This is a genomic window from Clostridium kluyveri (assembly GCF_001902295.1).
GTDB classification, from domain to species: Bacteria; Bacillota; Clostridia; order Clostridiales; family Clostridiaceae; genus Clostridium_B; species Clostridium_B kluyveri_B.
Map to the genome: position 1 here is coordinate 3856931 of NZ_CP018335.1, position 57671 is coordinate 3914601.

The 57671-nt window shown below is 32.0% G+C and carries 60 protein-coding genes and 2 pseudogenes (2 of these 62 running past the window's edge); 13 read left to right on the forward strand and 49 right to left on the reverse strand.

What is annotated here, in order from left to right; all coding sequences use genetic code 11:
• The 10 genes from tig to pyrB all read right to left on the reverse strand — a co-directional run.
• Nucleotides 1–970, reverse strand: partial view of a trigger factor gene (gene tig / locus BS101_RS18805; protein WP_073540196.1) — the 5' portion only. 323 nt of this gene lie to the left of the window's left edge; the window shows 970 of its 1293 coding nt (coding positions 1–970); it begins with the start codon at nt 968–970; the stop codon falls past the left edge of the window.
• A gap of 429 nt (nt 971–1399) precedes the next feature.
• Nucleotides 1400–2188: a sugar phosphate isomerase/epimerase family protein gene (locus BS101_RS18810; protein ID WP_073540197.1), complete on the reverse strand. Its 789-nt coding sequence runs from the start codon at nt 2186–2188 to the stop codon at nt 1400–1402.
• Between the two features lie 70 nt (nt 2189–2258).
• The gene (locus tag BS101_RS18815; protein ID WP_073540198.1) at nt 2259–3047 is read right to left on the reverse strand and encodes a hypothetical protein; all 789 of its coding nucleotides are present in this window, start codon (nt 3045–3047) and stop codon (nt 2259–2261) included.
• Between the two features lie 452 nt (nt 3048–3499).
• A complete protein-coding gene (pyrE, locus tag BS101_RS18820; RefSeq protein WP_073540199.1) occupies nt 3500–4072 on the reverse strand; it encodes an orotate phosphoribosyltransferase in 573 nt (190 codons plus the stop codon).
• Between the two features lie 10 nt (nt 4073–4082).
• On the reverse strand, nt 4083–4973 hold the full coding sequence (locus BS101_RS18825; RefSeq protein WP_073540200.1) for a dihydroorotate dehydrogenase: 891 nt from the start codon (nt 4971–4973) through the stop codon (nt 4083–4085).
• Nucleotides 4974–5009: 36 nt separating this feature from the next.
• Nucleotides 5010–5786, reverse strand: a complete 777-nt coding sequence (locus BS101_RS18830; RefSeq protein WP_073540201.1) for a dihydroorotate dehydrogenase electron transfer subunit — start codon at nt 5784–5786, stop codon at nt 5010–5012.
• Nucleotides 5787–5820: 34 nt separating this feature from the next.
• Nucleotides 5821–6696: an orotidine-5'-phosphate decarboxylase gene (gene pyrF, locus BS101_RS18835; protein ID WP_073540202.1), complete on the reverse strand. Its 876-nt coding sequence runs from the start codon at nt 6694–6696 to the stop codon at nt 5821–5823.
• 25 nt (nt 6697–6721) lie between these two features.
• Nucleotides 6722–7903 carry a dihydroorotase gene (locus BS101_RS18840; RefSeq protein ID WP_073540203.1) on the reverse strand — a complete coding sequence of 394 codons (1182 nt, stop codon included), beginning with the start codon at nt 7901–7903 and terminating at the stop codon, nt 6722–6724.
• A 31-nt stretch (nt 7904–7934) separates the two neighbouring features.
• A complete protein-coding gene (locus BS101_RS18845; RefSeq protein ID WP_073540204.1) occupies nt 7935–8366 on the reverse strand; it encodes an aspartate carbamoyltransferase regulatory subunit in 432 nt (143 codons plus the stop codon).
• Between the two features lie 13 nt (nt 8367–8379).
• Nucleotides 8380–9300 (reverse strand): aspartate carbamoyltransferase, encoded by a 921-nt coding sequence (gene pyrB / locus BS101_RS18850; protein ID WP_073540205.1) that lies wholly within the window; start codon nt 9298–9300, stop codon nt 8380–8382.
• Between the two features lie 283 nt (nt 9301–9583).
• Between pyrB and mntR the strand changes: the two genes are divergently transcribed.
• Both mntR and galU read left to right on the forward strand, forming a co-directional pair.
• Nucleotides 9584–10072, forward strand: a complete 489-nt coding sequence (gene mntR, locus BS101_RS18855) for a transcriptional regulator MntR (protein WP_073540206.1) — start codon at nt 9584–9586, stop codon at nt 10070–10072.
• A 155-nt stretch (nt 10073–10227) separates the two neighbouring features.
• Nucleotides 10228–11109, forward strand: coding sequence for a UTP--glucose-1-phosphate uridylyltransferase GalU (galU, locus tag BS101_RS18860; protein WP_073540207.1), 882 nt, complete (start codon nt 10228–10230; stop codon nt 11107–11109).
• A 31-nt stretch (nt 11110–11140) separates the two neighbouring features.
• On the opposite strand, the gene BS101_RS18865 is transcribed toward galU, so the two are convergent.
• Complete coding sequence (locus BS101_RS18865) at nt 11141–11323, reverse strand: aspartyl-phosphate phosphatase Spo0E family protein (RefSeq protein ID WP_073540208.1); 183 nt, start codon at nt 11321–11323, stop codon at nt 11141–11143.
• Between the two features lie 182 nt (nt 11324–11505).
• Nucleotides 11506–11865: a DUF4064 domain-containing protein gene (locus BS101_RS18870; RefSeq protein ID WP_073540209.1), complete on the reverse strand. Its 360-nt coding sequence runs from the start codon at nt 11863–11865 to the stop codon at nt 11506–11508.
• A 134-nt stretch (nt 11866–11999) separates the two neighbouring features.
• Here BS101_RS18870 and BS101_RS18875 point away from each other — a divergent pair.
• Nucleotides 12000–12230, forward strand: a pseudogene (locus BS101_RS18875) (flavodoxin family protein); the annotation flags it as partial.
• Between the two features lie 194 nt (nt 12231–12424).
• Here BS101_RS18875 and BS101_RS18880 read toward each other — a convergent pair.
• From BS101_RS18880 to BS101_RS18910, 7 genes are all read right to left on the reverse strand, one after another.
• Entirely contained in the window at nt 12425–12991 is a 567-nt protein-coding gene (locus BS101_RS18880; RefSeq protein WP_073540211.1) for an accessory gene regulator ArgB-like protein, read from the reverse strand.
• Between the two features lie 4 nt (nt 12992–12995).
• Nucleotides 12996–14312, reverse strand: coding sequence for a sensor histidine kinase (locus tag BS101_RS18885; protein WP_073540212.1), 1317 nt, complete (start codon nt 14310–14312; stop codon nt 12996–12998).
• A 106-nt stretch (nt 14313–14418) separates the two neighbouring features.
• Nucleotides 14419–14562 (reverse strand): cyclic lactone autoinducer peptide, encoded by a 144-nt coding sequence (locus BS101_RS18890; RefSeq protein ID WP_073540213.1) that lies wholly within the window; start codon nt 14560–14562, stop codon nt 14419–14421.
• A gap of 214 nt (nt 14563–14776) precedes the next feature.
• Nucleotides 14777–15106: a hypothetical protein gene (locus tag BS101_RS18895; RefSeq protein WP_242951338.1), complete on the reverse strand. Its 330-nt coding sequence runs from the start codon at nt 15104–15106 to the stop codon at nt 14777–14779.
• Nucleotides 15107–15247: 141 nt separating this feature from the next.
• Nucleotides 15248–15616 (reverse strand): P-II family nitrogen regulator, encoded by a 369-nt coding sequence (locus BS101_RS18900; RefSeq protein WP_012103704.1) that lies wholly within the window; start codon nt 15614–15616, stop codon nt 15248–15250.
• A gap of 253 nt (nt 15617–15869) precedes the next feature.
• Nucleotides 15870–17099 (reverse strand): ammonium transporter, encoded by a 1230-nt coding sequence (locus BS101_RS18905; RefSeq protein WP_073540215.1) that lies wholly within the window; start codon nt 17097–17099, stop codon nt 15870–15872.
• A 299-nt stretch (nt 17100–17398) separates the two neighbouring features.
• On the reverse strand, nt 17399–18646 hold the full coding sequence (locus BS101_RS18910) for an APC family permease (protein ID WP_073540216.1): 1248 nt from the start codon (nt 18644–18646) through the stop codon (nt 17399–17401).
• Between the two features lie 128 nt (nt 18647–18774).
• On the opposite strand from BS101_RS18910, the gene BS101_RS18915 reads away from it, so the two are divergent.
• Nucleotides 18775–19671: a LysR family transcriptional regulator gene (locus BS101_RS18915; RefSeq protein ID WP_073540217.1), complete on the forward strand. Its 897-nt coding sequence runs from the start codon at nt 18775–18777 to the stop codon at nt 19669–19671.
• Between the two features lie 198 nt (nt 19672–19869).
• Here the strand turns inward: BS101_RS18915 and smpB are convergent, their stop codons facing one another.
• From smpB to BS101_RS18975, 12 genes are all read right to left on the reverse strand, one after another.
• Nucleotides 19870–20343, reverse strand: a complete 474-nt coding sequence (gene smpB / locus BS101_RS18920; protein WP_073540218.1) for an SsrA-binding protein SmpB — start codon at nt 20341–20343, stop codon at nt 19870–19872.
• Nucleotides 20344–20389: 46 nt separating this feature from the next.
• Nucleotides 20390–22519 carry a ribonuclease R gene (gene rnr / locus BS101_RS18925; protein WP_073540219.1) on the reverse strand — a complete coding sequence of 710 codons (2130 nt, stop codon included), beginning with the start codon at nt 22517–22519 and terminating at the stop codon, nt 20390–20392.
• Nucleotides 22520–22750: 231 nt separating this feature from the next.
• Nucleotides 22751–22984 (reverse strand): preprotein translocase subunit SecG, encoded by a 234-nt coding sequence (gene secG, locus BS101_RS18930; RefSeq protein WP_073540220.1) that lies wholly within the window; start codon nt 22982–22984, stop codon nt 22751–22753.
• A 199-nt stretch (nt 22985–23183) separates the two neighbouring features.
• On the reverse strand, nt 23184–24476 hold the full coding sequence (gene eno, locus BS101_RS18935; RefSeq protein WP_073540221.1) for a phosphopyruvate hydratase: 1293 nt from the start codon (nt 24474–24476) through the stop codon (nt 23184–23186).
• 99 nt (nt 24477–24575) lie between these two features.
• Nucleotides 24576–26105 (reverse strand): 2,3-bisphosphoglycerate-independent phosphoglycerate mutase, encoded by a 1530-nt coding sequence (gene gpmI, locus BS101_RS18940; RefSeq protein ID WP_073540222.1) that lies wholly within the window; start codon nt 26103–26105, stop codon nt 24576–24578.
• Nucleotides 26106–26123: 18 nt separating this feature from the next.
• The gene (gene tpiA / locus BS101_RS18945; protein WP_073540223.1) at nt 26124–26870 is read right to left on the reverse strand and encodes a triose-phosphate isomerase; all 747 of its coding nucleotides are present in this window, start codon (nt 26868–26870) and stop codon (nt 26124–26126) included.
• 21 nt (nt 26871–26891) lie between these two features.
• Nucleotides 26892–28088, reverse strand: coding sequence for a phosphoglycerate kinase (locus tag BS101_RS18950; protein WP_073540224.1), 1197 nt, complete (start codon nt 28086–28088; stop codon nt 26892–26894).
• A gap of 120 nt (nt 28089–28208) precedes the next feature.
• On the reverse strand, nt 28209–29216 hold the full coding sequence (gap, locus tag BS101_RS18955; RefSeq protein ID WP_073540225.1) for a type I glyceraldehyde-3-phosphate dehydrogenase: 1008 nt from the start codon (nt 29214–29216) through the stop codon (nt 28209–28211).
• 180 nt (nt 29217–29396) lie between these two features.
• Complete coding sequence (locus BS101_RS18960; protein WP_073540226.1) at nt 29397–30236, reverse strand: DegV family protein; 840 nt, start codon at nt 30234–30236, stop codon at nt 29397–29399.
• Nucleotides 30237–30290: 54 nt separating this feature from the next.
• The gene (locus tag BS101_RS18965; RefSeq protein ID WP_156876094.1) at nt 30291–30758 is read right to left on the reverse strand and encodes a tRNA (cytidine(34)-2'-O)-methyltransferase; all 468 of its coding nucleotides are present in this window, start codon (nt 30756–30758) and stop codon (nt 30291–30293) included.
• Nucleotides 30759–30873: 115 nt separating this feature from the next.
• Nucleotides 30874–31902, reverse strand: coding sequence for a spore photoproduct lyase (gene splB / locus BS101_RS18970; protein ID WP_198039515.1), 1029 nt, complete (start codon nt 31900–31902; stop codon nt 30874–30876).
• Between the two features lie 219 nt (nt 31903–32121).
• The gene (locus BS101_RS18975; protein WP_242951339.1) at nt 32122–32823 is read right to left on the reverse strand and encodes an N-acetylmuramoyl-L-alanine amidase family protein; all 702 of its coding nucleotides are present in this window, start codon (nt 32821–32823) and stop codon (nt 32122–32124) included.
• A 307-nt stretch (nt 32824–33130) separates the two neighbouring features.
• Here BS101_RS18975 and BS101_RS18980 point away from each other — a divergent pair, with 307 nt between their 5' ends.
• Complete coding sequence (locus tag BS101_RS18980) at nt 33131–33712, forward strand: 5' nucleotidase, NT5C type (protein ID WP_073540230.1); 582 nt, start codon at nt 33131–33133, stop codon at nt 33710–33712.
• A gap of 22 nt (nt 33713–33734) precedes the next feature.
• Here the strand turns inward: BS101_RS18980 and BS101_RS18985 are convergent, their stop codons facing one another.
• From BS101_RS18985 to BS101_RS23020, 7 genes are all read right to left on the reverse strand, one after another.
• Nucleotides 33735–34622, reverse strand: coding sequence for a DMT family transporter (locus BS101_RS18985; protein WP_073540231.1), 888 nt, complete (start codon nt 34620–34622; stop codon nt 33735–33737).
• A gap of 352 nt (nt 34623–34974) precedes the next feature.
• Nucleotides 34975–35373 (reverse strand): hypothetical protein, encoded by a 399-nt coding sequence (locus BS101_RS18990; protein ID WP_073540232.1) that lies wholly within the window; start codon nt 35371–35373, stop codon nt 34975–34977.
• A 252-nt stretch (nt 35374–35625) separates the two neighbouring features.
• Nucleotides 35626–38115: an ABC transporter permease gene (locus tag BS101_RS18995; RefSeq protein WP_073540233.1), complete on the reverse strand. Its 2490-nt coding sequence runs from the start codon at nt 38113–38115 to the stop codon at nt 35626–35628.
• Between the two features lie 12 nt (nt 38116–38127).
• Nucleotides 38128–38793 carry an ABC transporter ATP-binding protein gene (locus BS101_RS19000; RefSeq protein WP_073540234.1) on the reverse strand — a complete coding sequence of 222 codons (666 nt, stop codon included), beginning with the start codon at nt 38791–38793 and terminating at the stop codon, nt 38128–38130.
• Nucleotides 38794–38938: 145 nt separating this feature from the next.
• Complete coding sequence (locus tag BS101_RS19005; RefSeq protein ID WP_073540235.1) at nt 38939–39979, reverse strand: sensor histidine kinase; 1041 nt, start codon at nt 39977–39979, stop codon at nt 38939–38941.
• Nucleotides 39973–40653: a response regulator transcription factor gene (locus BS101_RS19010; protein WP_073540236.1), complete on the reverse strand. Its 681-nt coding sequence runs from the start codon at nt 40651–40653 to the stop codon at nt 39973–39975. Before BS101_RS19010 ends, BS101_RS19005 begins: the two co-directional genes overlap by 7 nt.
• A 145-nt stretch (nt 40654–40798) precedes the next feature.
• Entirely contained in the window at nt 40799–40939 is a 141-nt protein-coding gene (locus BS101_RS23020) for a hypothetical protein (protein ID WP_156876095.1), read from the reverse strand.
• Between the two features lie 402 nt (nt 40940–41341).
• Here BS101_RS23020 and BS101_RS19015 point away from each other — a divergent pair.
• From BS101_RS19015 to BS101_RS19030, 4 genes and pseudogenes are all read left to right on the forward strand, one after another.
• Nucleotides 41342–42636 (forward strand): annotated as a pseudogene (locus BS101_RS19015) (IS30 family transposase).
• Between the two features lie 432 nt (nt 42637–43068).
• Nucleotides 43069–43563 carry a DUF2975 domain-containing protein gene (locus BS101_RS19020; RefSeq protein WP_073540237.1) on the forward strand — a complete coding sequence of 165 codons (495 nt, stop codon included), beginning with the start codon at nt 43069–43071 and terminating at the stop codon, nt 43561–43563.
• Between the two features lie 19 nt (nt 43564–43582).
• A complete protein-coding gene (locus BS101_RS19025; RefSeq protein ID WP_012103730.1) occupies nt 43583–43789 on the forward strand; it encodes a helix-turn-helix domain-containing protein in 207 nt (68 codons plus the stop codon).
• A gap of 14 nt (nt 43790–43803) precedes the next feature.
• Nucleotides 43804–45285 (forward strand): DUF4153 domain-containing protein, encoded by a 1482-nt coding sequence (locus BS101_RS19030; protein ID WP_073540238.1) that lies wholly within the window; start codon nt 43804–43806, stop codon nt 45283–45285.
• A 200-nt stretch (nt 45286–45485) separates the two neighbouring features.
• On the opposite strand, the gene BS101_RS23505 is transcribed toward BS101_RS19030, so the two are convergent.
• The 5 genes from BS101_RS23505 to BS101_RS19055 form a co-directional block, all read right to left on the reverse strand.
• Nucleotides 45486–45806, reverse strand: coding sequence for a hypothetical protein (locus tag BS101_RS23505; protein ID WP_198039516.1), 321 nt, complete (start codon nt 45804–45806; stop codon nt 45486–45488).
• 775 nt (nt 45807–46581) lie between these two features.
• Entirely contained in the window at nt 46582–46860 is a 279-nt protein-coding gene (locus tag BS101_RS19040; RefSeq protein WP_073540240.1) for a hypothetical protein, read from the reverse strand.
• Nucleotides 46861–46874: 14 nt separating this feature from the next.
• Nucleotides 46875–47435, reverse strand: a complete 561-nt coding sequence (locus BS101_RS19045; protein WP_073540241.1) for a hypothetical protein — start codon at nt 47433–47435, stop codon at nt 46875–46877.
• Nucleotides 47436–47528: 93 nt separating this feature from the next.
• Nucleotides 47529–48299 (reverse strand): ABC transporter permease, encoded by a 771-nt coding sequence (locus BS101_RS19050; RefSeq protein WP_073540242.1) that lies wholly within the window; start codon nt 48297–48299, stop codon nt 47529–47531.
• Nucleotides 48287–48931, reverse strand: a complete 645-nt coding sequence (locus BS101_RS19055) for an ABC transporter ATP-binding protein (protein ID WP_073540243.1) — start codon at nt 48929–48931, stop codon at nt 48287–48289. The genes BS101_RS19050 and BS101_RS19055 overlap by 13 nt, the downstream gene beginning before the upstream one ends.
• A gap of 212 nt (nt 48932–49143) precedes the next feature.
• Here BS101_RS19055 and BS101_RS19060 point away from each other — a divergent pair, with 212 nt between their 5' ends.
• Both BS101_RS19060 and BS101_RS19065 read left to right on the forward strand, forming a co-directional pair.
• Nucleotides 49144–49452: a PadR family transcriptional regulator gene (locus BS101_RS19060; protein WP_073540244.1), complete on the forward strand. Its 309-nt coding sequence runs from the start codon at nt 49144–49146 to the stop codon at nt 49450–49452.
• Nucleotides 49453–49541: 89 nt separating this feature from the next.
• Nucleotides 49542–49814 (forward strand): DUF1294 domain-containing protein, encoded by a 273-nt coding sequence (locus tag BS101_RS19065; RefSeq protein WP_073540245.1) that lies wholly within the window; start codon nt 49542–49544, stop codon nt 49812–49814.
• A 7-nt stretch (nt 49815–49821) separates the two neighbouring features.
• Here the strand turns inward: BS101_RS19065 and BS101_RS19070 are convergent, their stop codons facing one another.
• Nucleotides 49822–50265: a MarR family winged helix-turn-helix transcriptional regulator gene (locus BS101_RS19070; RefSeq protein WP_073540246.1), complete on the reverse strand. Its 444-nt coding sequence runs from the start codon at nt 50263–50265 to the stop codon at nt 49822–49824.
• A gap of 225 nt (nt 50266–50490) precedes the next feature.
• On the opposite strand from BS101_RS19070, the gene BS101_RS19075 reads away from it, so the two are divergent.
• Together BS101_RS19075 and BS101_RS19080 are read left to right on the forward strand one after the other, a co-directional pair.
• On the forward strand, nt 50491–51759 hold the full coding sequence (locus BS101_RS19075) for a multidrug effflux MFS transporter (RefSeq protein WP_073540247.1): 1269 nt from the start codon (nt 50491–50493) through the stop codon (nt 51757–51759).
• A gap of 164 nt (nt 51760–51923) precedes the next feature.
• On the forward strand, nt 51924–52499 hold the full coding sequence (locus BS101_RS19080) for a phosphatase PAP2 family protein (protein WP_073540248.1): 576 nt from the start codon (nt 51924–51926) through the stop codon (nt 52497–52499).
• 89 nt (nt 52500–52588) lie between these two features.
• Here BS101_RS19080 and BS101_RS19085 read toward each other — a convergent pair whose 3' ends face one another.
• The 5 genes from BS101_RS19085 to BS101_RS19105 all read right to left on the reverse strand — a co-directional run.
• Nucleotides 52589–53953, reverse strand: coding sequence for an APC family permease (locus BS101_RS19085; RefSeq protein WP_073540249.1), 1365 nt, complete (start codon nt 53951–53953; stop codon nt 52589–52591).
• A 344-nt stretch (nt 53954–54297) separates the two neighbouring features.
• Nucleotides 54298–55299, reverse strand: a complete 1002-nt coding sequence (locus BS101_RS19090) for an ABC transporter substrate-binding protein (RefSeq protein WP_073540250.1) — start codon at nt 55297–55299, stop codon at nt 54298–54300.
• A 14-nt stretch (nt 55300–55313) separates the two neighbouring features.
• On the reverse strand, nt 55314–56513 hold the full coding sequence (locus BS101_RS19095) for a threonine synthase (RefSeq protein ID WP_073540251.1): 1200 nt from the start codon (nt 56511–56513) through the stop codon (nt 55314–55316).
• Between the two features lie 31 nt (nt 56514–56544).
• Nucleotides 56545–57333, reverse strand: a complete 789-nt coding sequence (locus tag BS101_RS19100) for an ABC transporter ATP-binding protein (RefSeq protein ID WP_073540252.1) — start codon at nt 57331–57333, stop codon at nt 56545–56547.
• 17 nt (nt 57334–57350) lie between these two features.
• Nucleotides 57351–57671, reverse strand: partial view of an ABC transporter permease gene (locus tag BS101_RS19105; RefSeq protein ID WP_073540253.1) — the 3' end only. 474 nt of this gene lie beyond the right edge of the window; 321 of the gene's 795 nt are visible here — the last part of the coding sequence; its start codon lies beyond the right edge, outside the window; it ends in the stop codon at nt 57351–57353.

Below are 57671 nucleotides of genomic sequence, written 5' to 3' on the forward strand. Positions count from 1 at the left end.
TTAACCTAGTTTCTAAATCTCTAATCATATTATCAACTTCTTTTTCCACCATTACTTCAGGAATATTTATTTCTGTATTTGAACAAACTGCTTCTAAGACTGCTTCTTCAAATTCTCTTTCCTCTCTCAGCTTGTTTGCTTCTTGTTTTTTATTTCTTATATCTTCTTTAACCTCATCCAATGTATCAAATTCTGATACCTCTTTTGCAAATTCATCGTCCAATTCAGGCACTTCTTTAACTTTTATTTCCTTGATTGTTACCTTAAATACAGCTTCTTTTCCATTTAAATCATCTATTCCATACTCTTCAGGAAATTTTACATTAACCTCCTTTGAGTCACCTGCATTTAATCCTATTAATTGTTCTTCAAAATTATCTATAAAAGTGCCAGAACCAATTTCCAGCTGATAATCCTGTCCTTCTCCACCTTCAAATTCCTTGCCATCCACAAAGCCTTTGAAATCTATTATAGCTATATTCCCATTTTCTATACTTCCATTTTCTTTTGTTTCTATTCTAGCATCCTTTTGCTGCATGTTTTTTAATTCCTGCTCTATGTCTTCTTCTTTAACGTCATATGTATTCTTCTTCACTTCAACACCTTTATATTCTCCCAATTTAACTTCTGGGAATACAGTCACTTCTGCTGTATATATAAATTCTTTTCCCTCTCCAATTTGAACTACCTCAATTTTAGGATAATCTACTGGATTTACGTTATTTTCTTTTAAGGCCTCTGGATATGTACTTTCACAACAAAAGCTCATTGCATCTTCGTAAAATACACCTTCACCATAATATTTTTTTATTATATTCATAGGCGCTTTACCTTTTCTAAAGCCTGGTATATTAAATTTCTTTGCATTTTTAGCAAAGGCTTTTTTCATAGATTCATTAAATTTGTCTGCTTCTACAGTTATCTCTAATTTTACAACATTCTCTTCTATTTTTTCCATTTTAACATTCATTATAAAATTCCTCCTACTAACTAGTTACTCTACACGCTTATATTCAACTATGCCATTATACCATATATTTATAAACATTCCTATATACCTAGTATATTACTTATCTTACGGTTTATTTGATATCAAGTGACTCTTAGATTCAGTTGGAATTTGACATAGAAAGACGCTTATCTCCATCTGAACCTTAAAAAAACCTATCCAGGCGCGTTAACCGTGTTTATCTTCCACTTTGAAGAAGATAGCAATATTAGCTAATTGCCGCCTCCGGATAAATATTTAATTTATACATAATTACAGTCTAAAATTCTTTTAACAATATGTTCTATGGACACTGCTAGCCACAAATTTAAATTACATATTTCTAGCATAATACTAAAAAACAGTAGTATTATAATTATATATCAAAAAACACAACTTTTATAGTTTTTTTTAATATGTAAAGCAACTTTTAATATAATCTCCGGCAATACTTAATTCCTCATAGTCCTTATAATTATCTCTATATACTTCAATTATTCCTATCTTATTATACCCTATTTCCTTTAATTTACAAAATATTTTTTTAAAGTTTACATCTCCCTTTCCAGGAAGCAAACAAGAATTTTCACGGTTTCTATCATTTATATGTAGATTTTCTATGGAATTTTTCATAACCTCTATGTATTCTTCAGGTGTCCTCCCTGCTCTATATGCCTGCTTTATGTCCAATGTAAAATATATTGAGTTTTCATACTTTTCCTTCAGCATATATAAAAAATCAATATTACCCGACATACACCAAAATACATTTTCCTGACAAAGCTTTATTCCCTGTTCTTCTGATATATATAATAACTTATCATATATATCAAATACAAATTCTTTTGAAACCTCACTTAACCTTTTATTTCTCATTCCATGAAAAGTGTAGCAATCAGCTCCTACAATCTTGGTGAATTTACATATTTTTTGAAACTGCAAAAAGGAATCATCTCTCCTTCTCTTATATTTATCAAATAAATAGGGCTCAAAAGAAGAAGAAAACCCATGTACAGAATTGATCTTAAAATTATTCTCCAGACTTTGTTCTAAAATTATATTTGCAAAATCTTCTTCATATTCACTAATGCTATTTAAAAATACTTCCCCAGAATTAAATCCCAGATTCTTCATTAAAGCTATACTGTTCTCTGTATTTACATAGGGATAAAAACTGGCGGAAGACAATCCTACATTCATAATTCCTCCAAAAATATTATCTGCTTTAAAATACTCATCTATTGAAGTTTAAGTCAAAATAAAGTACCTTCTACTGACTTACAGCACCAGATGCCGTCATATAAAAAGTAGTTCCATCTGCAGTCACCGTAAGTCCTTTTTCTGTGAGTTCCCCTAATTGTACATTTTCCCCCTGTATGCTTTGCACCATGACATGACTTTTATCCTGAATATTTTCTATCCAAACATATTTGGCGGTTTTCCCAATCCAGGGTAACTGGCTTATGTATGCAATATTGCCATCATCCAAAAACTTTGGAGAAGAACACCATACGTAGGATGGATTACTTGCCATTTGAGAACTCTTCTGTATAACCTCTCCTGAAGTGGAAACATACTGTTGATTTGTTATATCCTGTTTATTACCCTCCATATCAATCAATAGTATACTTTGAGCTGCATTATCAAATAAAATCACATTCTTGTGTGATGGATTAATATCATAAGCCACATCGCCAGACGCTGCAGCAACACTTTTAAATACCTTATTACTACTATCCCCCTCATAAGTTAATGTGATATCTCTGCCATCACTTAATTGTACTTTATAGGAATTTTCTTTTTTCGTGTCTTTTTCCTTAGTTTCAGTTTTGTTACTGGATTGAGATGTATTTTTATTATTATCCGTAGTCTGTTTATCTACAGCTGAATTATTAACCTTTGCATTTTTTGTATTTACCACATCTTTAAATGCTCCTCTTATATAAATTACACATAAAGTTATAACTAGTAAACATGCTACAACCAATATTATTACATTTCTTCTGCGTTGTCTCATTTTTTTTCCATAATCTTTACTAAAAATACTTGGTTTACCCACTAAAAAACTCCTCCTATACTCCGTATTAATGGAAACAGAAATCAAAAATATATAATATCAAGCTCACATTCCCAAAGAAATTATTGAAATTCTCCATGTATATAATAACATACTATGTTAAAAATTATTACTTATTATACCTCAAAAATGAGATAAATAGTAATAATTTTTTATGAACCTATTAAAATTACCAAACCCAAAATTTTCACAGTACAAATATAATACTTTAAAAGGTAAAGTTAAATTTCTGCACCAAAAATTAAATTCATTTCCAAAATTCAATTAACTATAATATAAAATGTTTTAAATTTTACAAATAATCAATTTACTATAAAGAAATGAATTCAATATAAATTTTTTATAAACTTATTTTAAATCATGATACAACGTGAACTATCAACTGTGCATTGTGAACTGTGAATTGTGCATTGTGAATTGTACATTGTGCATTGTCATTTAAACACCCTACTTCCCGGCTTTACATATTCTAGTCCTTCTCTGCACATAGGACAATCTTTTTTATCATAAGTATTTATATCTAATTTTGCTGCACTATAAATAGGATAAGGTATATTAACATCTTTTGATCTCCTATCTATTATACAACATATACCTATAACTTCCCCGCCCAATCCTTCTATTACTTTGGCAACTTCTAAAGAAGATTTTCCTGTGGTCACCACATCCTCCGATATTATTATTTTCTCCCCTTTATTTATTTCAAATCCTCTTTTTACAATCATATTTCCATCCTGTCTTTCTGCAAATATACCAGGTTTTCCTGTTTGTCTTGCAAGTTCATAAGAAACTAAAATTCCTCCCATGGCGGGACCGACTATTTTATCAAAATCTACATATTTCAATTTATCTGCAACAACTCTTATTACCTTCTCTGCCCTAGAGGGATATTGTAAAAGTTTTGCACACTGACAATATTTATCACTATGTTTTCCCGAAGAAAGCAAAAAATGTCCTTCTAAAAGTGCACCTACCTCTTTTAACTCCTTTATAACTAAATTATCCATAATCCACCTCTTATATTATTCCTCTTATTTCATCCAAATTTTTAATTTTCTCTTTTTTCATATATTCTTCTATACCTTCTATTATGTCCAAACAAATATCAGGTTTTATAAAATTGGCTGTTCCAACCTGTATTGCACTGGCTCCTGCCATTATAAATTCTAGGGCATCCTGCCAGCTGCATATTCCACCTATTCCCACCACAGGAATATCCACAGCTTTTGAAACTTCATACACCATTCTGAGAGCTATAGGCTTTATTGCAGGTCCAGAAAGTCCCGCAGTTATATTGTCAAATACAGCTTTCCTATTTTCTATATCCACAGCCATAGCTTTAAATGTATTTACAAGAGAAAGTGCATCTGCCCCTGCCTCACAACATGTATAGGCCATGTCTACAATATCTTCTGCATTAGGAGACAGTTTTACCATAAGAGGTTTTCTGCATACTCTCTTTACAGAATCCACAATTTTACCAGCCACTTCAGACTTTATTCCAAAAGCCATACCTCCACTTTTTACATTAGGACAAGATATATTAAGCTCTATAATATCCACTATAGAGTCATTTAATTTTTCCACTCCCTTTATGTATTCCTCCTCACTGTTTCCCCCTAAATTAGCTATAATAACTGTATTGAATTTTTTCATGGCTTGAAGTTCCACTTTTATAAAATGTTCCACTCCAGGATTTTGAAGCCCTACACTATTTAACATGCCTGATCTGGTTTCAAAACTCCTTATGCCAAGGTTACCTTCTTTTCTCTCCAGTGTAAGCCCTTTAGAACATATGCCTCCCAATTTTGACACATCATAAATTTCATTGTACTCTGTTCCAAAGGCAAAAGTTCCAGAAGCGGCAATTACAGGATTCTTAAACTTTACCCCACATATATCTATCAATATAATTAATCTTCCCTTCCTTTTAAATGTGCCTTATTATATTACCACATCAGTTCCTAAAAAAACCGGCCCATCTTTGCATACTCTTTTATTTCCACCAATGGTATTACAGGTACATACCAGGCAAGCCCCAATTCCACAAGCCATCCGGTTTTCCATAGACACATATACAGTTATCTGTTTTTCTCTGCACATATTTATTACCTTTTTCATCATTATTTGTGGCCCACAGCATAATACCACATCATATTTTTCCGGTTCAAAGATATCTGTTATGTATCCCTTTTTACCTTCCACTCCTGTTTCCGTAGAAACATAGATATTGTCCACCAGAGGCTTAAATTTTTCCATACAATATGTATTGTCTTTAAACCCGGCATATAAATCCAACTTATAATCCTTATACAAAAGCTTATCTTTTTTAATTGTCTCTCTTATATTTTCTACTGTATAAAACATAGGTGCAATACCTATTCCTCCTGCTATCACAGCAGTGTTTTTTTTCATTATATCTTCTATACAAAAACCATTTCCAAGAGGTCCTAAAATTTTAATTTCATCTCCTGATTTTAAACTGCTGAGCTTTTTAGTTCCTCTGCCCGTTACATGATATAAAAAGATTATTCTTTTTTCATCCAGATAGTGTATACTTATAGGTCTCCAAAGTACAGGCTCCATATCCCAACATCTCAACATGTAAAACTGTCCGGGTATTCCCTTGAAATCACCTTGTATTTCAAGTTCATATAAATTTTCAGCTATTTTTTTATTTTCAAATACCTTTTCAACAGTATAATCCAATTTACTTTTCAATGTAATTTTTTCTCCATTCTAAAATATTCTAATTTTAAGACTTCTTATTCTGTGATATCTTTAAAATATCATCTCTTATTTTAATACACTCCTGCCTTGCACACTCTCCATATTTTTTTAATCCATCCTCTTCATTCTTATAAGCAAGTAGTATACCTCTTGAAGAGTTTACTACTCCTCCATTTCCTTTTTTAAGATAGGCTGAAATATCCTCTGCAGTACCTCCTTGCGCTCCATATCCCGGTATTAAAAAAAATACATTTTTTAATTTTTTTCTAAGCTTTATACCCTCTTCCTGATGAGTACAACCCATTACCCCTCCAAGAGAACTATAACCGCAATTTCCCATATACTTCTCTCCGATGGAACTCACTTTTTTTCCTACAATATTATATAATTTTGTATTTTTTTTTGTGCTTATATATTGGAGATCCCTGGCTCCTTTGTTGGAAGTCCTTATCAATATGAATAATCCTTTATTATTATTTTTTACATAAGGCAGATAAGGCTCTATAGTATCAAATCCCATATATGGATTCAATGTTACAAAATCGCTTTCAAATTCCCCCTCAAAATGCGCCTTTGCATACATCTCAGCTGTTTTTGCTATATCTCCCCTTTTAATATCTGCAATGGAAAGAGCCTTTTTATCCTTTATATATTTTAAAGTTTTACTGTAGGCTCTAAGTCCCTCAATGCCAAGTGCTTCATAATATGCAATCTGAATTTTATAGCAGGCAGCTGCATCTAGAGTACTATCTATTATGGTTCTGTTAAATTCAAATATACAATCTTCTACATTTTCATGACTCTCTCTTATACTTTCAGGTATGTATTCTAGTGCCGTATCCAAACCTACACATACATTTCCCTTTTTATTTACAGTTTCATACAGTTCATCTATAATCATAAACTTCAACTCCAATCAGACGGACTTATTTTTCAAACACAATCTTTCCAGCCTTTATTGTTTTAACTATATCACCAAACACCCTATATCCCTCAAAAGGAGTGTTTTTGCCCTTAGATAAAAATTTCTCTCTTTGTATTTCATATTCCTTATTTAAATCAAGTAAAACCAAATCCCCATCATAACCAGGAATTATCCTGCCTTTTTTTATGCCTAATATATCAGAAGGATTTTTAGACATCAGCTCTGAAAGTTTGTTTAAAGTTATATGTCCACCTTTCACAAGATTTGTATAGCATAAACTAAATGCAGTTTCTATTCCCGATATACCTGGTGCCCCCTGCATTTTATCTTCACTGGTATGGGGGGCATGATCCGTACTTATGGTATCCACCCATCCATCTTTGATTGATTTTATTAAAAAATCCCTATCCTTTTTTGTTCTAATGGGTGGATTTACCCTATAGTCATTTTCATAAAGTACTATATGATGTGGTGCGACTTCACAGGTTATATTCAATCCTTTAATTTTACCTTCTATTATATATTCCATGGATTCTTTTGTGCTTACATGTGCTATATGCACAGCACATCCTGTGGATTCAGACAGGGTAATATTTCTCCAGGTCATTATATTCTCTGCTAATCTCATATCTACATTTGAAAGGGAGTGATCTTCTGAATGACACATAACTCTTCTCCCTGACTCTTTGGCTTTTACCATAGCCTCAAACATAATACTGCTGTCTGTAACATCTTTTCCATCTTCAGATATTATTTTCACCCTGTCATCCAATTTATCCAAATGACTTGTATCTTTTCCTTCAAAATTGTCAGTTATGGACACACACTGATGTACATCTAAAATTCCCACCTGCTTTGCTCTGTTTAAAACATAGTTTACAGTATCCATACTGCTGCATACGGGGTTTGTATTTGCCATAAGATTAACCATGGTATATCCACCCTTAACTGCAGCCCTGCTTCCACTCTCTATATCCTCTTTTCTAGTAAAACCAGGTTCTCTAAAATGTACATGGAGATCCACAAAAGAGGGCATGACGACTAGTCCTTTTCCATCTATTTTAAGACATCTTTCATTTAAGTTTACCCCTATTTTATTTATAATTCCATCATTTATATAAATATCTCCTGTAAAATCCTGATAATAATCAACTATTCTAGCCCTTTTTATTAGAAGTTCCATATTCTAATCCTCTCCTAATCTTTAAATCATTTTATAATGATAAATTCTCATATATCTGGTCACAGTACTCGCATCTATATTCCCCTGTATTTTCATCTACTAATTTAAAAATGTGAGGTATATTTTTTTCCACTGAAGTAACACACCTTGGATTTTTACAGGTTATAATATTTTCCACTCTATCCGGCAGTTTTAACTTTATCTTTTTATATATGGCTTCATTTTTTATAATATCAATTGTTATATTAGGGTCTATAAATCCAAGTACAGCCAAATCCAATTCTATATTATTTTCTATTTTGATTATATCTTTCTTATTTAGTTTTTTACTTTCTGCATTCATTATGAGGGCTACAGAATAATCAGCCTTATCCAAATCAAGATACTTATATATTTTCATTCCATATCCTGCTTTTATATGATCAATTACAATTCCATTTTTTATACTATTAATTGTAAGCATTATATAATCCCTCCTATTGAATTCCAAGTAACTTTATCATTAAAGCCATTCTCACATACATGCCGTATTTAGCCTGTTTAAAGTAATAAGCTCTGGGATCTTTGTCTATCTCATAGGAAATTTCATTAACCCTAGGCAGCGGATGAAGAACTATCATATCTTTTGCCGCCCTGGATATTTTTCCTTTATCAAGTATATAACTGTCCTTGAGTCTTATATAATCCTCTTCGTTGAAAAATCTTTCTCTCTGCACCCTGGTCATATATAATATATCTAAAGATTCTATGGAATCTTCCAGATTTTTAGTTTCTTTATATTTAACATTTTTACTGTTTAATTCTTTTTTTAAATAATTAGGGATCTTTAGTTCTTCTGGAGATATTAGTGTAAAACTATTGTTTTCATACCTAGACATGGCTTTGATAAGTGAATGCACTGTTCTTCCAAATTTTAAATCACCACAACAGCCTATTTTTAGATTAGATAATCTTCCTTTTATGGACTTAACGGTTAAAAGATCTGTAAGGGTTTGGGTAGGATGCTGGTGTCCCCCATCTCCTGCATTTATAACAGGTATATTAGAATACATGGCTGCAATCTTTGGAGCTCCTTCTTTAGGGTGCCTCATGGCAGCTATATCTGCATAACAGCTAATTACTCTTATGGTATCTGCTATGCTCTCACCTTTTGAAGCTGAACTTGACCCTGGTTCTGAAAATCCCATTACTTTTCCACCCAGTCTCAACATGGCAGATTCAAAACTTAACCTGGTTCTAGTACTTGGTTCATAGAATAAGGTAGCCAGAAGCTTTCCCTCACAGATATGTGAAAATTCTTTTTCTCTTGAGATTATTTCATTAGAAAGTTTAAATATTTCCTCCAATTCCTCTATTGAAAAATCCATTGCGTCAATTAAATGTCTTCCTTTTAACATTTCATTCCTCCTTGTCAGCATCTCTGTGCTAAATTTAAAGGCTTAAAAAAATGCCTCCCTGTTTGGAAGGCATTATTATACCATAAATATAATAACAACATAATTTTATCCTGCCTTCCTAGCTTCACGGAACTAGTCTTAAAGGTTCAGTACCAAATTTTATCTTGCCCATATTATCATAAATTGAATTTAAAGTCAATACCCACATTAAAAGTAATTATACGTAACTACTTAACATATACCTTTAAAAGAACACCAAGTTTATATTTAGGAAGTGTTGTTTATGGATAACAATCAATCCTTCCATACTGTCAGAGGATATGAAATTTTGGAAAAAGAAAAAAATAGTTTGACTCACAGTATGGAAGATTACCTGGAAATGATCTACAGATGCTATCTAGAGGAAGGTTATGCCCGCATAAATAGCCTGTCAGAATTATTAAATGTAAAAGCTTCCTCTGCAACTAAAATGGTTCAAAAATTAACCAAATTGGGATTTGTGAATTATGAAAAGTACGGAATTATACAGCTTACAGAGAAAGGAATAGCTGTAGGTGGATTTCTTTTAAATCGCCACATTATAATTGAACAATTTTTAAACATAATAGGAGTTCAAAAAGATATATTGATAAATGTAGAACTTATGGAACATAATATAACTTCAAATGCATTAACAAGAATTGAAACGCTAAATAATTTTTTTAAAAACAACCCAGATATACTAAAAAAATTTACTCAATACCAGAAATCAACTCTGCCAGAGAAAACATAAGAAACAACTATTATGATCACATAGATTTCACACAAATTTTTGATATTTATGCAACAAAGGGCAGGTATAATTTTATATAACACTAAAGAGAGAATTCAAAAATGGAGTAACATTCTCATATTAAATAATTCAATTAGAAAAGGTGGTAAGCTGTTATGAGTATAAAAAAAGCAGTAATTCCCGCTGCTGGTTTAGGAACAAGATTTTTGCCTGCTACAAAAGCACAGCCTAAGGAAATGTTACCAATAGTAGATAAGCCTACAATTCAATATGTGGTAGAAGAGGCCGTTAACTCAGGTATTGAAGAAATATTGATAATCTTAGGTAAGAATAAAAAATCTATTGAAGATCATTTTGACAAATCCGTAGAACTTGAGGATGAATTAAAAAGCAGCCATAAAGATGGATTGCTGGAACTGATTCAAAATATAAGTAATATGGTAAATATATATTATGTACGCCAGAAAGAACCAAAAGGATTGGGTCATGCCATAAGCCTTGCAAAGGCCTTCGTAGGTAATGAAGCTTTTGCTGTTATATTGGGAGATGATATAGTAGATAGTGAAGTACCCTGCTTGAAGCAGCTAATTAACTGCTATAACAAGTATAATACTTCAATTATAGGGGTACAGCCTGTTAACAAAAAAGATGTATCCAAATATGGAATTATTGACGGTATACAAATAGATGATAAAGTTCACAAGATAAAAAATATGGTAGAAAAGCCTGGAAAAGAAGAAGCTCCATCCAATATTGCCATACTTGGGAGATATATAATAACACCGGAAATATTTGATATACTGGAGAGAACTAAACCTGGAAAGGGTAATGAAATTCAACTTACAGATGCATTAAAAGAATTATTAAAGCAGGAGGCAATATACTCTTATTGTTTTGAGGGTAAGCGATATGATATAGGTGACAAGCTAGGATTCATTGAGGCTAATATAGAATATGCCTTAAAACGTACAGATTTAAGAGAAAATCTTATTTCTTATATTTCAGACATCAATAAAAAATTAGGACTAGATTTTTAAACTACAAGAGAGGCCAAAGCCTCTCCTTTTCTTAATCTTTCACATTCTGCATTTTTTGCTCAATCATCTTGTTATACTCATTTAAAATCAAATCTAATTTTTGACTTTCCCTGACTATATCTGGATCAAGCAAACTTTTCTTGTTCTCAATGGCTTTTACTAATTCGACTCTTAATGCTTCTATTTCCCTTAATATGTCTTCAATTTTGACCATAAAAAAACACCTCCTTCCAAAATCAGTATAAACTATGATAAAAAGAGTGCGTTTTTTTATTTATATTAAATTAAATTAACATAAAATACAAAAATAGGTTTTAACTCCTATTTAAATACAAAAAAATATAAACCTTGACTTAAAGATTAAGTCAAGGTTTACATATGTGTTAAAGAATACTATTATACAACTGCTTTAGGTTTACTTTCATCTTTTTTCTTAATAACACTCATTAGACCAGGAATTATTAAGAGTATACCTGACGGGATATAAAAATAAGTTATACATAGAAGTCCTCCTAAAGCCGCAATAATCATAAATATTCCACCAAGTTTTGTTTTATTCTTCACTATTAAAGCACCAATGATACCTAGTATGGATAAAATTATTGCCCCTATTCCAAAATTATTTACTGTAACTGCCCTATCAACATGAAATACAGACGCCAGTCCTCCAATATTCATTGAATAAATACCTGCTATAATTCCTAAAATACCTCCAATAAGTCCCAGAACTAATTCCACTGTCTTTTTGTTTTCCATAACAACTCTCCTTTATATATATATTTTATTACATTATATCAAATAATTTACTGTTTGTCTATTTTATCCACAAAAACATATATATTCTAAATAATACTATCCTAGTATCCTGACTCTCTCATTACATGGAATTTACTTTGAAAACACTGGAAAAAGAAAAGATTGAAGCAGAAATTTTCCACATAGGAAATAAACCTATTATAGGTTGTACAGCCTGTAACAATTGTTTTAAAACTAAATCCGGTAAGTGCATATTTAATGATGATACTGTAAATGTGGCCTTAGAAAAGGCTGAAAAAGCAGATGGTTTTATATTTGGTTCTCCTGTACATTATGCATCTGATCTTATAACATCTTTCCTTGAATGTATCCAGGCTGAAAGAAAGGCAGGAATTTTATTACCTGAAAAAGAGCCAATGGCAGTTACCAATTTTATAAGATAATCACATAATAAGTATTTCACATAATACCTGGCTAACAAAATCATTTAACAAACAAAATTTATCATGGAGAAAAATTGTCCCTTGTGTTATGTGATATAACCATATACTTATTTATATTAAGATATTTTTAAATCTATTATTTTACCCAGCACCATAAGTGCCACTGAAAAAGTAATGGAAATTACAGCAGTATTTAAAAATGGCTGAGGCAAGAAATAACAAAATACACTTAAACAAAAAGTAATAATCATAGAAATATGTTTTACTTTTCTCCTCCACTGCTCGCTTTTTATCCTCTTATTAATATTGTCTACAGGAGCAAAAATCCATACAAATATAAAGGATATAATGAGCAAAACTATTAAAATAATGTTGTTGATTAAAATGTATTTACCCATAAGAATTATAGCTGTAAATATGATAAAAGTAATAAAAAAACATCCCCAGTAAGTTTTGGCGTGGTATCCTCCGGTAAACAATCTAATAGGACAAAAAAATATGAGAATAACCAAATAATATTTATGAAGAGAAAATATCCAGAATATTATAAAATAGGGAATAATTTTTGTTATCTCATCAAGAATACATTCCAGTCCATAGGCTATTTTTTTCAATTCCAAATCTGAAAACTGGGGATTAGTTTCAGAAATTTTGCTTACCACACAGCTTATAAGTTTATTCATCTAGTCAATCCTCCATTTTAAACTTTACTGTAAATTTGGTTCTTTCAGGAGTACTCTCTAAAAATATACTGCCCTTATTCTTTTCAACCAGTTGTTTGATAATGTATAATCCGAAGCCATGTCCATCTTTTTGTTCCTTTTTTGTAGAAAAACCCCTTTCAAAAATTTTTGTCTTTATACCCTCTGGAATTTCATCTCCATTATCGGCTATTTCAATGCAAAAATTCATATCCTCCTTGAAAGTGATAATGGATATTTCCTTATTTTCCACATCTGATTTATTAAAAGCTTCAAAAGCGTTATCTACAAGATTACTTATAATACTTATTAATTCATCCTCTCTGATTTTTATTAAATCAAAGGGTTCATCAATTATAACTTTAAAATCAATATTGTTTTTCATTGCATAGTTATTTTTTATGGATAACATGCCGTCCATGTAATCGTTACCTGTGTCTAGATATCTAAAAGAAGAATGTATTGTACCTGATATTTTCTTCACATAATTGTTTATTCTCTCAACAGTATTTGGTTTGTTTAACAAACACAGTCCCTGTATAACATTAATGTGGTTGGCAAAATCATGTTTTTCCTGCCTTATTATGCTTATTATTTCTTCCATATTTTTAATCTGCTGTTTCTGTACTTTGTAATTGTTATTTATATTTACAAGCATTTCTTTTTCTTTTAAGCTTTTAAATTTTACTATTAAAAATGTAAAATATAAAATAAACATAAATATATTATAAGTTTGAATACTTTTTATGTTAAAAATACTGAAGTTAGCACAAAATATAAAGATAGTAAATACTCCTAATTCAATTATTAAATTAGCAAAGACTCTACCTTCTCTTTCAAATAATCTAAGCTTGATAAAATAATCGTTGAATTTAAATATCAATATGGCAATAATTATTTGTAATATTTTAGACGGTATTAGAAAGATCCAAAAATACTTAGAATTCGAAAAAATTTGACTTAAATTTATGTTGAATGTAAACATTTCAATGGCTTCAATAATGGTTTCTGTAGTTATAACTATTGTAAAAAATAAAGAAATTATAACTGCAGAATTAAAAATCTTTATTTTCATAATATAAGCCAATACTAAAACATCGAGCACTACAAGAACTAGTGAATGATAAGCCATTGTCATACTAAATGTACTACAATAAGTTATAAAAATATAAACTATACAAAATAATACAGATTTAATTTTATTTTGTATTATAAACTTTTTTTCATCATATAATGCTTGAAAAATTCCCAAAATAATCAATGCTTCTATAATGTCTAGCACTATTTCTCTTATACTCTCCATAATTGTTCTCCTTCATTTTCTGAAGATTTTTGCAAAAGTTATATTTAAAAATTAATATTCCTATAAAAAATTCAAATCACACTTTTACAAAAATCTTCCCAATTTATTATCTTAAAAGCTCCTCAGGACATCTAGGTTGATATCCACCACCTATTGACGTTGCAACTATAACTAATGCCGCAAACAACAAAGATACATTTCCTAACACTTTCAAACCGTTCTTCAATAATTTTTTCTTTAAAGATTTCATTTTTATATTCCTCCTTAAATGATTTGTAATTCAAGTAATTTTACGCAGTTTATTGTATACATTCTACAATATTTTATTTTTTCCTTCTTAATTATTAAAAAAAAATTAAAATTATTCAAATTAAATAAATAATGCCAAATTCTGTTCATTTATTGAATATACTGGTTTATATTTAAATAATCTCTTATGCTGATACTGTATAATTAAACATATGTTACACAAATTTATTTTTTTTAGCTAAAATTCTCCATTTTTGTCCATTATAAAATGTAACTTCTCCTTCCATTAAATCCTCCTTTGCAATTTCAATCCATCCACTGCCATTTATCATTTTAACTTTATCCATTCCAAGCCATCTAAACATGAATTTTTTACTAATACCCTGTTCTATAATTTCCCCTGTCAAATCCCCGGTAATGGCTCCAAATTGAAGCTGTCCCCTTCCATCCTCATTAATTTTTATAAAAGATTGCATTTCCATATTCATGAAATTACCGCTAATTATTTTTATTTCATAAATATCCCACAGCCCTTTAAATTCCATGTATTCATCTCCTTTTATTATCTTTCTAGATGACTTCAAGAAAAGGAGATACCTTCATTAAAGTATCCCCTTTTTATATGCTATAAAAATAACTTCATTCCTTAATGTGACCCTATGGCAAATGGTGCCTAAACTATTTTTCTAAGATCTAGTATTATATTGCAGAGCCGCTCTACCTTCATCTCCAGTACTTATGCGTATAACATTTTCCACATTATAAATAAATATTTTTCCATCACCCATTTCTCCTGTATGAAGAACTTTTCTGGCAGTTTCAACAACAAGTTCCACAGGTACTTCACAAACCACCACTTCCACTTTTACTTTTGGAAGTAGATTAATATCCATAGTCAATCCTCTATAATACTCTTTATGACCTTTCTGTATTCCACATCCTAAGACATTTGTAACAGTCATACCTGCAATACCAATTTCATTTAATGCCTCTTTCAATTCATCTAACCTAGCTTTAGAAGTAATAATATCTATTTTTGTAAGTTTGTCAGCCATTGTTTTACCTCCCTTTTAAATATATATTTCAGTTTTTTTCATAATTTAAAATAATAATATATAAGTAACATATGCCACATTCAAGAATATAGTCCTTTATAATTATAATGAAATGAGTAGTATTCTGAAAATTATCAATATTCTTAACTTTAATGTGAACATTACCTGAAAATATATATTTATATTCTATATATAGATTTTATACTATTTCATAAAAGCTTTTCAACCATATTTGCACATTTAAATTATTTTTTTATACGCCAAGTCCGCCATAGGCCTCTTCTCCATGCTCTGTTACATCAAGACCTGTCTGTTCATTTTTGTCACTGGCTCTTATACCACTTAAAGCATTAATTATTTTAATTACTACAAATGTGCCTACAGCTGAATATGCAATACTTGATAAAATAGCTATGAGCTGAATCCCTATCAATTTTGGATTTCCATGTATCAATCCATTGGCTCCCGCTGGATTTATGGATTTCCAGGCAAATATCCCTGTGGCTATTCCGCCCCATATTCCCCCTATACCATGACATCCAAATACATCCAGTGCATCATCATATCCAAGTTTAGACTTGACAAATGTAATAGCTACATAGCACACAGTTCCTGCCACTAACCCGACAACTACTGAAGCCATAGGACTTACGAAGCCCGCTGCCGGAGTTATGGCTACAAGACCTGCCACTATGCCGCTGACAACACCAAGGGAGGTTACTTTTCTTCTATATATGTACTCGCAAATAGTCCAACTTACAACAGAAGTTGCAGCAGAAGTATTGGTAGTTATAAAAGCATTTAGCGCTACACCGTTTACAGCCAGTGCACTTCCTGCATTAAATCCATACCACCCAAACCAGAGTAATCCAGCTCCTAAACAAGTTAATGGAAGACTGCTGGGTTTACCTACATTCTTCCTTTTTCCAAGCATCAATGCTGCAACAAGGCCTGATATACCTGAACTTATTTCCACCACATTTCCTCCTGCAAAATCCAAAGCTCCAAGATTTCTAAGCCAACCTCCTGCTCCCCATACCCAATGAGCAATAGGATCATAAACTAATGTTGTCCAAAGAAAAAGGAATAAAATCCAGTGAATAAATTTCATTCTCTCTGCAATAGAGCCTGATATAACAGCTGAAGTTATTATTGCAAACATAAGCTGAAACATCATGAATGCCTGCTGTGGAATTGTACTTGAATAATCTGCATTTGGTGCAATTCCAACTCCTTTCAAACCTGCAAAATTAAAACCTCCTATTAATCCACCAATATCTGTTCCAAAACACAATGTATATCCTATAAATATCCATTGAACGGATATTACTGCCAGGGCTGAATAACTATGAAGAGTACTATTTAACGTATTCTTCCCCCTAACCATACCTCCATAAAACAAAGCTAGTCCCGGAGTCATAATCATTACCAGAACTGTACTCATAATTACAAATACAGTATCTGCTGCATTTACTCCACTCATAAAAATACCTCCTAAAAATAAATAAAAAATAAAGTATTATATTAAATAGTTTTTAAAGGCCTTTTAAAAAACTATTTATATAATACTAATTTTTGTACAAATTATCTATAGTTATATTAAAATTTTTATTGATTCATTAATTATTTTTTGCTTTTATTGATAATTGCAAAATTATATGCATGTATCACTTTAAAAAGAAATCTAATATTCAATATTTATCAATTTTATGTCTATAATTTTATTATTTTTTAATTTTATAAGTGTAATTTTCTTAATTACATCATTATTATCTAAAATTTTTACAATACAGTTTTTTCAGGAATATTAATTACACTTGATTTTTTATTATTATATAGGGATAAGAGAATAACTATCACTAGAAGTAAAATACTCCACAAATTTGATTTAAATAAAAGTAAAGTAAAAGCTATGATAAGTATGCCAATTGCAATTCTTATTTTTGCGTTATGAAGTAATCTGAAACCGGCAACTAATCCAATTATTGCATTACATAGAAAAAATACATTTGCGCAGGTTACAACACTATCAAGACTTAAAATTCCCATACCTGTGAGAAGCATCACTAAGGCATGTATAATGACAAAAGTTATGACGGCATTAACTGGACTTTCATTTCTATTTAGGTATGAAAGATATCCTGGCAATCTATTTTTTGCTGCACGAAGGGCACTCATTCGTGAAACTGCCCCAACTACCATAAGGTATGTACACATACAAAGTCCTATTGCGATAATCCCTATTATGGGTAAAGCAAATATGCCAAATAAAGGAGTCATAATTGCTATAATATCATGTTTACCTCCTAATACACTTTGTATGGAAAGCGCTGCGGCTAAATACAAAACTGCAATAATCACAAGACTTATTGTCATAGCCTTCATAAGAGTTTTTTTAGGATTTTCTATATCTTCAATATAATTACCAATGACCTCCCACCCCACTATTGCCCAAAATAAAATTAGCAGCGTATATCCAAATTTGGATAGAGAAAATGCTGTATTAGGCAATCCTATATGGGAATTAAAGATCAAAGCATAGGTGCTTCCACACAATAACAATACTGCCGTAAATGCCGTTAATATGAAAGCTACCCTGCCTAAAGTTTTGACACCTAAAATAATTATACAGACACAAACAATTTCTATTCCAAAGGCTATGATTTCAATATTTACATTTGAAAAAACGCGAAAGTTTTTCAAGAAACCTGCTGCAGTGATTAAAACCGCTGCAGGACCAAAACAAACGGCAGCTGTAAGAAAATTTTCAGTAAGTTCACGCCAAAAAACTCCAAGGGTATTACCCACTGCAATTGCAATTCCTTCATTTCCTGGACTTTTCAAACTTAAAAATACAAATACATAAGCAAATACAATTCCTAGTGCCATTATTACAATCCATGCTAATATAGCCCATTGACCAATAACCTTATATGCTATTGGAGGCAATAATACTATTCCCGATCCTAAAACAGGTCCAACTATAAGACCACAAAGTGTAACAACTCCAATGCTTCTATTTTTATCCATACTCTCCCCACTTTTCCTAAAAATAACTTGAATTTTTATCAATATTATACTAACATAGAATCAATTATTAATAAAATTGAATTATTTGAAACTATAATTCAATTTTATTGAAGTTAGGAGAAAATACTATGGAACTTAGAAATCTAATAACATTTTGTAAAATCACCCATTTGAAAAGCTATTCTAAAGCCGCAAGAGAACTTGGATATGCTCAATCTACAATTACAACCCAAATTCAACTTCTAGAACAAGAACTTAATATAAAGCTATTTGAAAGAATTGGACGAAGTATAAAGTTGACTTCTAAAGGTCTAATCTTTCTTAAATATGCACAAAATATAGTGAATCTTGCACATGAGGCTAAAGAAGCAATAAATGACACAGATATTCCTGCTGGAACTTTAAGAATTGGTACCGTTGAATCCCTTTGCACAATGAAACTTCCTGAGCTTCTCAGAAATTATCACAAAAAATATCCCAATGTGGAAATTATAATTAAATTAGGTATATGCTCCGATTTAAGAGATATGCTTAAAAATAACATAGTGGATTTAATATTTATATTAGATGAGCCAGTTATGGATTCAGATTTAATATCATGCATGTCCTATAATGAACCTATGGCAGTTCTGGCTTCACCATTAAATGAATTAGCATATAAAAATAATCTAACCATAGAAGATATTAAAGATGAGTCATTAATTCTTACAGAAAGTGGCTGCAGCTATAGAAGTGCCTTTGAAAAAATATTTCATAAATCGGGTCTAAGTCCACATTTATCACTGGAGGTAGGAAATGTTGAGGCTATTAAGAATTTTACTATGAGTAATCTTGGAATTACTTTATTGCCTGTGATGACTGTAAAAAAAGAACTGGCTAAAAAGAATTTAATATTATTGGATTTAGAAGGATGTGAATTCAATATGATGACACAGATGCTCTATCATAAGAATAAATGGATAACAGCGGCAATGAAAACTTTTATCCAAATGGCCTCCACTATGCCTGTCACCCCAACTTCTTGAAAGTGAGGTAACACCGCTGTATCCTTTTGTAAACTTCTTTAATTTTTATCCGAACGCTACCATTGCTAACACCCACAGCTTCTTAAAAATGGGGGATAAGCACTGCTACGCGTCTGGATAAGTTCTTCTAAGATTCAGGTGGAGAAAAGCATTTCTCATGAGCAAACTCCACCTGAACCTAAGAATTACTTGATATGACTACCTAAATCTCTCTTTCATCTGTCTCTCTATATCTCTCTTAGCAGCTTTCTCCAGCATGGAATCTCTTTTATCATAGTTTTTCTTTCCCTTGGCTACTGCTAGATTTACCTTCACTCTGCCATTTTTAAGATAAAGAGATAGCGGCACAATAGTATATCCCTGCTGTGCAGTATATCCAAGCAGTCTTGCTATTTCCTTCTTATGGAGAAGTAACTTTCTGTCCCTTAGAGGATCTTTATTAAATATATTTCCTTTTTCATAGGGACTTATATGCATATTACGTATAAAAATTTCTCCATTTATTATTTCACCATAGCTATCTTTTAAATTGGATTTTCCAGCCCTTATAGATTTAACCTCGGTTCCAACCAATTGTATTCCCGCTTCCATTGATTCTTCAATGAAATAATCATGTCTTGCCTTTCTATTTTCCGCAAGAGTTTTGTTATTGGATTTATTTTTAGCCGACATGGTTTTTATCCCCCCTTACAACTTTCATGGATTACTTTAAACAAGTCTATTCCTCTTTATCATCTTTTTCTTTTACTACTTCAAAATATATCTCATGAGCAGCCAGGTCAACCTTTGATACATGAATTCTAACTTCATCACCTAATTTGTAGATATTTCTGGTTCTTTCACCTATAAGACTCAAGTGCTTTTCATCATATACATAATAGTCATCTTCCAAAGTACTTATGTGAACTAATCCTTCTATAGTATTTGGAATTTCTACAAACATTCCAAAATTAGTAACTGAAGATATTATACCATTAAATTCTTCTCCTATTCTTGTACTCATATATTCTGCCTTTTTCAAGTCATCTACTTCTCTTTCTGCCTCCTGAGCCAATCTTTCCATATCAGAAGATTGCCTTGCCGCATAATCTACTTCCTTTACTAATCTCTTTATCCTATTATCAGTTAACTGACCATTTATAAATTCTTTAATTATTCTATGGATAATAAGATCGGGATACCTTCTTATGGGAGATGTAAAATGACAATAATACTTGGCTGCCAATCCAAAGTGTCCTATACATTCAGGAGAATATCTGGCCTGTTTCATAGAACGAAGCATTAGTGTACTTACCACAGTTTCTTCCTTTTTTCCCTTTACCTTCTCTATTATATCCTGAAGTGTTTTTGGATGAACATCTTTTCCCCATCTCACTGCATATCCCAGATTATGAATAAATTCATTAAAATGCATCAATTTTTCTTCATCAGGATTTTCATGTACTCTAAATACAAAAGGTAAAGTAGTCCAGAACATATGCTCTGCTATGGTCTCATTGCACACCAGCATAAATTCTTCTATTATCCTATTTGATATTCCCCTTTCATAGGGTTCAATCTTTATAGGCACACCCAATTCGTTAAGAGTTATTTTACATTCCTCAAAGTCAAAATCTATAGCTCCCCGCATCATTCTTTTTTTATTTAAAATTGTGCAAAGTTCTTCCATAAGCTTAAATGTATCCACAAGATTGCCATATTTTTCTATGGTTTCCTTATCCCCTTTAAGTATCTTTGTAACATCTGTGTAAGTCATTCTTTCATTGCTTCTTATTACACTTTCTACAATATTATGTTCTATAACTTTTCCATTTTCATCTATTTTCATGAAACAGCTTAGGGTCAGTCTATCCGTATTTGGATTCAAGCTGCAAATTCCATTAGATAATTTTCTTGGAAGCATGGGTATAACCCTGTCTATGAGATACACTGAAGTTCCTCTTTTCAATGCTTCTTTATCCAGCGGATTTTTTTCTTTTACATAATAGGATACATCTGCTATATGTACTCCCAAATAGTAGCTTCCATCAGGAAGTTTTTCCAGGGACACCGCATCGTCTAAATCTTTGGCATCTTCTCCATCTATTGTGACAGTGAGCATATTCCTTAAATCCATTCTTCTTTCATACTCTTTATCCGGTATTTTTTCCGGTATACTCTCCGCATAGGATTCAACTTTCTGTGGAAATTCCTCGGGAAGATTATTCTTTTTTATTATAGTCAATATATCTATACCCTTTTCCCCTTTTTTCCCTAGTATATCAACTATTTTACCTTCTGGATTTCTTCTCTTGTCAGGCCACTGGGTGATTTCTGCAATTACAATATCCCCTGTCTCAGCCTCTTTTTTACAATTCTTGGGTATGAATATATCCTGATATATACGTTTTTCTTCCGGTACAACAAATCCAAAATTTCTGCTGTTTTCAAAAGTTCCTATAACTTTACTGTTTGCTCTTTCAAGTACCCTTATTATTTCTCCTTCACATTTCTTTTCCGTATTTGCTTGTTTGTTTATTTTTACTACTACCCGATCCCCGTTCATGGCACCATTTAATGCTGAAGATGGGACAAATATATCCTTTCCCTCATCATAAGGTATTACAAAACCGTATCCTTTCTGATGTCCTTGAAATTTTCCAGTTACAAGGCCCATTTTATCCGGTATTCCATACCTATTAGTACGGGTCTTAACTATGGTACCCTCTCTTTCTATCTCATCTACTATCTTTTTAAAATTCTTCACATCTGCTTTTTTTACAGAAAACACTTTTTCCAATTCTTTTATATTCATAGGCTTATACGCCTGTTCTTTCATAAAATCTACAATAGCTTCTTTTATGTTCATTTTTTCACCACCTTCTATATATATTGATATTAGTAATAAAATAATATTCCATATTATAAAAACATTTTTACTTGCTTCCTGTATTTTATATATCCTAATGATATATTATGTCCATGTTATAAGTCAATATATTCCCTCAATTGTAAAATATTTTATAAAACATTTCTCACTGCATACTAAAAAAATAAATAGAGTATAAATCTACTCTATTTATGTAAACTATTATTCAAATTATTTTATCATAGTCTGTACTATACATATAGCTGCAAATAATATAGCTAACACAACAGTTGTTTTGGATAACATTGCTTCTGAAGTTCTGGATTTATTTTTTGAATAAAAACTTTCAGAAGGCCCTCCTGATATAAATCCACTTAGACCATTGGTCTTTCCTGGCTGCATCAATATAACACATATAAGCATAACTCCTATTATAAGTTGTGCAATTATTAAAAAAATATGCATGGATTCCACCTCCTGCCATTACATAGGAAATAATTAACTTAAAACAAATTTACATACATATTAGACATGTTCTCATTACATTCCTTTTTAGCTACCTTATTGTAGCATATATATATTGGAATTGCAATTTTTAAAGGCCCTCAAAGACAGACCTTTAAAAATCATAATTGTAAATGGTAAATTTCTATTGTTTCAGAGATTACTTGATATTGTAGAAAGTATTTAATCCCCTATACTCAGCCGTTTCACCAAGTTCCTCTTCTATTCTTAAAAGTTGATTATATTTTGCCACTCTCTCACTTCTAGCTGGAGCACCGGTTTTTATCTGTCCTGCATTTACTGCTACAACCAAATCAGCTATGGTGGTATCTTCCGTCTCTCCAGATCTATGGGACACTACTGCAGTGTATCCGGCTCTTTCCGCCATTTCTATGGCATTTAATGTTTCTGTAAGAGTTCCTATCTGATTTAATTTTATAAGTATGGAATTTGCCACTTTCTTATCTATGCCTTTTTTTAATCTTTCCGTATTGGTAACAAATAAATCATCTCCTACAAGCTGCACCTTATCTGCCAGCTTTTCAGTGAGTATGCTCCATCCTTCCCAATCCTCTTCTGCCATGGCATCCTCTATAGAAATTATAGGATATTTATTCACAAGAGTGACATAATAATCTACCATTTCTTCTGAACTTAAAACTTTTCCTTCACTCTTTAAATTATATTTTCCATCTTCATATATTTCCGTAGAAGCAGGATCTAAAGCTATAAATATATCTTTTCCAGGAACATATCCAGCTTTTTCTACAGCTTCAACTATTATTTGTATTGCCTCTTCATTAGAATTCAGATTTGGAGCAAAACCTCCTTCATCACCTACACCTGTATCCTGTCCTTTTGATTTTAAAAGTGACTTTAATGTATGGTAAACTTCCGAACTCATTCTAAGTGCTTCTGTAAAACTTGGAGCTCCCACAGGCATTATCATAAATTCCTGAAGATCTACATTATTATCTGCATGTTTTCCTCCATTTACTATGTTCATCATAGGAACAGGCAGAACTTTGGCATTTACCCCGCCTATATATTGGTATAAGCTGAGCCCCAGATATTTAGCTGCAGCTCTTGCACAAGCAAGAGATACCCCTAAAGTGGCATTAGCCCCCAATTTTCCTTTATTGTGGGTACCATCAAGTTCCAACATAGTTTTATCTATCAATACCTGATCAAATGCATTCATTCCGATAAGTTCTTCTGCAATATAATTATTTATATTTTCTACGGCCTTTAAAACGCCCTTTCCCATATATTTTTCCTTGTCTCCATCTCTTAGCTCCACAGCTTCAAATGCACCGGTAGATGCACCAGAAGGCACTGCTGCCCTTCCTTCTGTACCATCTTCTAGTATTACTTCCACCTCCACAGTTGGATTTGCCCTGGAATCAAGAATTTGTCTTGCTGTTACATCTACTATCTCTACATAATTTCTCATGAATATTCACCGCCACATAGACTTATGACGACTTTTTTCAACTCCTCTCAATACTTTATTTTGATAATGCTCCTGGAAATTAATTAATACAAAATTTTACTATTTAATAAGACTTTTTCCTGTCATTTCTTTAGGTTTTTCAAGTCCCATAACCTGGAGTATAGTGGGAGAAATATCTGCTAATATGCCATCTTTTCTTAATTCAGTGGAATTTTTTGATATGTACAAAAATGGCACTGAATTTGTAGTATGAGCTGTCATGGGATTTCCTGTAGAATAATCTACCATCTGCTCGGAATTTCCATGGTCTGCAGTTATAAATACTGTACCATGTTTTTCCAATATCTTGCTTACAATCTTGCCCAAGCACTCATCCACCACTTCTATTGCCTTTTTAGCAGCCTGAAATATTCCTGTATGCCCTACCATATCCGGATTTGCAAAATTTAATATTATCATATCATATTTATCCTGCTCTAATCTATCTAAAACCGCAGAAGTTACCTCTCTTGCACTCATTTCAGGCTTTAAATCGTAAGTTGCCACCTTTGGAGATGGAATAAGCTCCCTGTCTTCATTTTTATTTGGTGCCTCAACTCCTCCATTGAAGAAAAAAGTTACATGGGCATATTTTTCTGTTTCTGCTATTCTCAATTGACTTTTCCCCATCTTACTTACATATTCTCCTAAAGTGTTTTTGTACACTTCATTGTTAAAGGCAACATATACATTTTCAAGGGTTGCATCATATTCAGTCATGGTTACAAACTTCAAATTAAGTTTCTCCCTTTTGAAACCTTTAAATATATTATCATTTAAAGCCCTTGTAAGCTGTCTTGCCCTATCTGGTCTGAAATTAAAAAATATTACAGAATCTCCGTTCTTTATGGTGGCCACAGGCTTATTGTTTTCTTCAATTACTGTTGGAACTATGAACTCATCTGTTTTTCCATTGTCATAAGAATTTGTCACTGCCTCACCAGCACTGGCTGCCTTATTCCCCCTGCCATAAACTAAAGCATTATATGCAAGTTCCACTCTCTCCCATCTTTTATCTCTATCCATGGCATAATATCTTCCCGACACTGTTGCTATTTTTCCTATTCCAATTTTTTGTATGTATTTTTCCATATCATCTATATACATATAGGCAGAGCTTGGAGGAACATCTCTCCCATCCGTAAAGGCATGGATATACACCCTGCTTGCTCCTTTTTGTTTAGCCAACTGCAAAAGTCCCTTTAAGTGATTCGTATGAGAGTGCACTCCCCCAGGAGATACAAGTCCTAAAAAGTGCAGATCCGAATTATTTTTAACGGCATTATCTACAGCACTATTTAAAACTTCATTTTTAAAAAATTCTCCCTCATTTATAGACTTTGTGATTCTAGTGAGGGCTTGATATACTATTCTTCCTGCCCCTATATTTAAATGTCCAACCTCTGAATTACCCATTTGACCTTCTGGTAATCCTACACTCAGACCACTAGCTTCAAGTTCAGTATGGGGATACTTTTTAAAATATTTATCTAAGTTAGGTTTATAAGCTGCCTTCACAGCATTTCCATTATCTATTTTTGAAATTCCAAAACCATCTAATATCATAAGCATTACTGGCTTTTTTTCCATGTCTTCCTCCAAAAAAATTTAATAATTTACTATAGCCGCGAAATCTTGTGGCTTTAAGCTGGCTCCTCCAACTAATGCTCCATCTATATGGGGTTGTTCCATCTGGGCTTTAATTGTAGCAGGTTTTACAGAGCCTCCATATTGAATTCTTACTGCTTCTGCTGTAGTTTCTCCATACATTTTTGAAACTACATCTCTTATATGAGCTATTGTATCATTTGCCTGCTTATCTGTGGCAGTTTTACCTGTTCCTATAGCCCATATGGGTTCATAAGCTATAACAAGCTTTTCCACCCGTTCCTTTTTCAGATCCTTAAGTGCCAGTTTTATCTGCCTGCCCAGTACTTCTTCTGTTATACCATTTTCTCTCTCCAAAAGACTTTCCCCGCAGCAGACTATAGGTATTATATCATGTTCAAAAGCTTTTTTTATCTTTTTATTTATTGTTTCATCTTTTTCGTTAAAATACTGTCTTCTTTCACTGTGTCCGATTATCACATAATCCACTTTAAGGGACTTTAACATTCCTGGAGAAATTTCTCCTGTGTAGGCACCACTTTCTTCATAATGCATATTCTGTGCTCCAACTTTTATATTGGTTCCGCTTACCGCTTTAACCACTGCATCAAGACAAACATAAGGCGGACATAAAACTACATCACACTTTGCATCTCTTACAAGAGGCTTCAATTCTTCAACCAGTTTCAAAGCATCCTCTAGATTTTTATTCATTTTCCAATTTCCCGCTATTATTGCTTTTCTCATAAATAATTCCCCCTGTTAAAGTTATTTATCATTTAAAGCGGATATCCCTGGTAATTCTTCCCCTCCTAAAAATTCAAGAGAAGCTCCTCCACCTGTGGATATATGAGTCATTTTATCTCCAAAACCCAGCTGATTTATAGCTGCCGCACTATCTCCTCCCCCTATGATAGTAATGGCACCTGATTCGGCCATAGCTTTAGCCACTGTAAAAGTTCCCTTTGCAAAATTTTTGAACTCGAACACTCCCATGGGACCATTCCAAATTATAGTTTTGGAATTTTTTATGGCATCTGCATATACTTTGGCCGTCTTAGGTCCAATATCCATACCCATATAACCATCTTTTATATTTTTGTCATCTTCTAATATAGGTCTTGCACTTTCATCAAATTTATCCGTAACTACTCTATCTACAGGCAGCAATAACTTTATACCCTTTTCTTTTGCCTTATCTATCATTTCTTTTGCATATTCTATTTTATCTTCTTCCACTACGGAGGTTCCTATGGTGTAACCTTGTGCTCTTGCAAAAGTGTAACTCATTCCTCCTCCAATTATTAAAGTGTCTACCTTTTCCAATAAATTATTTATTACATTTATCTTATCGGAAACCTTTACCCCACCAAGTATGGCTGTAAAAGGTCTGGATGGATTTTCTATGGCATTTCCTAAAAATTCAAGTTCTTTTTGTATTAAATACCCACATACAGCTGTAGGCAGAAATTTAGTAACTCCTACAGTGGAACAATGTGCTCTATGAGCTGTACCGAAAGCATCATTCACAAAAATTTCTCCAAGGGATGCCAGTTCTTTTGAAAAGTTATCCTGATTTTTAGTTTCTTCTATCCTATATCTTGTATTTTCAAGAAGTATTACATCTCCATCTTTCATATTTTTAACTGCAGCTTTGGCATTTTCCCCTACCACATTATCATCTGCTGCAAATACTACTTCTTTTTTCAAAAGTTCTGAAAGCCTTTTTGCAACGGGAAGTAGTGACATTTCCGGCTTTGCTTCCCCTTTTGGTTTTCCTAGATGTGAACAGAGTATAACTTTAGCATTGTTCTCCATTAAATACTTTATAGTAGGAAGTGATCCTATGAGTCTATTCTCATCTGTAATCTTCCCTTCTTGCAGAGGCACATTAAAATCACATCTTACCAGCACCCTTTTTCCTTTCACGTCTACATCTTCAATTGTCTTTTTATTAAAAACCATCTATCTTTTCATCTCCTTTATAAACACTCTATTTAATATTATACAACTGATTTAGAAAATATTATAGTAAAAAATCCCTGTCTTATAGCAAAAACTACAAAATCAGGAATCTTATACTGCCTATAGTCTATCAGCAATATATTTAGTTAAATCCGCAAGTCTGTTGGAGTATCCAAACTCATTGTCATACCAGGCGATAACTTTTATCATATTTCCCCCTATAGCCATGGTTGAAAGGGCATCTATTATACAGGATCTATCGTCTCCCCTGTAATCTATGGATACCAAAGGTTCTTCACTATATCCAAGTATCCCCTTCATATCAGTTTCTGCAGCCTTCTTAAATGCTTTATTTACCTCATCTGCAGTAATATCTTTTGAAAGCTCTGCAACTAAATCCGTACAAGACACCGTAGGAGTAGGGACTCTTAGGGAAAATCCGTTTAATTTCCCTTTTAACTCTGGAAGTACCAATGCAACAGCTCTTGCAGCTCCGGTAGTAGTCGGTACCATGGACTCTATTGCAGCTCTGGCTCTTCTCATGTCCTTATGTGGAGCATCAAGCAACCTCTGATCTCCTGTATAGGAATGAACCGTAGTAATCAATCCTTTTACTATGCCAAATTCTCTATGAAGCACTTTGGCAAAAGGTGCAAGACAATTTGTGGTACAAGACGCATTTGAAATTATATTGTGCTTAGAAGAATCGTAACTTTCTTCATTAACTCCCATGACTATGGTAATGTCCTCATTTTTAGCTGGAGCGGATATTAAGATTTTTTTTACCTGCCCCCCCATATGTGCACTGGCCTTTGCAGCATCTGTAAATAATCCTGTACACTCTATAACTATTTCTACACCCAAGGAACTCCAATCTATATTTTTAGGATCTCTCTCTGCAAATATTTTTACGTTTTTTCCATTTACAATTATTGAATCTTCTTTTGCTTCCAAGCTTCCCTGAAATTTTCCATACAATGAATCATATTTTAACAAATGAGCTAGGGTATTTGCATCAGTCAAATCGTTAATACCCACAACTTCTAGATTATCATCATAATTTTTTACCAATGCCTTAAATACATTTCTTCCTATCCTGCCAAAACCATTAATACCAACTTTAGTCACTTCCAATTCCCTCCTAATATTAAAATATCTATCCTATTACTGCCGCTACTAATTTATATTTTATCGCAGTTCATATAAAAATATTCATAAATATAAAGCATATAAGAAAATACCTGGTAAAAATATCTGGTATTTTCTTATATGCTTAAAATTAAGTATTTCTTATATGCAAGTTCTATCCTAATAATTTTCTATAAAAAATAATCCGCAAGCTCTAGAACCCGAATGTACTCCTACTGTGCAACCCACTTCACATTCTATAAGCTCTATTTTCTTTTCCTCTAAATTCTTCCTAAGTACATCCAATATATCCGATTCTCCTACATGAAGCAATATAGATACTTCCCCTTCTTTTATCCCCTTTTTATCAATATAATCCACCATATTTCTAAGAGTTCTTTTACTTCCCCTTACCTTATCAATTACTGTCATTTCACCATTTTCTACTGCCACTATTATTTTTATCCCCAGGATGTTCCCTATAACGCCAGCCGTTTTAGAAAGACGCCCTCCCTTCACAAGGTTGTCTAAACTATTAAAGGCAAGTGTACTCTTTATATGAGGGGAAATTTCTTTTATTTTATCCTCTATCTCTTTTATCCCAAGACCTTCTTCCTTTAATTTTGCAGCCTTAATGACCTGAAGGCCCAATCCAGAGGTTACATTCATACCATCTATTACAATTATATCCTCTGTTTGAAGCATTTCTTTTGCAATACATGCCGATTGATATGTACCACTCATTTTGGATGAAAGATGAATAGACACTATTTTATATCCTTGTTTTATATAGGAATCATAACATTCTAAGAATATTTGGGGATTTACCTGCGTGGTAGATGGGAATACATCACTTTTATCCATTTTATGCAAAAGAGTATGAATATCTATATCAATTCCATCTCTATAAGAGTCTTTTCCAAAATTAATAAGAAGAGGCAGTACCTCTATATTATATTTTTTCAATATACTGTCTGGCAAATCTGCAGTACTGTCTGTTATTATTTTTATTTTCTCCATTTTAAGATAGCTCCTCCCTTAGGTATGTAAATATACATATCAAGCCGGAATTTCTTATTTCATATTTGGAAAGTCCAGCTGTCTCAAAGCTTCATAAACAACTATTGCTACAGCATTGGATAAGTTCAAAGAACGGGTAGTTGTTTTTATCATAGGTAACCTTATGTTTTTCTCTGGATTACTATCTCTTATTTTGTCAGGTAGTCCACAGCTTTCTTTTCCAAAAACTATAAAATCTTCATCTTTGAATTTTGCATGTTGATAAAAATTTTTTCCATGGGTAGTAGAGAAATAGAAGGTACCATTTTTATATCTTTCTCTAAGTTCCTCATAATAATCATATAAAGTTAAATCTAAGTATTTCCAATAATCAAGGCCTGCTCTTCTTAAATGTTTTTCATCTAAACTAAAACCTAAGGGTTTTATAAGATGAAGTCTTGAACCTGTAAGCACACAAGTCCTGGCAATATTGCCTGTATTTTGAGGTATTTCAGGTTCAAACAGAACTATATTCAAGCTCAATATCATTTCCTCCTCTAAACATATCTATACGACAAAAAATTGACTCATTAGTTCAAAAGTCCTAATAAATATATTACTCCATAATAATACTACAGTAAAGAGCAGGTGCTATAAATTATATAATATAATTTATAGCACCTGCTCCAAAATTTATTCCTATATTTTTTTCAAAAAACTCTTTCATATTCTCTAATTTCTCTGGTTTATATATGTATTTTCCATAGCCAAATTGACCATATTTAAATTTTCTTCCTTCCTCATCCATAGGAAGACTGGTGCTAGAATATACTTTTAATATATTTTCTTTGGCTCTTTTAGTAAATCTATGAGATATTACCTCAAAAGAAATTTCCTCTCCTTGAAAAATATTATTTATCCTTTCTAGAAGAGCCTTATACTCTTCTTTCCAATTAGAGTATAAAAAAACAGGAGCAATTATAAATCCAAGTTTATACCCAGCTTTTACTACTTTAAAAGCTGCCCTTAATCTTTCTTCCACCTTTGGAGTTCTATGCTCAAACTGAGTTATTATCCTATCTGTATTGATACTGAACCTGATGGTGGTTTTACCATTATGCTCTAAATTAAGCAGACTATTTATATCTGTAAATTTTGTAACAAATCTAAAATAAGAATTATCTCTGGAACCAAAAAATTCTATGGCTTTTTTTAAAGCTCCCGTATAAAATTCTACAGGAATAGGATCTGAAGTTGCAGCTCCTTCAAATATAGTACTATTCGGGTATCTTTCCATTTCATATTTCTCAGCTTTATTTAATATTTCATCCAAATTAACATATACTTTCGTATAGGGCTTTTTCCCCATCTGAGTGTTTAAATAGCAATATTCACACATTCCCATACACCCACTACATAGTGGAAGTTGATAATTAGCAGAAGGCCTGCAGGATTGAAAACTGGAACTCTTTCTTATACCCACTACTAAAGTATTTTTGCCTTGAAGATACATTTCTTCTGGACTTTTACCAGGTATTCCAACTATTCTTCCACTTTTAGAATACAGTATCTCCACATTATTTTTATGCTTAAAATACTCTAAAATATTATTCCCTAAATTATATTCTAAAGCTTTTTCTTCAAATACCACTCTCTTCGGCATGAACACACCAATCACCTCATACATTCATTAAAATTTGTTCTCTTTTTAATAAACCATTATCAACAAAATAATTTAATAACTGAACTTCCCTACTGAATAGTATGAGTTTTTTGCCTTTAAACAATACCGACTTGTGCATTTTTATACAAAGCCTAAAATTAACTAATACTCTTATCTCTTTCAAAATAGGATATAACCTTTATAAGTTCTTTTCTTTTAAAAAACTTTAAATGGAAAATTGTTTTACTTCTCACTTTCATCCAAATAATTAATTATTCCATTTGAAATATTCTCCGCCAATTTTTTTAATACTTTTTCATTGGATAATCTCTTTCTATCTTCTTCATTAGTTATGAATCCACACTCCACCAATACCCCAGGTATCTTGCTATATCTTAATACCGCCAGATTCTGCCTCCTTATACCCCTACTTTCCCATCCATCATTTTTAACACACTCTTTTTCTATGGAATTAGCCAGTTTTATTCTTTCCTCTTTCTGGTATCCATTTAAATCATAATATAAAGTAGTTATACCTTTAAAGTCTTTATCATTTAATGAATTTACATGTATGGAAACAAAGGCATCTGCATAAGAGGAATTCACTATGTCTCCTATCTCATCAAGTGCTAATAGCTTGTCCTCTTCCCGTGTAAGAAATACCACATTTCCCTTACCACTTAAATAAGTCTCAGCATACTTTGCTATCTTTAGAGTTATATTCTTCTCTTCCATATTTCCATAGCTAGTACCCTTATCTATGCCTCCATGTCCTGGATCAAGAACTATGTAGTATTTTTTTGATGAGACATCTTTATCAGTAGGTTTATTCACCATATTTCCCAAAGGAGCCGCAGTTATATTAATTGAATTTTTTCCATTGAGCAGGCTAATGTTTTTGGCAAAAATTAACATGGCCAGAGTAAAAAAAACACAAGAAAACATGACTTTTTTCTTGCTATTAAATAACATACCATCACTACTCTCTTTTTCATTTTTGTATTTTATAGTAAGTATACCATTTATTTACTTAAATTTCCATATGAATTTAAATTTTATTTAGTTATTTTCCTTTCCATTATAATATACATTATTTCTTCTCCTCTTCATATTTAATATCTAACTTTTATATTCTATAGCACTACTTGATTTAATATTACAATTCCATCATACTTTCAGTAAATTATATTTTATCTGATTTTAATATGTTATTAACATTTATATACTAATATAATTATGAGGAGTTGATAAAATGAAATACTTCAACATATGTATAGATATTGACGGAACAATTACAGATCCCTACTGTTGGTTGGATATGGCCAACAAATACTTTAAAAAAAATATATCAATTGAGGAAATCACCCAGTACAGGGTAGATAAAGTTATGGGAGTAACCAGAAGTGAATATGTAGATTTTTATAATAAAAATAAATTTGAACTCCACAGCGGAAAAGAACCTATAAGAAAAGATGTAAAAAAAACTATTCAGGAACTTATAAAAACAAATAACATTTACTTTGTAACTGCCAGGGAAAAAGATCTTGAAATTCTCACTTATCACTATCTAAACAAACACAACATACCCTATGACGGAGTTTTTGTACTTGGTACTTCCTACAAGGTGGATACTGCCATAGACTTAAAATGTGATGTATTTATAGAAGATTGTTATGAAAATGCTCTGCAGTTATCCAAGAGTGGATTTAAAACATTATTAATAGATACTAACTATAACCGCTTTCCATTAAATGAGAACATCACAAGAGTATTTAACTGGACTGACATATACAATATTTTAGAAAAAATGCTATTACAGAAAAAAGTCATATAATAGCATTTTTAAAAATAAAACCTTATTGTGCTTCATCCTTTGAAGCTATAAACACTGCAATTATTATTAATATTCCACCTATAAAAAAACCGGTGTTCAATTGCTCTCCAAGACAAAGCCAGCCTAAGATAGAACCTGTGACAGGCTGAAAAAACAAAAATAAGGATCCCATTCCTGCATCCATTAATTCAATACCTTTATTCCAGAGAAAAAATGCTGCTGCAGTAGATATAACTCCAAGATACAATATTCCAAGCAAAAACTGCCTGTTATATAATATAAAAGAAATATTTTCATGCTGTAAAAGCATTAATGGAGTAGTAAATATTAATGCAAACAATATTGCATAGGTGGTTATAGTTAAAGAATCAAAACGCTTTGATGCCACTTTAACATAAACAGATAAAAGTGCCCAGGTTACAGCTGCCCCAACCAACACTATATTGCCTAAAAAATGCTTTAAAAACATTGTATCAAGGCCTATAACTATAACAACACCTAATGTAGCCAGTACTAGGGAGATTATTTTCTTTCTGGTAAAGGCTTCCTTCAATATAAATCTGGCAAACAAAACAACAAAAACCGGTGTAGATGCTGTAATTAAAGCCCCTGTATGCGCATCAGACAGTTGTGTTCCTAAAAACTGCATGAATATAGATATAAAATATCCAATAAAACCTATCCAAGCTATCAGGAGCCAGTCCCCTTTTTTTATAACCACTTTACGCCTTTTTTTATGTTGAAAAGCCCTAAGTATTACAAATAGCACTACAAAGGCAATGGCATACCTAACCCAAAGTAGTGTAATAGGAGATACAAATTCTAAAATATATTTACTAAGTACATACATTGATCCCCATATAGAAGCTGCAAGAAACAAACATAAAGATCCAATCAATTTTTCCTTCATTTTAAATATCCTCCGTCTTTTCATTTAATGGTATTTAATATCTAAAATGAGGCGCCCCGTCGTAATAACTGTCCATCCTCATCCCAGATTAAGAATAGACGGATGGTTGATCATTTTCAAACAAATTTAAATAATACATATTAAAAGCCCCCTTGAAATCAGATTGTTAAATCAATAGATTTTAAATTATATTTTTATTATTTATATAATAATATTGCCTTAAACAAATAAAAGTCAAGCCTTTTAAAAATTTTCTTCGGATAAAAAAAGAACTTATATTTCTATAAGCTCTTTATATGATAAATTATAAGTTTTTAGGCGTGTAATAAAGTATGGGCATTTAATCTATGCTTTAAATTCTTCTTATGTCAATGCCTTTTTTAAATCCTTTTTTTACATTAAGATAAATAATGGTTATTCCATCCTGTGCTCTGTAGTCTATACTTTCAATTCTATCTCTCATTTTTAAACCTATAGGTAAATTGCAACTAACAGAATAATCATGAGCATCTACAACACTCTTGCCACTTACTTGTACATAATCATTCTTTAAGACAACGTTAACATCCTCAGGTCTTATTCCTACAGTTCTGCAAACAGCTTTATAACCATTTGGCGCTTCTTCCCAGCGACTAGGAACGATATCTTTATTTTTGCAATCATCCATCAAATCGTGAGGCTTATCAAACCATTTCCCTAAAATTTCATCTACTGTATCAAAATCCTTATACCTTGTTAAAGAATTACCCATAAAAATTCCCTCCTCATTAAAATTTATTCTTGATAAATTATTTCTTTTATATTTTTTAATATTCTTACTTTTGGCAGTTCGTGAGTTTGTTAAATTATTATCATTATTTAATTTAATTATACTACTATAATATTCATATGTCTATATAATTTATAATTTTTTTATAAATTTTCGTTAAAAAATACACATATTTTAATGCAATAATTTCTTCATCAAAACATGTGTACTTAATAAATGGTGTAAAATCCATCATTACTCTATTTCTCTAAGCCTCTCTACAACACTGCATCTGGTAGATACTCTATATTGAATTTCGGGGGTAATAACACATATAAAAAATATTATTATAATGCTGCACAACAACTGTAGATAGGGATATGAGAAAACTGCATAATCTGCCTGCTGCTGAAATAATTTAAATAATCCAAAGGTAATAACACTTCCAAATAATCCAACTAAAACTGTGGTCATACCTGCATATAATATTCCTTCAAACCTCAACATTTTTCTCATCTGCTTTTTAGTCATACCCAGGCTCTCCATTATGGCAAATTCATGCCTGCGTACCATAATACCAGTTGACATAACATTGACAAAATTAAGCACTCCAATAAGTGCCAGTATTAAAGTTACTCCCCCTCCTAAAATATACATGGTTATCTTAGCATCATGCATCATTTCCTGCTGCTCTATTTTAGAAATACGGGTAATTTCATGATCATTATCTGTAAGAGACTTTATTTTCTCTAGAGCCTGTTTTTCAAAATTGTCCTCCACATCAATGTTTACTTTATATACAAAAGGATTAGCTGCTAATTTTTCAAGAGCTTTATTTGACATATAAATATTAGGAGCCATTCCTCCTCCTGCATACTGAAATCCCCAAGGGATAAATCCTCCCAAGGGTATTTTTAAACTGGTCTTTGTAGATTCAATAGTAACATCCATTTCATTTACACCAGAATAAATCTCTGGATTGTCTGTTCCAATCAGTGCAAATTCCCCTCTCTCAAAAGCTTCAACATCTATAGGCTTTTTTCTGCCTTTATTAAATTCTTCAATATAACTGCTGTCAATCCCTATGATATATCCAAAAAACACCTGTTGTATATTTTTTTCTGTGGTATTTTCTTTAATATTAAATCTCTTCATGAACCATTTTACATGTTTTTCAAACTGCTCTGGACTATATTTCATATGCATTCCTTCAAGAGAGGTGGTATGCAAAGCAGTTATCCCTTCTATGGATTTAATTTTTTTAAAAAAATCCTTATTGAATTTTTGCTTCTTTTCACCAGTAGTACCTATACTTAAAGTGTTATTTTCAAGGATAAAATCATTTTTCACATAAGATGCAATAAAATTATCCATATTCATACTGGAGATCAAACAGGTAACTGTCATGAAAGTAGTAATGCCTAGAAATAGCGATATAAACACTATAAAAGCACGCTTTCTATTGCGGAAGATATTACGCCATGCCATTTTGTATAATTTTCCTCCATCTACAGAACGCTTTATCTTTCCTTTTAAATTTATTCCGGTATAGTTCATAGACTCAATGGGAGTTATTTTTCCTGCTATTTTTGCAGGCTTATATGCTCCAATCAGTGTAGTAATCAGTGCAAAAAATGCTCCTCCTATAAAAATTAAAGGATTAAAAGATATTTCAACTCCTGTATCCAGATCAACCGTACTTAAGGCCATGGGAACTGCCAGAAAAGATAGAATAGCTCCAAATACAAGTCCTAACGGAATTCCCACTGCAGATAATCTAAGTGCCTGACCTTTTACTATATTGCTTAATTGTCTAGGGGTAGTGCCAATGGTTTTTAGAAGTCCATAAAACCTAGTATCCTTTGAAATTGAAATGTAGAGCACATTGTAAATAAGCAAATAACCCGTAAACATAATAAAACATATAATAATTCCAAAGGCAAGTAAAGTGTAAGGTAAATCCTCATTATTTGTTTCATCATATATAGGTGAGGTTTTAATTTTTTGATTTCCAGCGATAGATAAATCTTTAACCAGCTGCTTATTGTATTTATTAATATTTTTACTGTCTTTATAAATTACAGATGCAGCACCATTTTCTTTAACTGACATTCCATTTTTCTCCGCAAATTCCTTAGATACAAGCATTACATCCGTATTTCCCGAACGAATATTTACATAGTCTTTAAAATACCCTGATAATACAAAAGTCTGGCTTTCAAATTTATTATCTTCAGTATTTACAGAAAAATCAAGTGGCATTTTCATTCCTATTGTAGGATTTTTAACACCCATATTTTCAAGCATCCACAGTGGAACCATGATTTCATTGTACTTTTTAGGGTAATTTCCTACCACATTGGTATTTGTAGGGACTCTAAACTGCTCCCACTCAGTTTTGTCATACCAGTATAGGCTGGCAGACATATTTTTCATTTTAGAGGTATTTTTCACTCCTGCCACATAGCTTTGAAGTCCTACAATTTTTACATAGTCTAAAGATTTTAATTTTTTAATTTGGTCGTCAGTGACCCTTGTAACTGCAGCATGGGCTTCAGTTCCCATAAGTCGTACCTGTTGAATCTTATAGGATTTTAAAAAACTCATGCCTATACTAAATATAAAAGTAATCAAAAGTGCAGTAAGGGTAACCGCAGCAATTACATATATATTTCGGGACTTATTTGTGTGCACCATTCTTTTGGTAAGTTTTTTTACCACTGCATTGTTATTATTTTGAAACAACTTCTCCCCTCCCTACCCTACAATTTTACCATCTTCAATATGAATAATTTTATCTGACAGTTGTGCTATTTCCTCATTATGGGTAATCATTACTATAGTTTGATGAAATTCCATGCTTGTGGCTTTTAAAAGTCCAATTACATCCTGACTTGTTCTGCTGTCTAAATTTCCTGTAGGTTCGTCTGCCAGTATGATAGCAGGCTTGGCAGCTAATGCCCTTGCAATAGCCACCCGCTGCTGCTGTCCACCGGACAGGTTGTTTGGCAGTGCATTGAGTTTCTCCTCCAGTTTCAACATTTTCACAATTTTATCCACAAAATTTTCATCCACTTTGTTGCCGTCAAGCTCAATGGGAAGAACAATATTTTCATAAACATTCAGTATAGGCACTAAATTATAATTTTGAAATACAAATCCAATACTTCTGCGCCTAAAAACAGTAAGTGATTCATCATCCATAAGAGATAACTCTTTTCCATCTACTAGTACACTTCCGGAAGTGGGTTTATCTAATCCTCCAAGCATATGTAACAAGGTAGATTTGCCACTGCCAGAAGTGCCTACAATAGCAGCAAACTGGCCATCTTCTACAGTTATACTTACTCCATCTAAGGCTTTTACAATAGTGTCTCCCGATCCATAATATTTTTTTAATTCATTCGTTTTTAATATGTCCATATTTCCTCCTTCCAAAATATAATTAAGTATAATATTTTTAGTAGTATTATACTTATATATTACAGTGGAAATATCTCATGAATCTCTCAATTTTAAAATAAAATATCACAGTATTGAGATATTGAGAAAGAGAAAAAAGCAGCTGCTAAAACTGCCTTTCATTAGGTAGAAATACAGAAAAGGTTGAACCCATGCCTACCTTAGAAGTTACCTTTATATATCCTCCCTGTGGTGAAATAATCTGGCGGGAAAGATAAAGTCCTATGCCAACCCCATATATATGTTGGACTTCCTCTTCACGGTAAAACCTCTTAAATATATTAGTTACATTCTGTTTTGCAATGCCTTTTCCCGTATCACTAATATCAATTTTTGTATACATCTCCCACCGAGTTACTTCAACAGAAATCTTTCCTCCTTTTTCTGTATACTTTACTGCATTGTCTAAAATATTAAAGAGAGCTTCAGCTGTCCATTTTCTATCATGAAATACTTTAATATGAGGATCACAGTTTATTGTTACTTCAATATTTTTCTTTTCTGCTGGGAGAACAATACTGCTTAAAGCCAAAGCTAGGGTATCATACAATGGTATGGATTCAATATAAAGTGTAATAGCTCCTATTTCCAATCTAGACATTTTCACCAAAGACTGCATTAAAAAATCCAACTTATTAATTTGAATTTCCATAGTCAGCAAAAACTCCCTTTGCTTTTCAGCGGGAAGCTGTGACTGAAGCAGGGTAGAATTATACATTTTAAGGTTTGCCACAGGGGTTTTTACTTGATGTGAAATATCTGAAACCATTTCCTGTATAGCCTGTTTTTCATTTTCATTTCTACTGCTGTTTTCCCTCATAATCTTATAAAGGCGTCTTAACTTTACATGAATTTTAGCAATTAAATCTTCAGATTCCATATGGAAGGCAATTTCTTCTTTTCCATTCATTATATCTTCAATACACTGACTTATTGAATCAGAAAAATCAACTATCTTTTTTCTTACAAGTAAAATAAATATAAAAGCCAATATAACAAAAGATGTGATAAATAAAAATGCACTAGCCCTTATAATCCAGTGTTGAAAATAGAAAAATACAGCTGTAATAAAACATACTCCAAGTATAAAAAATGAAATGCCAATTCCCCTATAGATATTACTTATAGACACTTTCTTTTTCAGCATTTTTCGTTTATCCACATATACCCCATACCATAAACTGTTTTTATGTATTTTCTATTTTCACTCTCAATTTTTCCCCGAAGGCGATTAATATTAACAGTAAGAGCATGTTCATCAACAAAATTTCCATGACAGTCCCATAACTTTTCAAGCAATACTTGTCTTGTAAGTACTTTATTGGGATTTTCTATGAATACCTTCAACATTTTATATTCCGTGGGGGTCAATGTAATATATTTTCCTTCCAAAGTTGCTGTGAACCTATTAAAATCCAGAATAAAACTGCCCTGTGTATAAATATTTTCTCCTGACTGTTTATTACATCGCCTTAAAATAGCTGCTACTTTTTTTCTGAAGATATTAATATTAAAAGGCTTTGTAATATAATCCTCAGCACCTAATTCAAAACCCTTCATAACATCTTCTTCCATATCACGGGCAGTTAAAAATACCACAGGAACATCTCTTCGGGATTTTATTTTTTTGCAAAAATCAAAGCCGCTTCCTTCAGGCAAATTTATATCTAATACAACTAAATCGAAGTCCGTATCTCTTATATTTTCCTCGGCAGAAGGCATATTATATGCCGAAATGACTTCATAGTTATCTAATTGAAGGTTATAACACAGCCCAGAATTTAGCATAATATCATCTTCAACAACAAGGATTCGCTTCACTAAAATCACTCCTCCTAAATAAATCTTTTAAACACATACTAACCTTAATTAATTTTACTGTCAAACGATAAAAAACATATGTGCAGAATACAGATAAATTATTAATAAATTTACTCTGTAAATAAAGAAAGAGCCTCATATTACATTAAGGCTCTTTTCTTACTGATTTATATTTTGATTTATCTCTATCTTCTAGATCTATATACTGAAAATCTCCATTTGAGTTCTTCTTTATGCCTAACTTTTCATATTGTTTATTTTTTACTTTACGCTTATTAACCATCATTATCACCTCTGAATTAGTATGTATACTAACTTATTGTTTTATACTCCTTTAGTTGCCTTTTCTCTACTGATAAGAGGTATACCCATACATTGAATGTCCTCTTTTTGATGTTTCTATTGCAGTTGTCAGACCGCAAATATATTCTACATTAAAAGAAGTTTTTATATCATGATTCAAAGCTAAAAGCTTTTTTAAACCCCAAATCTAACGCAGGTTTTCCTGAATTGTAAAATGAATTGCAGCCCATTAACTTTATTTGAGTCATAAAATTTTAAGTTAAATATATATGTCCAGGAGGCTGCATCCTGGCTTACAAAAAGATTGGTGAGGAGCCAGTCTTTTTGTTGCGTTGTTTTTATCAGACATTTATCCTTAAAACGTTGGCGGCAGAATGGAGGATATATGTCTAATTTTTTTACCTATGAAGAAAGACTTGAGTTGCAGAAATATCTGAAAAAAAGTCTTTCCTTTAAAGAAATCAGCTGCAAATTGGATAAAAATCCAACTACGATATCAAGAGAAGTACGTAAATACTGTTCTGAAGTTGCCACCGGTTATCCTGGTTTCCCTTTTAATTCCTGTAAGAACCGTTTTAACTGTCGAATAAAAAAAGTCTGTGGCAAGGAATGCTCCAGAAAATCAGATATCTATTGTAAACTTTGCACTTCGTGCAATGACAACTGTTCTCAATTTGTAGAAGAGATCTGTACCGCCAGATTCAGAGTTCCCTACGTTTTGTAACGGATGTGAAACGATTGGTAAATGTACACTTTTGAAGAATATTTACGATGCGGAGCATGCCCATATTAAAGCTTATGAAGCTATTTCAAAGTCACGAAGTGGCTTATGTATATCTGAAGATGAAATCAGCAGACTTAATAAGATTATTTCACCTCTGGTTCAAAATGGTCAGTCTGTGAATCAGATCTATATCAATCATAAGGATGAACTGATGTGCAGCGAAAAGACCATTTACAATTATATTGATGCATGCCTGTTTGATGTCAGGAACATTGATCTTCCCAGAAAAGTTAAGTTTCGTGAGCGATACAAAAAGCCTGAATTTAAAGTAGATAAAGGCTGCCGCATTGGTCGCAATTATGAAGCATTTGGAACTTTTATGGATAAGAATCCTGACATAGCAGTAGTACAAATGGATTCTGTCATTGGTAGTAAAGGAGGTAAATGTCTTTTAACTATTCATTTTGTAGAATGCAGTCTTATGCTTGCTTTTTTAAGAGAAGCAAACACATCAAAATCTGTGATTGATGTATTCAATCAACTTGATAGTACCCTTGGGAAAGACTTGTTTAGCAAACTATTTCCAGTTATTCTTACTGATAACGGAAGTGAATTTTCTAATCCCAAATCGATTGAATATAGGAACATTTCCTTTGCTGCGTACGCATGTATTTTACTGTGATGCGGGAAGTCCCTATCAAAAAGGAGCTATTGAAGTAAATCATGAACTTATACGTCGTGTACTTCTAAAAGGAACGAGTTTTAATCAGCTTACACAGGATGATATTAATTTAATGATGAATCATATCAATTCCTACAAAAGAAAAAAGCTAAATAATCGTAGTCCCTACGAAACATTCAGCTTTTATCATGGAGAAGAAGTTTTACATAAGCTTGGATGTGCACCAGTTGCCCCCAGTGATATCATGTTAAAACCTGCTCTTCTCAAAAAATAATAAATTTGCGTGCCGCCAACCATCTATTTGTCTAAGGAATAAAGGGGTGGATTCTCCGATTACAAAAAAATCGAGAGGGAGTTGACTCCTCTTTGGCATGCCTGTGATTATTATAATACTCCAATAAAAGTTGAAGATCAAACTGCATTTGGTTTACAAAAGTGGCTTCTCGTTTACAAAAACTGCAATTCGAGTACAAAAGTGGCATTTCGTTTACAAATATTCAGTTGTCGTTTACATATATGGCTTCTCACTTTACAAAGTGGCTTCTCACCTTACAAGTAAGTTACAAGTAAGTTTTCTAAAAAAGTCAATAAGGTTTCCTTTATAAATCTCAATAATTATTTATTGAAAAACAATAAATAATTATTGAAATTATTAAGAGGATGTAGTATGATGAAATTACAAAATTGTAAATGGAGGCAGTGATTTATGAAAGAGAACAAATATAATTCTATGGCTAAATTTTTAATAATTGTATTAAATGTGCTTATTGCCTTTGGGGTATTAACCTTTATAAGTTTAATTATAAGTACATTAACTTTAGGGGATATTGGGGCAGCAAATAGAAAATATATTGTAAACTGTATATTGTTTTTTATTGGAACTTCTTCCTTGGTATTTATTCTTTACTGTCTTAGAAAGATTTTAAAGTCTGTTATAAATGCAGGACCCTTTAATATGAGTATTGTGAAAAATCTAAAGGATATAGCTTTAAGCTGCTTTATTATAACTATATGCTATTTAATAAATTTCTTTTATAATAATCAGTTTAAAAGCTTCAAGTTAATAGAGATAGATCCAAGGGGCATACACACAGATACGGAATTCCTGATATTCTTCTTTGCAGGGTGCTTTGTTTTGATACTGGCTCAAATATACAAGCAGGCCGTGGAAGTAAAAGAAGAAAATGATTTCACGGTTTAGACACTAAAGGAGGCGTATTATGGCTATAATTGTAAACCTTGATGTAATGATGGCAAAACGCAAAATCTCTCTTAATGAACTGGCCGAGAAGGTTGGAATAACCAATGCCAATTTATCAATATTAAAAACCGGAAAGGCCAAGGCTGTAAGGTTTTCCACACTAGAGGCTATATGCAGGGAACTTAAATGTCAGCCGGGAGATATTTTAGAGTTTAGAGAGGAATAAAAGGAGGAGGCAAAATGGAAGTTAATAAAACTTTACAAACTAAAACTAAGTATGGGCTATACTGTGTGCTATTTTCACTGCTGCTTGGAATTATATTTGACAGATTATTTTTTGACAAGGCCCCTGGCATATCCTACCCCATATTTATAGGGCTGTGCATTGGATTTTTCCTATGGTCCATGAGAGATAGGCTAAGAATGAGAAAAAGCTTTGGCTGGTTTTTACTTATACCAATAGCCCTACTGTCCCTCAGCTTTGCAGTTCATACAGAGAACATATTTTATTTATTAAATTTTTTAGCGGTTCCAATTCTTATGATTGCAAGTTCTATTTTAATCGTGAATCCAAGGCTTAAATGGGATAAATCCAGTTTTATAGCTGAGATGTTAAGAAAAGGAATAGCAAATGTGTTTAATAATATCACCAAGTCCTTTACAATTTTAAAGGCTTCAGTAAAAATAGAAAAAACTTTTGAAATGAAGGAAGGAAAAAAGCAAATATTAATTGGCATACTTGTTTCCTTGCCTTTGCTTGTGATTTTAATAATACTTTTAAGTTCTGCAGATATGGTTTTTGGCTACTACTTTGCTAACCTGACAAGGATTTTTAATAATATAAATATAGAAGAGTTTGTACCACATGCCATAATCATTTTAGTTATAGCTTTCTATTTATTTGGTTATGTTTGGGGCTTTAAAAGTGAGGAAAAAGCAATTCAAAAGGGCTTGGATGCCCCTGCTGCGAACTGGGAGGCCGTTACAATAATAACTGTATTGGCTGCTTTAAATATATTGTATCTGATTTTCACAATAATTCAATTTTCTTATCTTTATGGTGGAAATAATATAGCACTGCCAGCTGATTTCACCTATGCAGAATATGCTAGAAAAGGCTTCTTTGAGCTAGCCGCAGTTACCTTTATCAACTTTATAATAGTGCTAATCTGCCTGAAATATATAAAAAAAGATAATAAAAGGCTTTTAAAGACAGCAAATCTTCTTTTAACTGTGCTTGTAGCATTTACCTTAAATATGCTTTTTTCTGCTAATTTTAAGCTTACTTTGTATGAGGCAGCCTTTGGGTATACTTTTTTAAGGGTATCGGTGCATTTATTTATGCTGCTGCTTTTCATACTGTGCCTGGTTGTGGCTGCTGGTATTTGGTACAGAAAAATTCCTATAGTAAAAAGCATAATTGTGATAACAATAATTATGTATACAATAATAAACTATCTTAATATAGATGGTCTTATAGCCAGAAAAAATATAGAACGCTATAATGAAACTGGCAAGCTGGATGCTTATTATTTGACTTCATTGTCTTTTGAAGCCGTTCCTTACTTGATTGAACTGAGGGATAAGGGGGACAGCCATATAAAAATAGTTATTGATAAAAACTTGAAATATAGAAAAGAAGTGCTTGATAAGCAAAATTCATGGACTGAATTTAATTTTAGTAAAAACAAAACTAGAAAATTATTAAACCAGGGGATCTAAAACCCTGGATTTTTCACATATTCAAGAAAATAGGTGATGATGTCCATCAATAATATAACTTCCAAACTTTGTATCTTTTTCCTACCAATGATATGTGCAATTTATAGACTTTTTGAAAGTGGTGAATAATCACTGCCATACGCCTGGATAAGTTCTTCTAAGATTCAGGTACTCTTAACTTCTCTTATCCATATTATTGATCATAATCTTATATGCACTGCTATTGTATTTATAAATTTTCTAATATCTATATTTTTATACTTGTTATGATTAATATATATATAGAACAAGCCAAACCATGTGCCGAAAATCCTTAAATATTTATTTACCCTTAAATCCTTTTCTCTTGTAATCCTTATGGTATTAGCCATTCTAAGTGAATACATTTCAGCAATATATATTTCATCCCATTTCAACTTTATTTCTTTGAATAACTTTTTTATTATAATACCATCATAATTAATTTCAACATATTGCTTATTTAGAATAATTGAAGATATTAGATCTAAATCTAAATACAAGGTAAAAAAAAGGGGTAAAAGTATTATAGGCATTACTAGCACTAAAAGGATATCTTTTTGGAATAAGATACTATAACTGAAAATAACAAATATATTTAAATATATAGTGGTAATAATAAGGATTAGTTGATATTTGGGATTAAATTTTATGGGTATATGATATATATTGTTTTTATTTTTATACATACCGCACATCCTTTCGATATATCTCATTATTATTAACTATTTATTCAAATATTAACTTACTAGAAGATCATCAAAGAGCAGAGTTCAAATAAAGAACATATATCAGATGTAATATAACTATTATAAGTATATATTACCAACACCACTATTTTCAAAGACTAATTTATCCCAATTATTAAATGCAGAAAAAACAACCAGCAGTTTTCCCCATCTGTCATACACATAACTTACTACTTCAGTTCCGGTATTATCAATAAGTCAAATAATGTCTCCCTGGCCATTTCTTAATAATATATATGTCTAAACTAGAAACTACAGAAATTTGTATCTATAAATTTCTATAGTTTCCATCCTTATATTTACCAATCGATTTTATTTTTCTTTTATAACTAAATGCCAATTTTCACGTTCTTACGGATTTTTCTTCCCTAAAGTGTCAAATCAAATTGTAACAGTTTGTTAATAATCCCTAGGCTCCCTCAACAAACCTGATTTATACCTTACTAACAATTGATATTAGTCATAATTTTACCTAACTTCTTTAAAATTTATAATAAATATTTTATTTATCTTTATCATCTAAAGATTACTACTTTGACATAAGTTTATTGTACACATAATTCGCCTTATCTTTTACTTGTTCAGCATTAAAATAGACATTGGGTATTGCTAAATCCTCCTCAACTGGAGAATATCTGGCAGTAAACTCACAAAGCTCTGCAAAACAAGTCTTTTCTATATTATTTAATACATTATAATCTACTTCGGTATTATAAACTACTGTAAATTCATCACAAAATAAATCTATATGGTACTCTTCTTTTATAAATTTTTCAACTAGGTAATAAAGTTTTTCTCTAGGATTCATTTTCTCCTTCCTCTCTATTTTTTTAATATTTCAATTAATGGTCCCATAGCCTTTCTCGCATATTCAAAATGATATATAGTATTAGTCTGTTCATGATATAATACTTCCAGATTATACATACTACTACCACTTCTATATATCAGTTCAGGCTTATCCTTAACTTTAGCAGCTTTATCCGCAGCTTTGTCTATTCCCCAGGATATTTCATATTTATCTTTTTTTATTATAATAAGTTTTCTACTTTTAACCTTCTTAGCTACTTTAACCTTGACATCGCTATCTTTATTTTCTAACACGTCATTATTTCCATCGTCCTTGCCCTCTACTATGGAGTTATCAATATCCTTCCACTGTCCTCCGCTGTAATAATGGACAGCCTCATTGTATATTGCTGCTTCAAAGGTTAAATCTTCTGTTAAAAAGTGTTTAATATTTCTTTCTCTTTTTTCTTTAATTTCCCCTATTATTCTTGATTTCTTCTTTTTATTTGTTGTATGTATGCCTGAAGTATCCCTTTGTTCTGGAGGACTGGGTGCCACCTGTCTGGCTGAAACAGCCTTTTTATGTTTTTTCACAAAATCACTTCCATTAAATTTCTACTATATCAGCATATTGTTAATTAATAGAAGCTGTTACCTAATTCATGTAAAATGCTATTTTTACTACATCTATAACAATTGTTTTCTATTATTATATAAAGATTTATAGCCTAAATTTAATGATAAAAACACTGTTATGCAAACAGAAGTACAGATTGCAATCATAATAGCTATTTGGTACATAATTGCTGTGGTAGGTAACGTACCAGATAATATCTGTCCTGTCATCATTCCAGGCAAAAATACTATTCCCATTCCTACCATGGAATTCAGTGTGGGAATTAATGCAGTTTCTAAAGCATTATTAGCAAAAGGCTTCAAAATATCTTTAGGTTCTACTCCCAAATTAAGTAAAGTATTAATTCTATTTTTTTCTTTATTTACAGAATCCATAAAGGTTTTTATTCCAATATTTATTCCAGTCATGGCATTCCCGATTATCATACCGGCTAAAGGTATGCTGTATTGAGGATTAAATATAGATTTGTTAACCACTACAGTCATAAAGAAAAATAAAATAAAAATCCCTGAAAATGTTAAGGAAGCTCCTATTGCAATCTTAAAATCATAATTTAAATCCTTTCTGCTTTTAATTACTCTATTAACGGCAAATGCTATCATAAGTATAAGAAAAACAACAGTAAACAAAGGCTTTGGATTACTAAATATATATTGAAGTATATACCCTACAATTACCAGTTGAACTGACATTCTTAAACTTGCAGCTAAGAGAAGTTTTGTTTGATTGACTTTTGATTTTTTCATTATTAATAGCACTATAATTAGCAGTAAATAAATAAGCAAAAACTGAAAAATACCCAATGAAACTACTCCTTGCAAATTTTGTCCTCCTTAACTATTTCAATTTTATTTTCACAAAACTCCCCAACAATATTTTTATCATGACTTACAATTACAATATCAATATTTTTTCCCTTACAAAAATTTATTACATTTTTCATTATTTTATAGCTGTTTTTTTCATCTAATGCTGAAGTTGGCTCGTCCAACAATATAACCTTTGGACATAAAGATAAAAAAATGGATATATAGATTCTTTGACGTTCTCCACCAGAAAGGCTAGATGCATTTTGATCTAAGGGAATATTTACAGAGCAAAGTCTGGTAATATAACTGACATAATCTTTCTCAGGCACAGGTAATTGCCTCATGGAGTAAAAGATTTTAAAATTATCTAAAATACTCTCATCAAAGAGAAAAGGTTCTTGAGAAACTAAACTTACCTCACGTCTTAAAGCAATGGGGTCATATTCTTCTATTGCCTTATTGTTATACAATAATTCTCCAGATACCGGACTTATGGAATGATTCAGCAGCTTTAAAAAAGTACTTTTACCGCTTCCGCTCTCCCCAACAATAAAATTAATTTTATTCTTTTCAATTTTAACACTATCATAAGTCAAGTTAGCTTTATAAATAAGGTTACTGGCTTGAAATAATGGTTTATTCATTATATTTCCTTCCTTTATTTACATATACAAGTCACGGATGCCAGGAATGCTTATATCTCTTTCAAGCTAAGTCCCATCCTTGACTGCAGTATATCCAATTGATAAAATAATATCATAGATAACGAAAATTAATATCTGAATCAGATATCTACATTAGATATCGAACTACGATATCTAAATTATAAATTAAGGATATCACAGGAGGAATTTAAATGCAAGATCAAATTATGAGAAAATTATTTTTGGGATTTATTCATGTTCATATATTACATCATGCCAAGGAGGAACCTTTTTATGGGGCGTGGATGATAGAAGAACTCAAGGAACACGGATATGAAATCAGCGCCGGGACACTATATCCCATACTTCACACACTGGAGAAAAATGGTGTTTTGAAAGTTGAAGATAAGAATGTTGAGGGAAAGATAAGAAAATATTATTCAATTACTGAGTTTGGAGAAGAGGTTCTTAAAGAAGCCAAAGCAAAGGCATACGAATTATTTAAAGAAATAAAAGATTAAACCTATTTTATTTTTACAAAAATTGTACTCCCATTATTTACTCATATAATATATTTACCACTTAAGAAAGGACAAGAGGGCTTTAAATTATGAAAATATTTTTATATTATATTTTACTTGTAAATATATATGGCTTTATATTAATGTATTTGGATAAAAACAAATCTAAAAAAGGAAAGTGGAGAATATCTGAAAACAAACTTTTTATTACAGCTATTTTATTTGGAAGCTTGGGTATATTTTTAGGTATGTATGCTTTCAGACATAAGACCAAGCATCCAAAATTTGTCATAGGCATTCCTATTATTATCATATTACAGTTATTTCTATACTTTAAATATCTAAATAATCTGCTGCCATAAATAATTACTAGAAAATCTTATTTATTACTGTATAAAGCTGATTTAGAGCCTTATCTAGGAGAAACAGATCTTCTTTATCAAGGCCTTCTATTTTTGTTTTAATGCTGCTGATTATATCTTTTTGCAGATTATCAAGAAGCTCACTACCAGAGGAAGTGATTTTTATCTTTACTATCCTTCTGTCTTTACAATCCTGTTCCCTACAGACCCAGTTACTGGCAATAAGCTTATCAATAATAGGTGTTAACTGGGGTTTTGCAATTTTAATTTCCTCTGCAAGTTCTGTCATTGTAAATGAATGTTTTTCAGATAAAATAGACATGACATGAATTGCTAGAGGACTTACTAAATGTCGTGCTTGCTGTTCAAAGGGTCTTATAAGTTTTCTGTCAAGGGTAGGCAATAAAGTAGATAAATTTTTTGCCACCTGATTTATATCAACTTCTTTCATGTGAGTAACCTCCTAAATATCTATAATCATTGACAATTCCTATATAAGTCAGTATAATAAAATAGTTAATATTTATTAAATATATATATAGGTTAATAATTTATAAACTATAAATAATTAATACACCAACTAGTATATCACAGACCCTTTTCAATATCTATAAAGGGTCTGAAGTGTATTTATACACATTTAAATGCTATTTAAAATATTATCAGGAGGTAAAAAATGAGTGAAAGAGGGTATGAAAATACAAACCAGACAAATAATCAAAAGTATTTAGGGAAAAAAGGTCTTATTGCCTTTATAGCATTAATGAATATGTTTATTCCTCTCTCTACGGATTTATATCTGCCTGCTTTACCCAAAATGAGTTCATATTTTGGAAGCAGTATTTCAGTAACTAATTTGACACTAACTGCTTTTTTCTTCTTTTATGCACTGGGCATTTTAATCTGGGGCCCTATAAGTGATAAGTATGGTCGCAAGCCCGTTCTTATAGTGGGAAGTATCATATACATTATAAGCAGCAGTTTTTGTGCCCTATCTTCAAATGTTTATTTTCTTATTTTTTCGAGAATTGCACAAGGCATAGGAGCTGGGGGCATTACTTCAGTTTCTATTGCTATAATTAAAGACTATTTTTCAGGAAAGGAACGAGAATCCATTCTGGCAATAGTACAATCACTATCAGGTATAGCACCTATGGTGGCACCAATTATAGGCGCCTGGATTTTAAAAATTTCTACCTGGAGGGGTTCCTTCTGGATTCTAACTATAATTAGTATTTTAAATTTATTACTGACTTTTTTATATGAAGAAACTCTGAAAGACAATGAAAGATATCGAGGAACATTGGCAAAATCCATGAAGCGTTTATTAGTAGTAGGAAAAAATAAAGGGTTTTTAATCCCGGCCATTATATTTTCACTAAGCGCACTGCCATTTATGGGGTATATAGCTATTTCCTCTTATATTTATGTTGATTATTTTGGTCTCAGCGAACAAGTTTACAGCTATTTTTTTGCAGCTAACGCATTGATATCTATTGTAGGTCCAATTATATATGTAAAATATTTAAGTACTATTGATAAAAAAATTTTTGCTTCAGGATGTTTTGGATTAAGTGTTCTAAGCGGTATTTTAATAATAACTGTAGGAAAACTTTCCCCTGTATTTTTCCTTTTATCTTTTATGATTATATCTTTAATAGGTACTGCTATTCGTCCCTTCAGTACCAACATTTTATTGGAACAGCAGAATGGAGATACAGGATCTGCCTCTTCACTAATCAATACCTTATTTACTGTATTTGGCAGCGTAGGAATGTTATTAGCTTCTATTCCTTATAAAAATATAGTTGTGGGATTAGGAGGTTTGGTTACATTATTTTCGGCCACAGCGCTCATAGGCTGGTATGGATTTATAAAATCAAACGTTCCTTGTATAGGGGTAAAACAGTCAAATTATAAATTAAATAAAGATGCTGTGAATTAAATTTTTGTACTATGAAAAACTGGGAATTAGATTAAATTCTATTCCCAGTTTCATTTTTTACATAATTATAAAAGCTTCTTAATCCAATTCTAATGTTTAAATCTCTAATATATGATAGGATAATAATGAGAATCTAATTAACTTTTACAAAGGGGTATCTTTCTATGGGTTTCAACATATTAAAAGCAATATATGTATTTGATAATTATATTTTATTTCTTATAAAAAAATATACACAGAATAAATATTTGGGTGCTGTAATGCGTGTGATAACTACTGCAGGCAATTTAGGTACAATTTGGATAATAATGGCCCTTTTATTAATAATAAATAGACCTTACAGGGAAATTGGTATTTTAGTACTATTAACTCTAATTGCAAGTACCATTTTAGGAGAAGGGATTATAAAAAATATAGTAAAACGAAACAGACCTTTTTACAGGAGACCTAATTTAAACTTGCTCATAACAAAACCTAAGTCCTATTCTTTTCCTTCAGGACACACTTTATCATCTTTTGCTGCAGCACATACCCTGTCTGTATATTTTCTGCAGTATAAATTTATATTTATTGCAATAGCACTTTTGATAGCCTTGTCAAGAGTATATCTATATGTTCATTATCCTACAGACATTATATCAGGAACCATACTTGGTATACTATGCTCTAAATTAGTACTTATTGTTTTTAAAAAAGAATACATTGCAGACATTATAAGTATCTGCCAGAACATATTTTAAAAACAGCAGAGAGTAAATATTGAAAATCAAATTTTTACTCCCTGCTATTTTAAAATCCATATATATTGATCTACCAAATTTAAATCCTGCTATGCCAATTCATCCTTAGAACTTTTTTCTAAAAAAACACTTCCTATAATCATTATAACTGCAAAAACAATAAGATAATAAACCACAGACATGCCATGGGCCAGATAAGCTGCAGCAACCATAAATACACAACCTATAATAGAAAGTGTAGGCATTATAAACCGCTTAAATGTACCTAGATCTTTCTCTTTCTTCATTAACATGAGAAATATTGGTATATATGCCGCATAAAGAGTTATTATAGGAAGCTCCGATGTATCAAAACAAAATACTCCAAACCAGGGTGAAGTAAGATTTGCTCCATAAAAGTAAAGCAGCCAAAACCCACAGAGGAGTAATCCAAAAACAGAGGAGTTAGTTGGCATATCAGTAATTGAATCTACCTGTTTAAAAATGTCAGGCCTTGGCCCTGCGTTTCTGATAGCCAGTGAATACAATCCCCTGCTGCATCCCAGCATAAGCCCATTTAACGTGCCAAGACAGGATATAATAACAAATACAAAAACCGAAGCTCCCCCTGCTGAACCAAAAATATTCTGAAAAGCTAGTTTTGCACCTGCTTCACCACTTTTCATCAGTGTTTCTGTAGTAACCACACCCGCAAGTCCTATATAATAGAAAATATACACCGCCACCACTATAAAGGCTCCTATCATAAGTGCCTTTGGCAAATTTTTTTTAGAATCTCTAATCTCCGAGTTTATTGAAGTGGCAATAATCCATCCTTCGTAGGCAAAAGCAACTGCCACCACAGAAGCAAATAAACCTCCTCCTACACTTACACTGGAATCCACCGCATGAGAAAAATTATTTATGGTCATGCCATTTGATAATCCAATTATAGTACCTATAACCGCCATAAGCAGAAGAGGTACAAGTTTAATAACCGTAGTAGCTACCTGAAATTTTCCCGCAATAACAGGCGAAAGCGAATTTATTGCAAAACTGGCAACAAGATAAAAACATGCAATAGTCATGCAGGCTCCTCCCGTGATATCCCATCCAATAAGCACACAGGTATATCGTGCAGATACCCAGGCCAATACAGACGTAATAGTGGGTTGATAAATAACTGCCATAAACCATCCTACATAATATCCATATTTTTTACCTACGGACACTTCAGCATAATCCACTACACCGTTAACCTTTTCATACTTTGTAGCCATTGTAGCAAAAGAATAAGAACATATAATCATAATTAGACCTACAATACCCCATGCAGCAATTCCAAGAGGCATATTTCCTCCGGTAGCTTTAAGTACAGCCTCTGCCTTAAAAAAAACTCCACTTCCTATAACGATACCTACTACCATGGCGACCGCTGTAAATAACCCATATTTCTTTTTCAATCCAATTTCCATTTTTTTCAATCTCCTTTATAACTTTCTTTTGATTGTTGTCAATAATTCACCACCTATAAAGGGAGAATTTATGATTCTACTTCTACCTTAGAAGTGATAATATCCATTGAAATTGAAGCTCAAGTTTAGCTTTGTTATACTTGTCCCCAAAATATCCTTAATTGAATGAGCATTTCAGACAAAAAATAGAATACCTTTACATTATTTCGACAAAAGTTAGTATATCATTTCTTTGTTGAGTTTACAACCAAAAACCATACTGTGACTATTTTTACCTACATGACTTAAAAGTAAATAAAATAAGATTCAGATAGAGTATGTCAAACTCCACCTGAACCCTGAAATCATTTGATTCCGGCACCATCCAAATAACTTTTATCTAACAAGTCACTTACCTTTACATCTTTTCTAACTGTATTCTTTTCCCTTAAACTTTTAATAGTAGAAGTCAGTGATGTTGTAACTTCATCAGTTAATCTTATGTCAAAATCTTCTTTAGCAAGACCTTTTACTACAATTTCCTTATCTAACTTGAGCTCCTTGGAAATAATATCAGCAGCCTCATCAGAATTTGCTTTAGTCCATTCTTCTGACTTGTGGTAGACTTTTAAAATTCTTTTCACGATGTCAGGATTTGCCTTTGCAAAATCATTATTTACTATAATCAAATTAACTTCATATTTTAAATTCGTTCCGTCTCCTATTTTAGATGCTGTTCCCTCAGCTTCAATCGAAGATGCATATGGATCCCATGTAATTGCAGCATCTATATTTTTAGATGTAAAAGATGTCTTTATGTCTGGCGGTTGTAAATTTACAAGTTGAACATCACTTTCTTCAAGTCCTTCTGATGCCAGATATCTGACAAGCAGCAGATGTGCAGATGAACCAACAGTAACTGCCACCTTTTTGCCTTTCAAATCCTTAGCTGATTTTATGTTTGAGCCAGCTGCCGCAAGTATTGTATTTAGCTTATATCCTACGGCATAAGTTCCAATACCTTTAATATCTATGTTATTTGCCCTTGCCTGTATGGATGGCTGATCTCCAATTTGTCCTATATCCAGCTTTCCACCTGCAAATGCTTCAACCATAGGAGGCCCAGATACAAAACTTTGAAATTTAATCTTTATATTGTCATTTTTAAATTCTTCATCAAACCATCCTTTATTTTTTGCAATAATTAAAAGTGCATGATTTATTCCTGGCTGATAGCCTATATTTATTTCTTTTAACTTTGATTGTTCTTGTTTTTTACTGCCTGATGAATTATTCGCTTGTCCACAACCAGATAAAGCAAGTAAGCCTATCAAAAGTATTGTAATTACAGAAAATATTTTTTTCATATTATTCATCTCCTTTAAATATCTGCATTAATTTCCACCACTGGTAATTCTTCTTTAATCAAGTCAGGATATTTGAGTCCACTTCCTGTATTTAAAAGCACTATTTTTTCATCAGATTTCAAGAAACCTTCTCTCAACAGTTTTTTAACTGCTGCAACTAAAGAAGCTCCTTCAGGGCATATAAATAACCCTTCTCTTTTTGCCAGAATATCAAGTGATTCCACAATTTCAGAATCTTTTACTTCTACTGCTGTACCATTACTTTTTCTTACTGCATCTAAAACTATGAAATCTCCCAAAGCCTTAGGTACCCTTATTCCACCAGCTATAGTATTGGCACCTTTGCAGAACTCAGAATCTTTATTTCCTTCATTAAATGCCTTTACAATAGGATTGCATCCTTCTGCTTGAACAGCTATAAGTTTAGGAACTTTGTCCTTAATCCATCCCAGTTCCTTGAGTTCCTGAAAGGCCTTCCATATTCCTATTATCCCAACTCCTCCTCCTGTTGGATAAAGTATGGCATCTGGAAATTCCCAATTAAAATACTCTGCAATCTCAAATCCCATTGTCTTTTTTCCTTCAATTCTATATGGCTCTTTAAGAGTGGCAGCATCAAACCATCCGTATTTTTCCACACCTTTTGATATTATCTTTCCAGCATCGGATATTAATCCTTTTACAAGATAAGTTTTTGAACCATATACATAGCCTTCTTTTTTAGCAAGCTCAGGGGCATCTTGCGGCATAGCAACTACAAGCTCAATTCCCGCCTTACTGGAATATGCTGACCAGGCTCCTCCTGCATTTCCTGCAGTTGGCATGGCTATAGTTCTTATTCCAAGTTCTTTTGCCTTAGATATCCCAACAGCAGCTCCTCTGGATTTGAAGGTGCCTGTAGGGTTCAATGCTTCATTTTTTATATAAAGCTCTTTTGCTCCTAATTTTTCCCCTAAATTCTGAATTTTAAGTACTGGGGTATCACCCTCCCCAAGTGTAACTATATTTTTCTCATCCTCAATTGGAAGTAATTCTTTAAATCTAAATAATCCTCTTTTTCTTGCCTTAAAAATATCTTTGTTTACTTCTTTTTTCACTTTTTCAAGATCATATCTTACCAGCAGCGGTCCTCCGCAGTGGCATAGATTATGTGGTTTATCCTTCGAATACCTTTCCCCACATTTTGAACATTCTAAATAATTGAAATAGCTCATGATTTTAACTCTCCCTTGTCTGATTTTATTTTTATATATTATATGAAAATGGATTTTCTACCTTTGTAAAAAATTCATTATATATTTCACTTTTAATCCGTGAAAAATCATAACTTCCTCTATCTCTGGGTCTTGAAAGTTCTACCTTTATCATCCTTTTTATCTTTCCAGGTCTGCTGGATAAGACAATCACCCTATCACCTAAATAAATTGCTTCGTCTATATCGTGGGTTACAAGAATCATTGTAGTATTTTGCCTTTTCCATATTTTTAATATTTCCTGCTGCATATTAATACGGGTCATAGCATCCAATGCTCCAAAAGGTTCATCAAGAAGAAGCAGTTTAGGTTTGTTTACAAGTGCTCTTGCAATGCTTATTCTCTGTTTCATTCCTCCAGACAGCTGTTCGGGATATGATTTTGCAAAGCCCTGCAGTTCCACCAGTTCAAGCTGTTCATTTACTAATTCTTTTTTTTCCTTCTTAGACAGTTTTTTGCTTATTCCAAATTCTATATTTTTTTCTACTGTAAGCCAGGGGAAAAGTCTTGATTCTTGAAATACCATGCCTCTATCTATACCTGGACCTTTTACAGGTTTACCGTAAGAATAAATATTACCTTTATAATTTGTATCTAATCCCACTATGGTTCTAAGCAAAGTACTCTTTCCACATCCACTTGCCCCTACAATACTTAGAAACTCTCCTGGTCTTACTGACAGACTAATGTCATTCAGTACATTAAGATACCCATTATCAACTTTAAAATCTTTATTCAAATTTTCTATTTTAACAGCTTCATAATTTTCATCAGTACCCATGTAATATTTACTCCCCTCTAATTTTCATTATTTCTATCCCATTTTATAATTAAAAATTGAAATTTTTTTATCAAATAATCTATTAAAAAACCAACTACACCTATGGAGAAAACTCCTACCAACATAATATCCGGTTGAGATAATTCTCTAGCATAGGATATTGAATATCCAATTCCAGATGTCGCAGCAATTATTTCTGCTGTTATAACACTCATCCATGCACTTCCAATTCCAATTCTTAATCCTGTAAAAATAGATGGAAGCGCCGAAGGAAAAACTATTTTTGTCAGTACCTGAAATTTATTTTTTTCTAATATCTCAGAAACTTCTAGGTACTT

Bases quoted from the DNA above. Each gene is read 5' to 3' on its own strand.
- BS101_RS19060 (WP_073540244.1), top strand. From the start codon at position 49,144: ATGCAAGATCAAATTATGAGAAAATTATTTTTGGGATTTATTCATGTT.
- BS101_RS18950 (WP_073540224.1), bottom strand. From the start codon at position 28,088: ATGGTTTTTAATAAAAAGACAATTGAAGATGTAGACGTGAAAGGAAAA.
- mntR (WP_073540206.1), top strand. From the start codon at position 9,584: ATGGATAACAATCAATCCTTCCATACTGTCAGAGGATATGAAATTTTG.
- BS101_RS19020 (WP_073540237.1), top strand. From the start codon at position 43,069: ATGAAAGAGAACAAATATAATTCTATGGCTAAATTTTTAATAATTGTA.
- splB (WP_198039515.1), bottom strand. From the start codon at position 31,902: ATGTATGAGGTGATTGGTGTGTTCATGCCGAAGAGAGTGGTATTTGAA.
- BS101_RS19055 (WP_073540243.1), bottom strand. From the start codon at position 48,931: ATGAATAAACCATTATTTCAAGCCAGTAACCTTATTTATAAAGCTAAC.
- BS101_RS18915 (WP_073540217.1), top strand. From the start codon at position 18,775: ATGGAACTTAGAAATCTAATAACATTTTGTAAAATCACCCATTTGAAA.
- BS101_RS19090 (WP_073540250.1), bottom strand. From the start codon at position 55,299: ATGAAAAAAATATTTTCTGTAATTACAATACTTTTGATAGGCTTACTT.
- BS101_RS19100 (WP_073540252.1), bottom strand. From the start codon at position 57,333: ATGGGTACTGATGAAAATTATGAAGCTGTTAAAATAGAAAATTTGAAT.
- BS101_RS19080 (WP_073540248.1), top strand. From the start codon at position 51,924: ATGGGTTTCAACATATTAAAAGCAATATATGTATTTGATAATTATATT.
- BS101_RS19000 (WP_073540234.1), bottom strand. From the start codon at position 38,793: ATGGACATATTAAAAACGAATGAATTAAAAAAATATTATGGATCGGGA.
- BS101_RS19005 (WP_073540235.1), bottom strand. From the start codon at position 39,979: ATGCTGAAAAAGAAAGTGTCTATAAGTAATATCTATAGGGGAATTGGC.
- BS101_RS19095 (WP_073540251.1), bottom strand. From the start codon at position 56,513: ATGAGCTATTTCAATTATTTAGAATGTTCAAAATGTGGGGAAAGGTAT.
- BS101_RS19025 (WP_012103730.1), top strand. From the start codon at position 43,583: ATGGCTATAATTGTAAACCTTGATGTAATGATGGCAAAACGCAAAATC.
- BS101_RS18870 (WP_073540209.1), bottom strand. From the start codon at position 11,865: ATGGAAAACAAAAAGACAGTGGAATTAGTTCTGGGACTTATTGGAGGT.
- BS101_RS18905 (WP_073540215.1), bottom strand. From the start codon at position 17,099: ATGAGTGGAGTAAATGCAGCAGATACTGTATTTGTAATTATGAGTACA.
- pyrB (WP_073540205.1), bottom strand. From the start codon at position 9,300: ATGTTAAAAGGAAGACATTTAATTGACGCAATGGATTTTTCAATAGAG.
- BS101_RS18960 (WP_073540226.1), bottom strand. From the start codon at position 30,236: ATGGAGAAAATAAAAATAATAACAGACAGTACTGCAGATTTGCCAGAC.
- BS101_RS18980 (WP_073540230.1), top strand. From the start codon at position 33,131: ATGAAATACTTCAACATATGTATAGATATTGACGGAACAATTACAGAT.
- BS101_RS18885 (WP_073540212.1), bottom strand. From the start codon at position 14,312: ATGGAGAGTATAAGAGAAATAGTGCTAGACATTATAGAAGCATTGATT.
- pyrF (WP_073540202.1), bottom strand. From the start codon at position 6,696: ATGATTATAGATGAACTGTATGAAACTGTAAATAAAAAGGGAAATGTA.
- BS101_RS19040 (WP_073540240.1), bottom strand. From the start codon at position 46,860: ATGAATCCTAGAGAAAAACTTTATTACCTAGTTGAAAAATTTATAAAA.
- BS101_RS18865 (WP_073540208.1), bottom strand. From the start codon at position 11,323: ATGGTCAAAATTGAAGACATATTAAGGGAAATAGAAGCATTAAGAGTC.
- BS101_RS19085 (WP_073540249.1), bottom strand. From the start codon at position 53,953: ATGGAAATTGGATTGAAAAAGAAATATGGGTTATTTACAGCGGTCGCC.
- BS101_RS18810 (WP_073540197.1), bottom strand. From the start codon at position 2,188: ATGAATGTAGGATTGTCTTCCGCCAGTTTTTATCCCTATGTAAATACA.
- secG (WP_073540220.1), bottom strand. From the start codon at position 22,984: ATGCATATTTTTTTAATAATTGCACAACTTATAATAGGAGTTATGCTT.
- BS101_RS18985 (WP_073540231.1), bottom strand. From the start codon at position 34,622: ATGAAGGAAAAATTGATTGGATCTTTATGTTTGTTTCTTGCAGCTTCT.
- BS101_RS19030 (WP_073540238.1), top strand. From the start codon at position 43,804: ATGGAAGTTAATAAAACTTTACAAACTAAAACTAAGTATGGGCTATAC.
- BS101_RS18880 (WP_073540211.1), bottom strand. From the start codon at position 12,991: ATGAATAAACTTATAAGCTGTGTGGTAAGCAAAATTTCTGAAACTAAT.
- BS101_RS18975 (WP_242951339.1), bottom strand. From the start codon at position 32,823: ATGTTTTCTTGTGTTTTTTTTACTCTGGCCATGTTAATTTTTGCCAAA.
- BS101_RS18890 (WP_073540213.1), bottom strand. From the start codon at position 14,562: ATGAAATCTTTAAAGAAAAAATTATTGAAGAACGGTTTGAAAGTGTTA.
- BS101_RS19065 (WP_073540245.1), top strand. From the start codon at position 49,542: ATGAAAATATTTTTATATTATATTTTACTTGTAAATATATATGGCTTT.
- BS101_RS23020 (WP_156876095.1), bottom strand. From the start codon at position 40,939: ATGATGGTTAATAAGCGTAAAGTAAAAAATAAACAATATGAAAAGTTA.
- BS101_RS19075 (WP_073540247.1), top strand. From the start codon at position 50,491: ATGAGTGAAAGAGGGTATGAAAATACAAACCAGACAAATAATCAAAAG.
- rnr (WP_073540219.1), bottom strand. From the start codon at position 22,519: ATGAACATAAAAGAAGCTATTGTAGATTTTATGAAAGAACAGGCGTAT.
- BS101_RS18895 (WP_242951338.1), bottom strand. From the start codon at position 15,106: ATGGAATTTAAAGGGCTGTGGGATATTTATGAAATAAAAATAATTAGC.
- tpiA (WP_073540223.1), bottom strand. From the start codon at position 26,870: ATGAGAAAAGCAATAATAGCGGGAAATTGGAAAATGAATAAAAATCTA.
- eno (WP_073540221.1), bottom strand. From the start codon at position 24,476: ATGAGAAATTATGTAGAGATAGTAGATGTAACAGCAAGACAAATTCTT.
- BS101_RS19070 (WP_073540246.1), bottom strand. From the start codon at position 50,265: ATGAAAGAAGTTGATATAAATCAGGTGGCAAAAAATTTATCTACTTTA.
- gpmI (WP_073540222.1), bottom strand. From the start codon at position 26,105: ATGGAAAAAAAGCCAGTAATGCTTATGATATTAGATGGTTTTGGAATT.
- BS101_RS18845 (WP_073540204.1), bottom strand. From the start codon at position 8,366: ATGCTTACAATTAATAGTATAAAAAATGGAATTGTAATTGATCATATA.
- pyrE (WP_073540199.1), bottom strand. From the start codon at position 4,072: ATGGATAATTTAGTTATAAAGGAGTTAAAAGAGGTAGGTGCACTTTTA.
- galU (WP_073540207.1), top strand. From the start codon at position 10,228: ATGAGTATAAAAAAAGCAGTAATTCCCGCTGCTGGTTTAGGAACAAGA.
- BS101_RS18990 (WP_073540232.1), bottom strand. From the start codon at position 35,373: ATGGGTAATTCTTTAACAAGGTATAAGGATTTTGATACAGTAGATGAA.
- BS101_RS18840 (WP_073540203.1), bottom strand. From the start codon at position 7,903: ATGGAACTTCTAATAAAAAGGGCTAGAATAGTTGATTATTATCAGGAT.
- smpB (WP_073540218.1), bottom strand. From the start codon at position 20,343: ATGTCGGCTAAAAATAAATCCAATAACAAAACTCTTGCGGAAAATAGA.
- BS101_RS18900 (WP_012103704.1), bottom strand. From the start codon at position 15,616: ATGGCTGACAAACTTACAAAAATAGATATTATTACTTCTAAAGCTAGG.
- BS101_RS18910 (WP_073540216.1), bottom strand. From the start codon at position 18,646: ATGGATAAAAATAGAAGCATTGGAGTTGTTACACTTTGTGGTCTTATA.